Source organism: Brucella thiophenivorans (assembly GCF_002252445.1).
In the GTDB taxonomy this organism is placed as follows: Bacteria; Pseudomonadota; Alphaproteobacteria; order Rhizobiales; family Rhizobiaceae; genus Brucella; species Brucella thiophenivorans.
Window position 1 is genome coordinate 1 of the sequence record NZ_NNRJ01000001.1, and the last position, 40,977, is coordinate 40,977.

Below are 40,977 nucleotides of genomic sequence, written 5' to 3' on the forward strand. Positions count from 1 at the left end.
GAAATCGCTCAACACATTTTGGAACAGGCTCTTAGAGCTTCCTTTCATGACGCTCTATTCTTGCGGGATGATCTGCTTCGGACTTCCCCTTCAAAAGTTCTGTTAGGTAAAACTGACAGGAGACTTAGGCCGTGTGGACGAATTGCCTGAGGTAAAAGCTTTCGGGTTCCAGATTATCACTTGAGGTGATTCATATGTTGTCGACGTGTTTGGTGGTCGGCAATGTGCACCAAGATGGCAGAGAGTGACTATGAACTGGCACTGGAGGTTTTCCGCGCTTGTCTGCCAGCCGTTGGCGCGAAAGCCAAAAATGACCGTCTATTCCTTGAAGCGCTACATTATTTCCAAAACATCTCGTGGCGAGCACTGCCGGAACGGTATGGTAATTGGAACAGCATATGGAAGCGTTTTGACCGCTAGGGGAAAGCAGGTATTTTAGAAGACTATTTCTTCATTTTAGCTGGGCTTGATGAAAGCGCTCATCTGATTGCTATGTTCGACAGCACGAATGGCTGGCGCTATTCCAGTGATCCTTTACAGATCAAACAGGCGGAATATTCCAGAATATTTTGCCGTAGCACTTTATCGAGGCCGCGCACGTATCGAACAAATGATGGGGAAGCTCAAACGTGTCGCTTTACGTTGCGAGAAAACAGCAAGAAACTTCCGATCGATCGTCGCAATCGTAGCGGTTTTCATCTTAATCAAATCCGTCCACACGGCCTAGCAATCCGAAATAGCGGGCGCTTGCCTCCCATGAGATAAGGAGGCGCTGTTCTTAACTCGAAGTTTAAATCAAAAGCCCACCAAAAAATCTGTTAGGTCTACTTTGGCCGCTTGGAAGTTCGCTGTTATTATCTCCGTCCTTTCAAAAAAATTGTTGCCAAATTCAGGTGTTCATTCAGCGTTGCGAGGACAAAGAAAAATCCTCTTCCAAGATTGTCGATCTATGCACCTCTTGACGCGGTTGAAGTTTCGCTTTAATTGTACCGGATATTGTACATATATAGTGCGATACGAAAGGATTGCTGTCATGGATGTAATGACTTACTCGGACGCGCGTGCTCAACTGAAAGACGTGATGGACCGCGCAATCAACGACAAACAGGAAGTCGTCGTGACACGTAAAAATGGTGAGTCCGTCGTTGTGATTTCCTTAGAAACATGGAACGCTGTAAACGAAACGCTTCACCTCTTGTCAACACCGCACAACGCTGCGCGTTTGCGTACTTCAATCGCCCAGCTCGAAGCTGGCAACGGTGAAGAACGAGAGTTGATCAAGTGAAGTTTGTTTTTTCGGAACAAGCTTGGGAAGATTATTTGTACTGGGTTAATACCAATAATAAGATGCGCGAGCGCATCAACGAACTGATCAAACAGTGTCAGAGAACGCCTTTTCAGGGAACTGGTAAACCTGAACCATTAAAGGGTGATTTGACTGGCTGGTGGTCGCGGCGCATCTCTCAAGAAGATCGAATGGTTTATCGTGTCAGTGGAACGGGCGATGCTCAAAGTTTGGAAATTGCGCAGTTGCGGTTTCATTATTAACCTGTGTTTCCAGTAATCACTACAATAGCAGCCTTATCCGACTGGTAGGCGACGAACGAAGCACTCAGGATCTCAAACTGCTCGATCTCGACAGCGTCTTCTGAAAGTCGTGATTGCGTTGGGACTCTAGTCGATCTCTCTTATTAATGCCCGCAGGCGCGAGATTGAAGTGTGAATGAGAAAAATGTGTCATGCAAACGATAAATCGCTCTCTGGCTGGTGCCGATGGCCCAATGAAGGGGTGTCTGCGCTCCCATAACTCTTCTAGCAATACGGGAACGGTAATCTTTCTGGATGAAATCGCACCAATATGATTTTCAAATGACAGGCGGCAGAAACTTCTCTGCCGCCTGTCTGTTTGTTTAAATCAAACCCATATGTGCGAGAATGACATTCTCGATGATGGCTATAAGCCGCTTGCAATCTTCTGGATTTTCATTGCGGATGCAGTAGAGCTCGGTTGCTTGTGTGATGTCGGATCCACCGCCGACACCATAATCCGTATAGCGGTCGATGATATCCTGATTAATGTTCTTGCGTTCAAAATGATCAATGGCATCTTCTGAGTTGCGCCAATCAAGCCAGCTGCACGACGCCAGCCGCTTTTGAAATCCGCGACTGAATTGCTGACGGCTCATGTCGTGGGGGAGGGTCACGGACAGACCGCGCGTTAAGGCGCGAACAGGGCTTTTTTCATGCAGCGTTTCGGGAAGATAAATCTGAAGGGCAGAATAGTTGTCATAACCTTCATCCTGCACCGGCCAGTCACCATCGATCTTGTAGTAAGATCCATACTGGTCTTTGCTCTGCTGCTTGATACGATCCGCAATGCGGCCTTCACCACATTCTCCAACCTTGAAGATTGGAATGCTGAGCTGCCTTTTAAGATCCCTGAGGCCATCGCAGCCGGCGATGTAGATGTGTCGTTTGATGCCAGGCAAAAATTTATCAGAAAACGCTTTGGAATTCAGAACGTCCGCCGTCTCAAGGAGGAGATCATCCCCACCGATCACCGGCCATTGGGTTTGATAGCGGGATGGCGCTTTTGGTGAATGGGGAGACGGCAACAGCAGTTGCTTTTCATCTGCTTTGTTCTGCGCGGCTTTTGACGTGACGGTTTGGTGCGGAGTTTCGGTGTCTGCTGTGTCGTTTGCATGAAAGGCTTCTTTGTCAAAAATGAAATTGTCGGGAAAAGACAGGCTAATGTTCAGTGGGTTTTCGCCCTCAAAGTGAAGCCCGTCGGGGAGGGGCAAGGAAATCTGGGCTTGCCCAAGTTCAATGCGCAGGGTCGCGGATTTTGGTTCACTGCCTGCATCAAATGAGATGGTGAGTTGAATATTGGTATTTCCGGTTGTCATAAATTTCAGTCTTTCTGATTGTCGGTTGAGTAGATGGTTTTGGTGAAAGCTGACGAACCGCGCGCAAAGGCGTGCCGGAAGCAGGGATGCTTCAGACAAAGTTCGATGGATTGCGCGATCAGTCTTTTTGGAAGGGGAGGCGAGCAGGGCTGCTGGCTGAAGGATCAGACGGCGGCCTTGGCTTGTTGCCTCAAAGTGGTCGAACAGCTGAAAGCTTTCGACGAGCCGTCAGACGCAAAGAATGCGAATGACAATTAGCAGTCAGGAATATCTCGAAAAGTTTAAACGGGTTTGGCGCGAGGCCGTTGCCAGACGAGAGCATATTTGCCGTCTGCGTCCTTATCGAGGAGGCGTGCGTAAATCGGCGCGACCCAACTCGGATCATCGAATTTGACAGAGAGATAATTTCTTTCTGTATCCAAGGTCTTCCGGCACCAGGCAGAACCCACGACAAAGCTCTTTTTATAAATATCGTAGTCTGGACTGAATTCTCCTTTCTTTTCACGCGGCCAGAACACCAGATCAATCGTCTGTCCGATCAATTCCATTTGACCGGCAAAGCTGCTGCCGCGCTGATCAAACATTCCTATTATTCGCATTTGATAACTCCTTATAATTTTGAACGAGCGAAAGCCGGGCCCAGCCAAACTGAAACCTAAAACCTTTCCACTCTCATGATGAATAACTGCGCGCTTCTCAGATCTCGTACGCGCTACTCAAACTTTTTTCGGGAAATAAAACCAAAAGAGATCACAGATCGATCTTCTACAAATAAAAAATAATCCGCTATTCAAATGAGTAAAATTCTAAGTCTGGCTGGCTACAAAAAATCCTTTTTCATATTTTCTAAAGCACATTTTCCTCTCGTTGAAATTTCAAAAATGAGCATAATTGAAAACGAGAATAACGGTTCAAATAAATCAAATTGAGAATTCTCATTCACAACGCTTTCTCCCACGCTCGAAATTTTTGCTGAAACTGAAAATCAATCCGCTGTTCAAATGTGTAAAATTCTAAATTAGGTTGGCTATAAAAAAATTCCTTTTCCACATTTTCGAAAACACATAATTCTCTTTTTGAAACTTCAAAAATGAAACAAATCAGAAATAAGGATAACGCTTCAGATAAATAGAAGCTGGGCTTTTCATGCAGACTCATGCATTTCACGCTCAAAATCTTCGATGAATCTTGCCAGAATGTTCGAAATCGAGCTTCTAACATCAGGCACAGTATTTCTTTATCTTTCTAAGTCTTCGCCGCCATTATTTCAGATCCCGGCACACGCAAGTGTGCTGCCGAAGGCAGCGCGGGATTTCGAGGAAGGAAACTCGCAAGAGTTGCATTTTGCGAGTATTGTCGGCAACTAAAAATAGCAAAAGTGATGCTTGCGCCACTTTTGCGGTATTGAGCCCTCTGAATTGAGGAAATCCGCAGAAATCAAGGTTTTTTCCGAAAATGAGCACCTTCAAAACTAAAAATTCCGACGTCGCTTACGTTTTGGAGCCCCAGCGGGGCGTTTGGAGCCGGCTTAGGCTCCCTTTACGCCTGTTTCATGTAAGGTTAGGAGAATAAAATAACTTACATTAACCTTCGTCTTTCGGTCTTTGGTGCGCAAGAATTAGAGATCATACGTTTCATACATTGAAACAGATGTAATCACTTCGTTAGATGGTGCCTTACTAGGACGAACTTATAATACATATGTCAAAGATTGCTATTTTCACTGCAGTTAGTTGAATTAATCAGACATTACCGTATACTATTTTAGCGGATTCTATCAACAATGGGTAGGCGATGAAATTTGCTTTGTATGCTGTTTACGATATGAATAATATGGCGATTATACAGATTAATTGAAAAGTTCAATTTAATTGGTCTAGAATTCGATTACGATATTTATTCTTGTTATATTAGCTTAGTGCTGGCAAGATGAAGCTGTTAGCAGTCTGGATTGAACATACCAGGCACGTTTTTTGCCACGCCACGCAGCATTTGCAGCGCATGTCTGAAACGCCTCGGCAAAATGTTTAGGTCCAAATGTCGTGAAAATTGTAAGAATATTTCCCAGTGTCGGCGGCCCGTTTTTTCATTCTGTGGCATTTAATATGGTGCCAAGGGAGTACAAATGTCTGATCCCGTCGATGACCGCTCAAAGCGAAATGCTCCCGATAATTTTCATAAGACTTTGTCGAAGGCAGAATTTCAACGACGTACTGAAGCTCGCCATAAGCGTCTCGCACAAGCGGTAATAATTAAAGAGAAGGCATATTCGAAAGCGCGCGAGGAATGGCCTGAAAAGATCGCTGCAATTGAAGCGGAGGAAAAATTAATTGCCCAATGGCATGAAAATCACCGCAGAAAAAAGCGGTTTTCCAAACGACGAGATGAAGAAATTTATCCGTGGGGACAAAGAATAAGTCCGACCCGATACAGCGTAATTTTGCAAAAGCGAAGAGAAAAATTACAGCTGCGTTTGGAAACAGTACGTCAGAAATATGAGGACGCAGTTTTAAAATTGCAAAGCCAGATCGGTTCTATTCGTGAGAGTTTTGCATGGCTGGAAAAAAATCCGGCGAAAATAAAAGCCAAGAGAAATCTTTTGAACGGGCATGAATATGCGCACTTCATGTGTACTGATGACAGAGAGCACATTGTCATAAAAAGCGTTCATGTCGAACGAGCGTCGGGTTCATCTAGTGAAGAGATTATATCCGATGATCAAGATGAGTTCGTCGTTTTTGATCCCTGTGAGTGTCGCGGTATTCGTGAATTGGCAGGTGTTCGAGAGCCGGCATTCAGTAGGACGGATGCATTGCTTGGCGGTGGGGTTAGCCAAGCAAACAGTTTTAGGCTGGTTGGCAAGACTGGCGATCATCAATACCTTAAGGGTTCGATCAATTATCATTTCTTTGGCTCCACAGGGGCGCCTGAATCAGGGCAGGTTGCTCCGCGTTTTAACGATGACAATTATCGCCATGATCGACGCGAGATTACTGATAGCTATCTTGAGAACGCATTGACGTCTGGTGCCGTTATGGCGAGACTTGAATCTTTCGCTAAAGCCTCTTTTGAGGGAACTGGTGAGCCGCTGTTATCAGAAAACGGTGAAAGCCTCCCCCAACCATTATGTAGTCGTCGTGCTTATGCACAGCCCGATCTGGCAGGGTTTTATCTTGTCGGTGATATTGTGAGCGACGGTGAACTTAAAGTGCAGCCCGATCTGATTGAACCTGATCAGCAGCCTCACTCCATTCGCTCTAAGTATATTGACCCTCGATCCCCGCCGTTCACATCAAACATTATTCGCAGGCGTTGCAATCCTTCTTCTTGGAAATTTTATAATGACGAGCTTCGGCGAGCATTATTGACGATTGATGCTGGACGCTCGTTTATAATCGAGGGCCCGACGGGAAGTGGCAAGACCGAGATGATTCCGCAGATGGTCAATTATTGTCTATCCAACGGAAAAACAGTGAAAGTCATGGCTGGCACTGACACACTTGATGTCATTGAAAAGCGATGTCACGCTTTCATGACCGAGCGAATTAGAGATACATTTCCAATAGGCTGGGCACGGGAAGAGCGTTATCTCATTTTTGGGCCAAATCCAGGATCTGGGGAGCGATCTGGCGCAGCAGATACTTTTTCTGTCTTAAATAGGCCATTCGTAAAGGGTGATTTTATCAGACCGCCCGGAGATTTAGCGGACGTTCTGATTATCGATGATGCTTCACGGCTTAGCTTTGAGATCAGTTTATATAATTCTCCGTTCCAACTGGTCATTCTTGGAGATCCCGCGCAAATCAACTGCCATAACTCCGTTTTTGATGTTGCGCGTGCATCAGGATTTTCTACGTTGCATTTGCGCAAAAACTATCGTGCGACCAACCGCGATATAATGACTTGGTCGAATATTTTCAGCTACGACAATGGCTTGGATATGCAAGGCCGGGGCAAACGTTTAAGTGAACTGCATTACATGGCTTTGGGAAGCAAACTTAATGGAGTTAATAGAGCTGAGGTTCGCGCATTAGTGAATACCGCTCAGAGGCTATCATCGAAACGAGCAAGTTTGGGTGTTGTCGCCTTTAGCCCAAAGCAGCTCAATGCGATAAAGGCCGCGCTTCAAAAAGCAGGAATGAGGGAACTGGCGTTCGTTGGTTTGCCGGAAGATGTTCAAGGCATGCAGGCAGATTACGTTCTCGTTTCGTTAAATGTGGCATTAACGCCAACCGGTCGGCTTCCACTGGAAATTGAGGGCCTTGAAGATGAGCAATGCATCGCAAAAATGAACGTTGCTCTTTCACGGGCAAGGTGGACAACAAATATTTTCTCCGGTCTTTTGGCTACCGACATTGATTTGCGCACAGCAACAGATGCGCAAGCGCTAATAGCCTCTGTTCTTCAGACTTTTGAACAATTACCCACGCAGAATATGCTGACGAGATCGCAGGACTATTGGTTTCAGTAGAAAATTGTTGATCGTCCCGGCGAAAGGTCAACGTCAAGTTGGTGATATGGGCGATAGCTACTCAAGCGTGGTGCCACGGCCTTCTTAAGTTCGAGGACTGCACCAGGAATGAAGCTTTTGTAAAAGCCCTTCGATTGTGTTTTACCAAAATTGTGCCATGATGTTTAGGAGCGGATGAAGCCCCCGCTTTAAAAGCCGCTCGGCCCTGCTGCGCCCCCGCGCGCAGGGCTTTTTTTGTCACTACGTAAAGTAGTCTTAATCGCGTCTGTGGACGAGATACACCGCTAGCAATCCGGGAATGCCCGCGGTTGTGGTACCGGTTTGGGCCACTGTGCTCTCCATGGTATCGCATACTAAATTTTTACCCTCTGGTAAAAAGCTGCAGAAATTTTGTTGCTAGGGGATAGCGTCTAACTGTGTCCAGCGTAAACGGTAGTGGGCTTACAGCTTGAACATGAAGCGCGTATCGTGTGGAATGATCGGCTCATGTCACGCAGCAATTGATGAAAATTCTCATTTCTGCCGGAGTTGGCCTTGTCTGGTTTCGTCCATACGTGTGCGAACGCTTGCGATGAAATCGTCACTGGCTTTCAACAGCGCTTCAAATCGCCTGTCACGGATGTAATTGCATAATCGATTGTTGATAAAGCCGCCGCCGAAGACCGCCACGAACAGCCCGAATTTATTGACCGGCGTGCCGACGTAATAGGCCCATGCGATTGAAATGGCGATGGCGATTGGCACAAAGCAGGCGAACCAATAAAGGACGTTGACCGGTTTGTGGATTGGATAGCCACTCAGTATTGATCTGGTATTGGTGTCTTTATTGTAAAACATCAGATCGATATCGTTTTTCCCTTTAATGCGCGATCCACCAACCGCAATCAGTGCCACCTGGTGTCCTGGTCGCATGGGCATGTCACGATGCATGCGAACATGATGTTCCTGACCATTTTCTTGTTTAAACCAGACGTCACGCACCACTTTGACTTCTGATGAGATCGAATGCGAGCCGCTGCCGCGACCGTCGTTGACACTGACATTGGTATGGCCGCTGATATGCGTGTCGCTGCGCTGATCGGTGGCGACAATGGTTCCGGTAATGGCCATGAAGTGATAGACTCCGCTGCCAATTTTGGTGTCTTCGGTGATAATCATACAGATCAAATCCTTTGGTCGTTGTGAATTAGGATGAGTGAAAGTTTTTGAGTGCAGATCGGCCTACGGCAGCGCGGGACCGCTGACTGATTTGCCGTTTTTGTTGGGAGCGATGCTGCACGGTTTCGGAGAATGTTGCTAACCAGCCGTCCCCTGTCACGAGACCGTGGAAGAGGGCTTCGCCACATGCACGTGGTGCAACTGGCCCCGGTTATTCGAAAATTAAAAAGTCTTCCGCTTTAATATCGGCGCTGTTGAAATCAAACATCGATGTGTCTTCGTAACGATGGGGCGCGTCTACCCCAATGATGCGATCAATGATTTCATCGATCTGCTTCTTGTCCAAAAACTTGGTATTGATAATGTTGATCCCGATATAGCCATGGCGAGTGAGCACATAGACATTTTGCTCAAAATAGCGCAGCACCACACTGCCATTATCAATGACCATCTGTGTCTTGAAAGAAATGCGCGGATTGGCATGCTCGGTTGTAAAAGCTGGCGGTTCAATCAACGCAATTTTGGTGTTCATTCCATCAATGGTTTCGTCGCCAATTATTTCCTGTCGATTTTTGATGAGTTCAGGCAGCAGCGTCTTCTCGACAAAGGATTTGGAAAGATATCCGGCTTTCACCTCTTTGGAGATTGTGATGAATTCCGTGATGTTTTCTGGATTAACAAGGATGATCTCAAGCGGCGGGCAAGACGAGAACATGTCCATCTCCACCAAAAACCGGCAGGCTTGCGTGTCACTCTTACTCATCAGGTAATTTTTAAAGCCGAACGGGTCGAGTGGATCCACCCTAACAGGCAACCTTTTGTTGGCTCGACTGGGCCGATCGCCCGGTAGTCCCAAGTCCATTATATTGCGTCTTTCCGGCAGGACAACGCTGTTGATTGATCCCCAATCAGTTGTATGAGGCAGAGATTGCGGCGCAAAACCTTCTTTCAAAACGCCTCTTACATTATCAATGTGTTGCGCAAAGCTGGGCGTAGTCGCACCGCTCAAAAGCATAGCTAGAATAACCAGGATGCGGGCGGCGAATGTTTGTACGGTCATTGTAACCTCATGAGCATGGTTGTGGAGGAAGGCGAATGGATCAACGGATTTGCAGACGCACGAAACCATCCAGGCAATCGGACTTTCCGATAGCTGTTCAAAGGCTCGGAGCGAAGTGAAAAGAGACGAGGTATCTACGCCGGTAATGGCAAGCGTAAAATGCTGCCTCAGGCAGTCAGCAAAAAAGGTGGTGCACCTTGAAGATTAACGCTGAGATCCTGCCAGCGCGCGCAAAAGCGCATAGCTCGGCGCTTGATTGCTGGCGTTGGGTTGATGATGAAAAATGTTCGCGCACTATAGGCATTCGCGCGAATAGCGAATGCGTTCGGACCAAACTGGTCGAGCCAGTGTTGAACTTCCTCATCGTGGCCGCCTGCTCGCATTGAATTGGGGTGGTAGATGATGGCGGTTCGGCCTTTAGCCAGCGCTTTGGATTCTTCCAAAGTTATGCGAAGGGCATGATCGGCACGCATCGGCTTGCCATTTTCGATCAAACCCATTTCCGGATCCGCAAAGATCAGATTGCAGTCACGTAAGTCGGCAAGGACGCCTTCAAACCATGCTCGGCGATAACTAACGCGTTGCGTCCAGTGCACGCGTTCATATTCAAGAGGCCGAGATGAGTGAATGGCATTGATAACCCTTGATCGTTGCAATGCAGGCACGGAACGCCGGCCGGAACGCACGAGTGAATGCAATGCATCAAAAACTTCTGGATCTAGCTGTCGCCACCGATCGGGTAAGTCGAGATACCCGGTCTGCAGGCCAGCACTTGGTCGCCCACTGTCAGGCACCAAATACCAGGCGATGCCAAGGCGATAGCCATCCGACAAGGCCCGCAGCAGCGATAGTTTCAGATAACAGCCAATCTCACCAACACGCTGATGTCTCATGACAAGCCCACCTCAGCAGAATCACGGGTTCTGAGGTCCGGTATCGTTACCGCAGCTCGCGCTTTAGATGCAGTGATGAATGACTTCAGCGCGGCAAGACATGCCATTGGTAAAGAACCAGGGCGCAAACAATGGCGCAAAACAAAAGCAGCGACGTTGATGCGCACCAAAAGGGTGTGATCTTTGTTAAAATGCATGCTTGTGTTCATGACTGCCCCTTACGCTTGCAAAAGGGGCAGAAAACCAGAGCTTGGAAAAATGCCGAAAGGCTTGTTTCGCTGCCGGTTTCCAGGAGCATCCGCGGGACGCCCCCGCTTCATATGCTCATTGACCCCTTGGTGATCGGGGAGTTGGAAAATCGTACTTGACGATCCCTGTGGCCTTTAGCCGGAGGCCTGTTGCATACGCCACAGGCTCCCCGACCATAAGGTCAAAGAGTGTGATGCCGTAACGGCCAGCATCAAACCGCAAGTAAGAGGTTTCCACGCCCCAAGGCAGATGCGTGTCTGCCTCAAGGAGAACGTTATGCGCAAAGACGATGAAGATGCAAGTCAAGAAAAGCGGTGGTGATTCAAAAACGTCATCAGTTGCGTAACAAATGTGATCAGCAAGGGGCATGAAACGTGGTTTGTCAGCAGACAACACTCTTTCAAATTCTGAGAGGCAGTTTGGAAGGCTGTAGGAAATTCAGGAAATCTACGTGTCAGGAAGATGGAAATATACCATTCGACCCCATGAGTACGACGTTAAATATCACGTCGTTTCTATCGCCATCGATACACCAAGGTTTTGAATCAATGACGGTCGACTGATTCAAAACATTCATTGGATATTGTCTGAACGATGAATCACGCTCTTGTGTATGACCAACAAAACTTTCATGCACGTCGATCTGCAGCGCCGAAACCCGTCTCAAAACATGGCCCGCTTTTATGGCTTGTCTGTTCAGCCAGATCTGCTTGGCGTCTGGGTCTTAACGCGCAACTGGGGGCGTATAGGCAGTTTTGGCCAGTCAAAGTGTCAATCATTTGATAGTTCGCAAGATGCCTATGCTGCGTTAGATCGCTTACATCGTCAAAAAATAAAACGGGGCTATACGCCAGTCTGATCAAGCGGTCTTTGATATGCGATAATCCTGTGCCTAATTCGTGTTGGGCTGACACTGCTGCGAACACTTCAAATTTTCTCATTACCGAATTACCTCGACGAGTTAGATCGGGTGACAGAACATTACCGGCATGGCGCCATCGCAACAAGTGTGCTAATGTGGGTTTGTGAAATTGTACGGAGATCGCCCATGAGCCGCCTGACGATTGATATTTCCGATAAGCAGCATCAGAGCCTGAAGGCCCTTGCTGCCTTGCAAGGAAAAACCATTAAACAATATGCTTTAGAGCGGTTGTTTCCGGGTGACAACGATGCCGACAAAGCCTGGCAGGAATTAAGAGCCATAGTGGAAACCCGGGTCGAAGAAGGACTTTCGGGAAAAGTATCGAATAAGACTATTCTTGAGATTCTCGATGAAGAACTGATCGAAGGTCGCTCTTGAAAAACTATTTTCTGACCGCGAAAGCCGAAGCTGATTTGAGAAGTATTATTCGGTATACACGAAAAGAGTGGGGAGATACGCAAACCCGTCGCTATATCGACAAACTGGAACAGGGGATTGTGAGTCTCACTGATGTTAAAAGTGCGTCTAAAGATATGGGCGATCTGTATCCAAATTTGCGGATGAAAAAGTGCGAACACCATTATGTTTTTTGTCTGGCCCGGAAAAACGAACCATCGCTTATCATTGCGATTTTTCATGAGCGGATGGATCTTATGATCCGATTGGCAGACAGGCTTCGTGATGGCAGTTAAAATGTTCAATAGCCGTTTTGTGCGGCGATCAACTTTGAAGTTCATTGATACCTGCTGGAATTCGAAGATTGTTATGGTTTGAAGAAAAGCTTGCTCGACTTCAGCTTGACGAATGGTTCAACAATCAGCAGTGGCTCGCGTAAGCTGTTTTGCAGTTCCGCAGAGATCATAGTTCCATAATAACAATTATGCCATCCAGAGTTATAACGGGGGTGGGTTCTAGTTTGAAGTGCGACTTGCAAATGATAACAATGAGTTATCCAATGCAAGGAACCTGTCATGGACCGCACCTATTCGCATATTGATCTGGATGAACGCCGCAGAATAGCACGCTGGCGCACTGCAAAGCTTTCCGTTAATGTTATTGCTGAGAAGCTTGGAAGGCACCGATCGACCATTTTTCGTGAACTCAAACGCAATCAGTTTAACGATGATGAGATCAAGGATTTAAACGGCTATTACTGCACGATTGCAGATCAGAAATCCCGCGAACGGCGTTCAAAACAGCGCAAGATGATCCGGTTTGAACAGCTTCGTGAATCTGTGATCCAGCACATCAACGATGGATGGTCGCCGCAACAGATTGCCGGGAGAATGCGGTTGGAACGCCATCCAATCTCTGTCAGTCATGAAACGATTTATCAGTTTGTGTATTCCGCTGATGGTCGCAAAGAAGAGCTTTGGAAATATCTGCCGGAACGTCGCGCCAAACGACGCCCACGTCATGCCCGGCGTCATCATGGACGCCGCTTTCCCCCAGAACTGAGCATCCTTTATCGTCCGGACATGGTTGCCAGGCGCAAGCAGTTCGGCCATTGGGAGGGCGACACTATCCAGTTTCGCAAGAGGTTTGGCAACGCCAATGTAACGTCTCTGGTCGAGCGGGTGAGCCGCTTCACGGTTTTGTTGCGCAATAATGATCGTCAATCAAAGCCGTTAATGGAAGGTGTGATTAGAGCACTCCAGCCCCTGCCCCAAATGGCCCGCCGATCGATTACGTTTGATCGTGGTACTGAGTTTACAGAGTGGTCCTATCTGCAGAATGGGATAGGGTCGCAAATCTGGTTCTGTGATCCCCAGTCCCCCTGGCAGAAAGGCACTGTTGAGAATACCAACAGACGCACAAGACGTTGGCTTCCCCGAGACCTTGATCCGCTAACCCTCAGTGATCGAGACCTCGCATTCATCTGTCATCGTCTCAACAATACGCCACGCAAATGTCTGGGGTACAAAACGCCTGCAGAAGTCTTTCGGCAGAAACTCTTCGCAAACAGACATCGTTTTGCGTAAACTCAAACCGAAAAGTCGCGCTTCAGCCTGACCTCACACTGATGAAAGATGTGTGTCGAACACCTTTGCTTGCACCGTGTTTCGCGGATATCCATCCAAGATGAAACCGAAAGCACAATCTGCCGCGCTTAGCCGCTCAGCTACGATCCGGTTCACGATCTCGTCCGAAACCAGTAGCCCCGCCTCCATCGCCGACTTGGCCTCGACCCCCATCTCAGTCGCAGCGGCTACAGCAGTCCTGAGCATGTCACCAGTGGACAACTGGGGTACTCCATACTTTGAAGATAGTCGCTGCGCCTGCGTTCCCTTTCCTGCCCCGGGTGGACCGATTAAGATAAGTCTCATCGCGAAGTGCTCCATTCTTATGACTGTTTCGGATCCGTTCTGGATCGACAAATTATACTGAACCGTGTGAGGATGCTGAAGAGACGAGTCGGATCGGGACCAAAACACCTGGTTCAAAACTGTTCGACATGATGTCTCCGAACGACGCTATTTAGGAGTTCATGAATTGGCCAGCGCTGCGATACAACATGTAGGCCGCCACCACAAAGATCAGAGTTGCGAATAGGCTGTTCAATATGCCCTTGCGTTGTGACAGGTGCTTGGCCAAAGATGCTCCCGCGAGCCCTCCGACGACGCCTCCGCCGATGAATATAGCCGCTAGAATCCATTCGACGTATCCGGAGTACGCATAGTTCAATGCGGTGGTCAGTCCAAAAGCCGTTACCGCAACGAGAGAGGAACCGATGGCGAAGAGGATCGGCATGCCGGTCGACGCAATCAGGCCGGGGACAATAAGAAAACCGCCGCCAATGCCGAAGAAACCCGAAAATATCCCGGTCAGGCTGCCGTATCCGGCAACTTTGTGAATGTTTTCCCGCGAGCACTGGGCGCCGGGATTGCCTTCCGCGCCGCGTTTACGAAACATCAGAACGCCAACAACAAGCATTAGAATGGCAAAAAGCAAAAGCAACCTCTGACCGTCAATCAACTTGCCAATGCTCGAACCGATCAATGCCCCGAAAATACCAGCGACGCTGTAGATCCCGGCGCAGCGCCATTTAACGCTACCCAAACGCCAATGACCGACGAGATTGGCGAACGCATTGGCTGCAACCGCAAAAGCACTGGTACCGATCGCAACATGTGTGCTTGGAACGCCTACCACGTAAACCATCAGCGGCACGGCCAGGATCGAACCGCCGCCTCCGAACATCCCCAGCGTGAAACCCACCAGACCACCGGAGAGGGCTCCGAGACCATATTGTACCGGTTCAAGATCCATGATCGTGTTCCACCGCCGCTAGGAAACTTTTTCCTTGATGTCCGGAGAGGCTAGCCATTCGCGGCCCTTGAGCATGCCGTGCCAATAGATCCGTGGCAGGGCCTCAGACTTCAGGTACCAGGCGAGACTGGAAGGTTTTGTGCCGTCAATCACCCAGGAGGGGAAAGTCGGCAACAACTTTCCGCCATACCCGAATTCCGCCAGTACTATCTTTCCACGCTCGACGGTCAAAGGGCACGAGCCATATCCGTCATACGCTGCCCGAAGATTCCGGCCGTCGAGAGTAGCCAAAACGTTCTCTGCAACAATTGGCGCCTGCTTGCGCGCCGCTGCAGCGGTTTTCGCATTTGTTGTGCCAGCTGCGTCACCGAGCGAGAAGACATTTGAGTACCGCTTATGCTGGAGGCTTGTTTCGTCGACGTCAATCCAGCCGGTTTGGTTTGCAAGAGGACTTGCACGGACAAAGTCTGGGGCGGTCTGAGGCGGGCAAACGTGTAAAATGTCAAAACCACGCGTTTCTTCGACAACGGAACCATCGGCGCCCACGCGTGCAAATCGCGCCTCCTTCTTCGAGCCAGCAACCGCGACGAGTCTGGAGCCGAATTGAAGATCCGCGCGGTATTTCTTGATGTACTCCATCAGCACAGGTACATAGTCCTTGACGCCGAAGAGAACCGGCCCGGCATTGTGGAATTCGATCGAGATGTCATTGATGCGTCCGCTTCTAAACCAGTGATCGCCAGAAAGATACAGCGCCTTTTGTGGTGCGCCAGCACATTTGATCGGCATGGGCGGCTGTGTGAAAAGCGCCTTACCTCCTTGGAGGTTCTTTACCAGCGACCAAGTATAGGGTGCGGTATCATAGCGATAATTGGAGGTGACTCCATTGCGGCCGAGTGTTTCTTCAAGGCCCTCTATTGCCGCCCAGTCGAGCTTGATGCCTGGAGCTGCCACCAGTATGCGATAATCAATACGTCGCCCATTCGACAAGCGAACGCAATTGTGGTCCGGATCAAATTCCGCAACCGCCGTCTTTACCCAGGTTACGTGTGCGGGCATCACCGCCGCCATGGAGCGCACCGTATCTTCGGGTTTGAATATTCCACCACCGACCATAGTCCATCCAGGTTGGTAGGCATGGCGTTCGGCAGGGTCGGCAATGATTATGTTTAGGCCATGTCGACGTTTCAACAGGCTTGCGGCAGTGGCAATGCCCGCGGCGCCCGCGCCGACGATGAGAACATCGCAAGCCGATGCGACTTTTGGATCGTTTGCAATGATCCTAGACTCCAGGCGAAGGCGAAGTTTTTGAAGATCGTATCCTGCCGCCTTGGCTGCGCCCAACACGGCATCTGAGCCCTCTCTGTGAGCTTGGGATAATGCCCACAGGCTGGCTGCCCGCGTGCCAGATCGGCAGAAGGCTAACACCGGCTTTGGCAAATCCCTCATCGCTTCATCGAAGAGTGCGACGTCGCGATCGCGAATTTCGGAAGTCAGGACGGGGATGTGTCTAACTTCTAACCCTGCTGCCTTAGCCACCGAAGCTATGCTGTCAGCGTCAGGCTGGAGGGCTTCCTCTCCATCCGGACGGGTGGATATTATTGACTTGAATCCGAGGCGCACAAGCTCGCCTACATCTTCAATCCCTATTTGTGGCGAAACGCTCATGCGATCGTCGATCTTTCGAATGTCCATGACGCTTTCCTCCTTCAGTAAACCCGACGCGACGCGCTGTAACGGGTCAAGACGATGTGACAGGCGCGGATGCCGTTGAGCATGTTCACCTTGCGTTTAATGTTTTGCCTGCCTGCTCTTATGATCAGACATCGATCCGTCATCGCAGTCTATAATTACGCATTAATCGTAAACAATGGATCGCTTCGATGTCTTGGCCAAACCGTCGAGTTTTCCTCAGGCTTCTCAAAAGGCGCTTTCGCGTTGCAGGACAGAGAAGCGAAAAGTGTTGGGACATGACGTTTTCCCAGCGAGAGCCAATGAAATACATATTTACAATAAGAGTGCAACTATATATTCAATTAGATGGCGCATGCGTTCCTGCTTTAAGACGGGTGTGAGCTCCCGCATTGGAAAGGCTGGATGATGAATACAGTAAATGACGCACTAGTTCAGACACCTCCCAGCCTCAGGATTAACGATCGAGCTCCGGGCTTCACAGCCCGTTCGACCGCGGGCGAGGTCTCGCTTGCGGGTTATCGGGGCCGCTGGCTGTTGTTATTTTCGCACCCGGCGGACTTCACGTCTGTTTGCACGAGTGAGTTCATCGCTTTTTCAAGGGCCAGGGAGAAGTTCTCGGCTGTGAATTGTGAGCTAATGGGGTTGTCGGTTGATAGTCTTTATTCACATGTGGCCTGGCTGCGCGATATCGAACGCAGTTTTGGCGTCAGGGTTGAGTTTCCGTTGATCGAGGATTCGGCGATGGTGATCGCCACAGCGTACGGCATGCTGGACGCTTCATCCGAAAACAGTAGTACCGTCCGTGCGACTTACGTAATCGACCCTGAAGGCATTGTGCGAGCGATCGTCTGGTATCCAATGAACGTCGGACGGTCGGTTGACGAACTTCTTCGCCTTGTACAAGCATTGCAAACCTCCGAGAAGGTCGGCGCTCTTGCGCCGGAGGACTGGAGACCCGGGCAACCATTGGTGGAACCGGCCGCCTCGTCCCTCGACGAGGCAGCTCAGACGGCCGAGGGTCAAACCTGGTACCATAGGGAGCGGCGGGCGTGAGCAAAGTGATACCCAGGTCGAAAGCAATGCTGGAAAAATCCATTGGGGCTGCCGAGTTTATGCGCCTGTTCGGCACACCAAGCCGGCTTATGCTGTTGTGGCATATCGCTCAGCAAGAGCGGTCGGTTGGTGAAATCCAAGATGACCTCGACTTCAAGCAACCGGCACTTTCCCAGCAGCTCGCGGAGCTTCGTCAGGCAGGCGTCGTCCGCACGCGGCGCGCATCGCGCCAAATATACTATTCGATTGCAGACGGTCGGGTGGGCATCGTTATGGATATGCTCAGGCTCATGTTTTGCGATCCGGAGCAGGATGGGCGCGCAGGCGGTCAGGCTGTGACGGACTTGTATCAGCCCGGACCGGTCCCGATGATCAGGTCGACCTTTCCAGGTGAGATGGCGCGGTGGGCGCGTTTGGAACCCGCAGAATAAGGAGACCCAGCATGTCACACGCGCCTATCGTCAAATCCTTCTGGGATAAAACTACTGGCAGCTGGCAGTACGTGTTCTACGATGCGTCCACAATGAAGGGCGCGATCATCGATCCGGTTTTGGGCTATGACGCGCTGGCAGGCGCGGTCGACACAACTCGCGCGGACGAAATCCTGGCTTATATTGCGATTACGGGTATCCAGATCGTTTGGATCCTCGACACACATCCTCACGCTGACCATTTTTCTGCGGCACCGTATCTTAAAGCGAAGCTGAATGCGCCGATGGCAACCGGCGAACACGTGACCAAGGTTCAAGCGTTATGGAAGGATATCTATCATCTTAGCGATGAGTTCTGCACCGATGGTTCCCAGTGGGATCGACTGTTCAGGGATGGTGAGACGTTCGAGGTGGGCCGGATTTCGGTAACGGTTCTGTTTTCGCCCGGCCATACCATGGCGTCGATTACCTATGTGGCAGGTAACGCCGCCTTCGTGCACGACACATTGATGATGCCAGATAGTGGTTCAAGCCGCGCAGATTTCCCCGGGGGAAGCTCACGCGAGCTCTACCGCAGCATACGACGCATTCTTGAACTGCCTTCAGATACCAGGATCTTTGTCGGCCATGACTACGCACCAGGAGGCAGGGCGCAAATGTGTGAGGCCAGTGTTGCCGACCACCTCGCCCATAACAAACATTTCTTGGGATCACCGAGTGAGGATGACTTTATAAAGGTTCGTGACGCGCGCGACGCTACGTTGCCGTTACCGAAGCTTATGCTCGCCGCTTTACAGGTCAACATTCGTGGGGGACACGTTCCGGAGCCTGAGAGCAATGGACGGTCGTATCTGAAAATCCCGCTCGGGTACTTTCAGCCGCGCAACGATGGTCCTGAATGAGTGTTAGTTGCCTACCATCGCGAGCGGCTGTGTCGTAAAATTTTCAGTCAGTTAACTGCATGCTTATCCTTGGGCACACTGTGCTGCGAGGCCCGCAAAGACCTGAAATGGCGAACGGTTGTCGTTAGCGAATTGGTCCTTGCGGATCATGTGGGCTACTTCGATCCCTGCGATGGTAGTCGAGGCGGCGGAATGGAATGCCTTGAAGGCCATCATTGGTTTGGTGATCCGTTTGATAAAGCGGTGGTCTTGCTCAAGGATATTAGTGAGGTATTTTAACTGCCTGATTTCGATGGTATCACCTGTTCCAGTGAATTTCAGGATCGTTTTAACAGCTTGAAAGCCAGCCAGATTGGCGCCGCTTCTGTAAATGACAACCCTCTCGGGAACGCCGTTAGTTGCAATGGCCTTCTTGAAGAAACGCCGCGCCGCGGCCAGATCCCGGCGCTCGGACAGCATGAAATCAAGCGTTTGGCCACCGCGGTCAACAGTCCGATAAAGATAAGTCCATCGCCTTTTCACCTTGATATAGGTCTCGTCAACGCGCCAGGAACTGGCCGTGCGGCCTTTTCGTATCTGAGCTTGCTCCGCAATCTGCGGTGAGTAGCGAACCACCCATCGGTTTGGAGTTGCATGATCAACCGAGAGTCCTCGTTCATCAAGGATCTCCTGCAGTTCACGATATGAAACTGGGTAGCGAGCGTAAAGGAAGACCGCATGCAGGATCACGCTTTTGGAAAAATATGCGCCTTTGAAATCGACCGTGATCCGCTTCCGCCGCACTAAATTCCTACATAGTTTCACGTGATAACTCATCAGATGTGAAAAAATTGCGACACAACCGTTTTGATGATCGCATCCGCGAACTCGTTAACGATATCGCGGAGTTGCTTGAGATCATGGAACCTTTGTTGTTATCAGCACGGCAAAAGCTGCACGATTCATTCACGGTACTCTACAGCAAGCTCTTGACGATCGTGCTTGAGGACAGGGCATGCAACGGTTAATGACAATCCCTAGCGTCGGCCCACAGGAGCAAAAGCCTATCTGCCGCAGTAACGGTTGCAATACCTTGAAAGGAATCGAACCGCTACAACAGCCGGCCAAAAGCCTAGGCCGTGTGGACGGATTTGATTAAGATGAAAACCGCTGCGATTGCGACGATTGATCGGAAGTTTCTTGCTGTTTTCTCGCAAAGTAAAGCGACACGTTTGAACCGTTTGAGCTTCCCCATCATTTGTTCGATACGTGCGCGGCCTCGATAAAGTGCTACGGCAAAATGTTTTGGAATATTCCGCCTGTTTGATCTGTAAGGGATCACTGGAATAGCGCCAGCCATTGGCGCAGTCTCTCGATTGTCATCGCTATCATAACCCTTATCAGCAATGATAGCGCGGTGCGTGATTTGAGGACCTGTTTCCATGAGGCTTTTAAACTGTTTGCTATCGGACGCTTCACCACCGGTCAGTTCAAACCCAAGGGGCTGACCATTTCGGTCGGTTTTCAGATGGATTTTGGTACCAAACCCTCCACGCGAACGCCCGAGCGCTTGGCCTTCCTGCCCCCTTTTGCACCGGCTGCCGAAACATGGGCGCGAATGACGGTGCTATCGAACATAGCAATCAGATGAGCGCTTTCATCAAGCCCAGCTAAAATGGAGAAATAGTCTTCGAAAATACCTGCTTTCCCCAAGCGGTCAAAACGCTTCCATATGCTGTTCCAATTACCATACCGTTCCGGCAGTGCTCGCCACGAGATGTTGTGGAGGGTGAAATAATGTAGCGCTTCAAGGAATAGACGGTCATTTTTGGCTTTCGCGCCAACGGCTGGCAGACAAGCGCGGAAAACCTCCAGTGCCAGTTCATAGTCACTCTCTGCCATCTTGGTGCACATTGCCGACCACCAAACACGTCGACAACATATGAATCACCTCAAGTGATAATCTGGAACCCCAAAACTTATACCTGAGTCAATTCGTCCACACGGCCTAGGCTCAGGACCCATTGATTTTAGAGTTATGAACTGATTCAGTTTCGCTTGAGGAGACTGATCGATGAGTAATCTATACTGGCTGAGTGAAGGACAAATGGCACGCCTTCGTCCCTTTTTTCCCAAGAGCCATGGACGTCCACGCGTTGATGATAGGCATGTCTTGAGTGGAATTATCTTCATTCTTCGCAATGGGTTACGGTGGTGTGATGCTCCTCGGGAATACGGGTCCTGTAAAACGCTCTATAATCGTTGGAACCGTTGGTGTCACAAGGGGATATTTGCTCATATATTGGAAGGCCTGTCTTCCAAGTCGTCGGTCGGCAGGACCGGATGATGGATGCGACCTATTTAAAAGCACACCGCACGGCTTCAAGCCTACGGTTAAAAAAGGGGCGACGGACGCCTGATCGGTCGGACGAAAGGTGGCATGAATACCAAATTGCACGCCGTCACCGATACGCAAGGGCGTCCCATCAGGTTACACGTTACGGCGGGACAAATCAGCGACTATACCGGAGCTGCAGTCTTAATCGAGACGTTACCGAAGGTCGACTGGCTTCCTGCTGACAGAGGCTATGATGCTGACTGGTTCAGAAAACAGTTAAAAGACAAAGAGATAAAGCCGTGCATCCCGGGGCGCAAAAACCGCAAGAAGGCTATCAAGTATGACAAACATCGATACAAGCGGCGCAATCGTATCGAAATTATGTTTGGCAAACTGAAAGACTGGCGAAGAATTGCCACCCGTTATGATCACTGCCCGATCGTGTTCCGCGCAGCAATAGATCTCGCAGCAGCCGTTATATTCTGGCTCGGCAAGGAATGAGTCCTGAGCCTAAGGTGAGTGAGACGGTCGAGCAGAGCAATCGTCATGTTCGCATCGCCGAAGACGGGAAGCGAAATCTCGCGACCAGGGAAGCTGACTGCGCACCCTTTCCGCGCCTGGCGGACCGATAAAACAAGATTCATTAGAAGCCCCCCTACCTTATCTTAGAGAACCGCTCAATTTATGGCTGATCCACCACTACCCCATCCGAGACACCAGCGCTTGCCGCTGTTCAAATTTTACGAATAAACGAGAGCATTATCTCACGACATAAGTCAGGTTTTTCGATCTGGAGCAAATGCCCTGCTCCTTCTACTCCATGATATTCGTAGCATCCCTCTTGCGCCAACGCCTCGTTAGCAGGTCCTGTAGGTGGCCCCTTGGCTCGAGAAGGATCCGCGCCAACTAAAAGTGTTGGCACCCCTAGTTCGCTTGCAGCCGGCCAAAGATCAAGCGTTAGAGCTCCAAGATATATGGCCGACTCCAGTTCGCGGCGACAGGACAATTCGAAACCGCCTTCACCCAGCGGGCGTAGCACGGCCTCTGCCATGTCGCGCCGAGCCTGCGGCTGCCAGCGGGCGCTGGCGCGCGCTTCGGAATATTGTGCTTCAAGCTCATCAATTGAAGCAAATCGGTCCTGTCTATCGGCGGCCCACGCAATAAGCTTGAGCTCAAACTCGCGCATAGGCTCATACAGATGATGTCCCCTCGGCGGGACGCTCGGCGGATCAAACAGCACCAGCGCATCGAACGGCGAGCCAAACTGCACGGCATTCTTCATCGCCGAACGTGCTGACATGGAATGGAAAATCCCGACGGACCTCGCCGCACCGATGCGGCCGACGACGCCCTCGTGAATCGAAGTGATGTCAAGGGCGAATTGACCGTAATTGTGGCCGTCGGCGCCCGTTGCGACATTGCGACCATGGTTGCGCATATCGAACAGGACGACATCGTAGTCATCCAGAAGTGGCTCCCAGAAAATCCTGTAGCCGTCGACGGCAAAACCGTTGCCATGTGTAATGTACAGGCGTAGCGCCCCCGGGCGGGCATAATGGCGGATGACGATCTCTGCGCCATCGGACATAGGAACCGAAAAAACGTCAGGCTTCATAGCAGTATATCCATTCATTCAGCAAGACAGGCCCTGGTTTGGCCAGTACAATGCTGGGCTTAAGCATCAGGGTGCCGTTCAAGCCACGATTCGATCGCGGCCAATACTGCGGCTGGATTCTCCAACGCGCTGATATGACCCGCATCGGGAATGACAACGTGTTCGCCCCGCGGGATCTTTCGGGCACCTTCGGCAAGGAAATGCGGTGGAGCGCCTTTGTCTTTATCACCCCCCAGCAGCAGCGTTGGAACAGGTATGCGATGCAGGTCGAGACCGTACGAGAGTGTTTTTAGTGCCTCACAGCAACCTTCATGCCCCGCCAGACTTGTGGTACGGATCATCTCGCGCACGCGGTCCAGCACTGGGGGATTTGCCGCGAGGGTTTCGGGTGTAAACCAGCGTTCAATCGTCGATTCTACCACACCCTCCATGCCGTAAATACGCGCCTTGTCGATGCGGGATTGAAAATATGCTGCGTATTCGGGTGGAGCATCGGGCCTGGAGTCACAGGCGATAATAGTGTGCAGCCGGTCTGGATGGTGGACGCCCAGCCCATAGCCAATCATACCGCCGATCGACAGGCCGATCCAGTGACTGCGCTTTACGCCCAGTTCGCCCCAGATCCCGAGTACATCATCGATAAGCATAGGGAAATCATAGGGGCCTGCAACGACTTCGCTCAGTCCATGGCCGCGCTGATCGTAGCGGAGCACCCGGTAACGGGTCGACAAGGCTAACGCGATCTCGTCCCAAAGGGTCAAGTTGTTGGCGAGCGCGTGAGATAGGGTAACCCACGGGGCCCCTTCGGGCCCCTCGATATCACAGTTGAAGTCTACGCCGTTGGAGCGGACGATCATGGCCTGCACCTTTCTACTTATCTTCAGCGACATATTTCAGCGCTTCGGTGATTTTGAGCTCGACCAAGACATTCTCCGCTTCGGATTCCTCGCAAAGCGTCGAGCGATGAGCAATCCCCTTAGGAATCAGCATCATATCGCCTGGGCGTAAAATACGGACACCCATTTCCGTTTCCCAGCGCAGCGCACCCTTGACGCAAAAGATGATTTCGTGCGCATCGGCGTTGCGGTGCCAGAAGCCCATGTCTTCCTTGCTGCGCTTGGACAGATCGATCTTGACCGTGGTCGAATCGTACATGCGCAGCGGCTTGCCATCGGCAAGGCCGTAGTTCGATGGCTGAAATCTCTCGTCGAAGATATTGAAGACGCGAAGTGCCTCCGCGAATTCCAGTACCCCTCCATTGATCATGGGGGACGTGTCGCGCTGCAAAACGACATTTTTTCCATCGACAGTGATTACTTCGCGGGTTGGTTGATCAGACATTTGGTTCTCCTCGTTAAGATGTAGCAATTCAGGATAAGGAATAGGATATGGTGCCATCAAAGCCTGCGCGTCGATTGACTAGGCCCTTGAACGTCAAGTGATTTAAGTGCGCCAGTGCTTCACCCATGGCGAAACTGAACTGATGACCGTCGAGATTAGGCCGGAATAAGGAGCCCAACATGGCCGCGGCCGTAGAGGGTCCCTCGTCCAGCAGGGAACGAACTTGAACAAGGCGGTTAGCGTGATGGCCGACGATCTCATGAACCCTTGAAGGCGCATCTTCAAACGGATCGCGATGCGAGGGTAAGACAAGAGTTCGGCTCGTAGTGATTTCGGCCAGTCGCTGCAGCGATTCAAGAAATTCGGAGAGTGGGTCGGCAAGGGGCTCCCATGGCCACACGCTGATATTGGGTGTGATCTTAGGGAGTAACTGATCCCCGGCAATGAGAATATCGTCGGTGCTGGAATATAACATGACGAGATCAGGGGAATGGCCCCGGCCTGTCAGCACGGTCCAACAGCGCCATCCGATGGATAAAGAGTCTCCCGCACGAATACGATCAAAGCTATCGGGGAGCGATACATTTGAATGATAAAGATGGGTTTCTGCGAGAAAACGACTCAATTGCTCCGCGGAGGCCCCGTTCTGGCGAAAGAATGAAGTCCTTAACTCGACATCGTCGCTATAAAGCCCACTTTGAGCAACGTTAGCCGCCATCCACTCCATTAGAGTCATTTGGGGCCTTACGTTCCAGCGAGAGCTGACGAAGCCTGCGTTCCCCACGTGGTCCGGATGAAAATGCGTCACAATGAAACGTGTCAAGGACCGCCGTGGGAACAAATATGCCCATGCGTCTTCGATGACACGTCTTGTTTCGGAATTGCTAACGCCGCAATCTATCATGGCGAAGCCTTCGTCATCTTCCAGCAGCCAAATATTGACCTGACCTAAACCGATGAAGGGGACAGGCACACTAAGGCGGTAGATACCCGTTGCGACCTCAGTTGGCCTTATCTCGAGGATGCGCTCAATCAAGTATGTGCCTCCGCCCCAACTGAAGCAGATACCGCTTCACCCCGCATTTCGGCTGCTGCTTCCATAATTGCGCGCATCAGCCCTTCGTAACCGGTGCAGCGGCAAATATGACCGCCGAGAACTTCGCGCACCTCGTTCTCTCCTGGATTTGGGTTACGGCCCAGAAAATCGGAAAAGGACATGAGGATGCCCGGCGTACAGAAGCCACATTGCAGAGCGTGGTGGCGGCGAAAGGCGCGTTGCAGTGGTGCCATATTATCAGCGTCGGTGGCTAATCCTTCGACCGTCTCAATCCGTCGACCGTCGGCCTGCATTGCAAGCATCAGGCAGGAGCGGCTGGCCACGCCGTCAACCTTAACAGTACAGCACCCACAAACACCGTGCTCGCAACCCACGTGCGTGCCTGTTGATCCGGCGGATTGGCGTAGGAAATCGCTCAAAAGCATGCGGGGGCTAGCGAGGGCCGTCACTTTCTCGCCGTTCAACTCCACGGTCACCGCAGACATTTCTTCATTCTTAATTATGCGCATGACATCACCTCGGAAACTAATTTTGGCGCCAGGCGCCGTACGAGATCGCGACGGAAGCGAGCACTGGCATGGATGTCGTCGTATCCACCGAGCTGCCAAGCGAGATGTTCGATCCGCTCGGTCAAGTTTGTAGCGGATACGTTTTCGTCGAGTTCAATACATGAAGGACGATCTGCGACGCCGCCTATGCCGATCCGAATCCGCCCCGCGTGGCGAATGACGCCCGCAGAAACAATGGCGAAATCACCATGACGCCGCGACACTTCTTGAAAACTAGCACCCTCGCGGCCGAGGCCGACAGGAAAACGCACCGCTACGAGCAGTTCGTCCTCGCGGCGGGCTGTTTGCAGCATGCCAGTCTGATAGTCACGCGCCGCCAGCCGCCGTTCTCCCTTGCTCGATCGCAGAATCGCCTCGCCCTGGAGCAAGGCGAGAGAAAGCGGCAATTCCGAACTCGGATCGGCGTGGCTGATCGAGCCACAGACGGTGCCGCGGTTGCGGGTCTGGAAATGACCAACCCAAGGTAGGGCTCGTGCGATAAAAGGCGCTTCTCGCTCGAGGTCAGGCCAAGCGAGCAACTCTGCCTGCGTCGTTGCTGCCCCAACTTCTAGGAACCCATTGTTGATGTGAATGTGACGCAAGGCGGGTAGACGAGAGATGTCGAGCACCACTCCGGGCTCAACCAGCCGCAGGTTCAGCATCGCCATGAGTGACTGTCCGCCCGCTAGGACACGCGCTTCGCCTCCATATTCAGATAAGATCTGAAGAGCCTCGTCAACACTGTCTGGGCGAATATAGGTGAATGCCGCAGGTTTCATTTTTGTCCTCCGAACAGGCCGACCAGCCAGGACATCAGGCCAGATCTGGCTTTCTTTTGTAGCGTCACATCCGCGCCGCCCGATAAGGCGACCAAACGTTCAAAGAACTGTCCGATGATCATGTCTGCGGCGCGGCGGATCATACGACCGCCGACAGAGGCTACTTTCCCCCCGACATCGACGCCGTAAGCGTAATCGATCCTGGTTCCGTCCGGCGTAACGGTGAGAATGATACGACCCTTTCCTTCGGCCTTGCCGAGCGGACCTCTCAGTTCGCCGCTTAATTTAGCTTGTCGTTGTGGAACAAGATCGCTCAGGTACACATCCGCGATAAACCGACCACGGACGGGGCCCACTCCTAGAGATACCTCAGCCTGGAAATGATCGGGACGAAGTGCCGTCACGGTATGACAGCCAGGAATGATATTCTTGAGCGTTTGCGGATTGAGCAGCGCGTCCCAGATATCTCCTGCCTCTGTCACAACCGTCAATGTTCCAGAGCCCGCAATTGTGGCTTCTGCGAACTCCCGCTCCATGGTTGTGGCATCGAGTGCATTGGTGCTGATCGTGGGCGCTGGACCCTCATCGCTACCTAATAAAGCATTCAACCAGTTGGGTGTGATCGGCAAACGCACATCGCGTAAGGACAGCGCATCGGCTACTGCGTTGGCGATGCAGACCGGCGTACTCATGCAATTGCCTTCGGCCAGCCCCTTCGCTCCAAGGGGAGTGAAAGGTGATGGAGTTTCCATGTGGATGATCTCAATCTGCGGCACCTCGCAGACTGTGGGCACGAGATACTCGGCAAATGTGCCGGTCTGGAGAGCACCTGTCTTGTCATCGTAGATGATTTCTTCATATAGCGCTGTTGCCAACCCTTGGACAAAGGCGCCGCGTATCTGACCTTCCGCCAGGAGTGGATTTATCAGCTTGCCGGCGTCGTGCATGGAGACATATCGATCCACTTTGACCTGCATTGTCAAAGGATCGACCTCGATACCACACATGTCGAATACAAAACCATAAGTCAGCGAGGTGTTGATCTCGTCGCCACTCGTAGGTGGGGCCAGTTCCTGCGGAGCCCAGATTCCGGTTTCGCTGATACCGGGCTGATCGGTATCGGGAACGAGAACAGGTGACCAGTGGGCCGTGCCGGCTGCGCGACCGAAGGGCATATTCTTAGTGGGCTGCGCAATAGAAAACACTCTGCCACCACCGAAGCCGACATCATCCTCTGTTGTTTTAAAAAGGCCAGCGGCAATGCGCGCCACCTTTTCGCGGACCTGCTTGCCAGCGAGGTGAGCCGCAACGGCGGTACCGGGAGAGAACCGACAGGAATAGCTGCCTGCGGCGATGGACCATGCATCCTTCTGCGTATCGATCTCCAGATTGACTGAAATATCCTGCGGCTGAAGGCCAAGCTGATCGGCTACAATCTGCGACAGAGCAGTAGCATGACCTTGCCCCTGAACGGTCACATCCGCCGTCATGGAGACGCCACCCACTGCGTCGACATTGACCCTCACCATGGAGACGGCACCGTTTTTGGGCCCCTGTTGCTGTCGGATATCCTCGGGCAAGATAGTGCTGAGATAGCCCATGTTGGACATGCCGGGTTCAACGACTGCAGCGTAACCTATACCGTAAAATTTTCCAGCGGCCCTTGCTTCATCGCGCCGGCGAAGCAAGTCCGTCAGTCGACCATCTCCCGTAGCTATCTCAATGGCCTTTTGGTAGTCTCCAGAATCATACAAGGCGCCCGCCGGCGTGCGATACGGAAACGCGTCTGCCGAGATCAGGTTGCGCCGGATTACATCGAGAGGATCGAGCGAGAGTTCAACTGCGATCCGCTGCATGAGCCGCTCAATAGCCAAATAAAGCTGTGGGCCACCAAAACCTCGCACCAAGGCGGCAGGCATTTTGTTTGTAACTACGACGCGATTTACTATGGCGAGATGGCGTATGTCATAAGCGCCTGTGGTGGCACCGTGCATGCGATAAAGTGGCCCAGGCATTGGCGCACGAAGATAGGCGCCATAGTCCTCAAGATTATCAAAGCGTAGCGCCGTGACCCGGCCATCGGGCTCAACTGCCGCATCGAGCCGAGTAATGCGGTTCGGCCCGGAATTGGCTGCTTGAAGGTGCTCTAGCCGATCCTCGATCCATTTTACCGGGCGACCGCTTATACGCGCGGCAAGCCCCATCAGGACGATGTATGGAAAAACGGAAAGCTTTATACCAAAGCTGCCGCCGCTATCCGGCGGTATGCGTAACCGTAACCTGCTGCCCGGAACCCGCAGCGCCTTGGCCATGACCGGGTGGGCGGAAAAGGGTCCCTGGAAATTTGCGAGAACGTCGAAGCTCTTGTCGCCAGGCCTGTACTCGGCCACTACTGCGAAACACTCCATAGGTGTATAGGAACTACGCGGATATTCAATTTCGACAGAAATGGTCCGCTCAGCGCGGGCGAACGCGGCATCAGGTTTACCGTAAACGAATTCTCGCACGGAAAGCTGATTGGTACCAGCAGCCGGATGTAGCAGGGGCGCGTCAGAGCGTACCGCAGCAACCGGGTCGACTACAACGGAAAGCGGCTCGTAAAGGATGTCGACCAGAGCGGCGCCATCCTCGGCAATGTAACGATCATCTGCTAGCACGACTGCCACAGCTTCGCCCACATAGCGAACCCGCTCGACTGCTAGCGCCCATTGATCGATAGGCTGCTTAAGTACGGTAAGGAAGGGATCGGAAATGGCCTTAATCTGCTCGCCCGTGATCACATGTCGAACGCCCGGTATTGCTAGTGCGCGTGTCGTATCAATCGCAGTTATCAGAGCATGTGCGTGCGTCGCACGCACCACGGCGGCATGAAGGGTGTTTGGCGATATGGGGAAGTCATCGACATAACGGCCCTGCCCCATGAGCAATGCTGCGTCCTCACGTCGTTCGAGACTCCGTCCAACCCAACCTTGTGTCGAATGGGCGTTTTTTTTGACATCCGCGTACATCAATTCACTGCCTCGTAAGCGACAGGATCGCGTCAATGCGCTCCGGCCTTGATGAAGGTGCCCGATCTAATGAACGGGTGGCGTCTGCAACGGAACTAGCACAAATCCGATGCGAGTGTAAAGGTTATTTAGTACCGTTTTACCAATTTAAAAATTGGACCTACCTGTGCCATATTTGGACTATTGCGGGACTCGCGAGGCTTGGGGTACCTTCAGCTGTCAGATAGAGCTCAACTAGAGAGATGAAAAGATGAATCAGGATGTGAAACTTGGCGAAGATTTCACGATTTCTAAGGTGAATTTGGTAGATGTCCCCGAAATTGTAGAAATTGACGCAACTATAACCGGCACCTCAAAAGCCGACTTTTGGTACGCGCACTATCTGCGACAGAGCACGGACGGGTCAGCTCTCTTATTCGTGGCCAGGCGTGACGGGCAGGTAATAGGTTACGTCTTAGGGTCGATCCAGGCTTGGGAATTTGGCTCACCGCCTTGCGGGTGGATCCAGGCAGTCGCCGTGCGACCAGAACACCGCCATTTGCAAATAGCCTCACGACTGTTCGAAGCGTCTATCGCGTATTTCCGAGAACACAGTATAGACCTGATCCGAACAATGGTGCACATCGACGCACAGAACTTAATTGCGTTTTTTCGCATGCAGGGCATGGCTGCAGGACCATACATAGAATTGGAAATGCGGGCCGACTAGGCACTGCTATGTTGATGGATGATACTTGGAGATAATTTATGAAATTGCAGCAGGCGACGCGGGCAGCAATTGTAGCCCTCCTACATATGGCATCGCGTCCGGGCGAGCAAATTCCCGCTAGCGAAATTGCAGAGGTTTATGGCATGTCGCAGCACCATCTTGCGAAAGTGCTTCGCACCCTGTCTTTAGCAGGGCTAGCCGAATCAACTCGCGGCGTCGGCGGGGGATGCAGTTTCGTAGGCGACGCACGTAAGGTCGCGCTGTACGATATCATAAAATTGTTTGAACCCGATTGGTTCACCAGCCCCGACCAACCGGACGCGCCCTCCACTGTCGGCGCCGAACTCTTTAGAGTCATGGAAGAGATTGATCGCATTTCCGCGGCAACCCTGCAGTCCGTCACCCTACAGACCATCATTAATAATAGTATGCGCCGACTACAAGCCGCTGGGGATCAGCCAAATCCTAGCGCTAAATCCATCCTGTAAGTCAATTGCGAAGCATAAAATCAAGCCTGGGGCATAAACCTCCTGCTTTAGCCCATAAATTAGTAATTTGATCAACAAGCATAACCCGGCAGGGTAAATTCCTTCTTGACAAAATCGCCATAGAGTCTTTTAAATGCGCATTATCGCACCAATTTACTTCAAAGGTGCGGTCTTTGGGAGGAGAGGCTATGAGGAAGTATGCAAACGCGGTCTTATTGATCGTTGGACTGTTAGCGGCCACCAACAGCGCCGCTTTTTCGCAAGAGAAAGTCGTCAAGGTTGGTCTTATCACTGACTTCAGCGGCACATTTGCTCAACTAGCCAAAGATATTGAAGATGGCTGGATGCTCGCCTTGGAAGAGCGCGGGGGCAAAGCTGGCGACTATCGCATTCAAATCATCAAAGAAGATTCCGAGAACTCTCCCCCGGCGGGGATTCAGAAGGCCAACAAGCTTATCAAGTCTGATGGCGTAGCGGTTTTTGGCGGCACGATTTCGTCAGGGGTCGGCGTAGCACTCGCCGGTATCGCCAACCAAGAACGCGTCCCTTTCGTTGCAGGTTTTGCCGTTGCGGATGAGTTGACCACTAAATTTTGCAGTCCCTATGTAGCGCGGACCTCATTCTCGGCTAACGCACTTCAGTCTGCCGCTGGCGCCTACTGGGCGAATTCCGGCGTAAAAACCGCCGTATTTATGGGCCCCGACTATTCCGCGGGTCATGCGATGAAGGATGGTTTCAAGCGCGGTTTCGAAGGCGCGGGCGGTGAGGTGGTGATGGAAATCATGACGCCGTTTACAACGACTAAAGATTGGGGGCCGTCATTGCTGCGTGCGCAGCAGACTGGCGCCGAGATGATTTATTCATTTTATGCCGGCTCAGAAGCCGTACAGGTCGTTAAGCAACACGCGGACTTCGGAATGAAGGAAATGATGCCGCTGCGAGGCGATATGTGGCTTTACGACGAAGCCTTGTGGGCCGCAATGAGTGGTGCCCAGCGTGACGCCATGCAGATCACCGTTTATACGAATGCCCTTAAGACCCCGGCTTCCGAGCGGTTCAAAAGCGAATTCAAAGCCAAGTTTGGTCGGTTGCCCGTGGCGTCCAACGCGCTTGGCTACACCAACGCGGTCGCAATTTTTGACGGTCTTGCTGATGCTATCAAGGCTAACGATGGCAACTTGCCTGACGATGGCGCCGACATCATTTCAGCGATTTCCAAGCTCAAGCTTTCGGACGATCCACGAGGTCCCGTACACTTCAACAGCTCGAACAATGCGGTCCAAGACGAGCTTTACATCATCAAAATCGTGGAAGGGGCAGATGGCCTGCATCACGAACTGGTAGCTCGCACTCCTTACGGCAAGGACCTAGACGGCTGCAAAATGTGACTTGAACTCAAATGGGGCGGCTGGCCACTCTATCGCCTCTTACTTCAGCCCGGTTAGGTAACGTGATGTCCTTTTTTTTGTTCAATGCCCTAAACGGGCTGCAACTGTCGATGCTAATCTTCCTAATGGCGATCGGCCTTACCATCATCTTCGGATTGATGGATACTCTCAATCTAGCGCATGGCGCCTTCTATATGGTGGGTGCTTATTTCGGTTATGCCCTGTTTAGTACGACAGGCAACTTCTGGATCGCACTTATCATCGCGCCGTTGCTGCCGCTTCTACTCGGATTCGTCTTGCAGTATTTCGTACTGCAACCGCTTAAAGACAAAGGGCGAAGTGCGCATCTCGACATGGCTCTCCTCACGTTTGGCCTGCTTTTTTTCGTCATAGGCGTCATCGACTTGATTTTTTTCGAAACGCTCGGATTGACTTTCTTAAGTATAGACAAGCCCGAATTCTTACGAGGAGCGGTCAACATTGGCATTCTTTATCCAACGTATCGACTGTTCATCATCATAATCGGACTTACTGTGGCGCTCAGTGCATGGTTTGTGCTTGAGCGTACCGTGTTGGGTGCCGTCGTTCGAGCCGGAGTTGACGACAACGAAATGGTCCGGGCGATGGGGATTAACATCTATCTGGTTTTCGCGCTGGTCTTCGCGCTCGGGTGTGGTCTCGCGGGTTTTGCTGGAGTGGTTGCCGGCGCCGAGTTGTCGATCGACGTCAATATGGGCGTGCAGATACTTATCCCCACTCTGGTAGTGGTCATCCTAGGTGGCCTTGGCTCGGTGAAGGGATGCTTCATTGGCGCTATCATAGTTGGGATGACTGATACCCTATCTCAAGCCTACCTACCGGAGGCCTCGACTTTCGCGATTTACATCCTTCTGGCCGCCACGCTGATTGTCCGTCCGCTTGGCCTTTTCGGCCGCCCTCAACAGACGATCTAGTCAGAACGGTTTACATCATGGAAAACTCGCTCACTCAGCATACTTCCAAAGTATCGTTAGTGCCGGCAACAGAGATGGATACGGATCATCGTCGTGACAGAAGATTCTGGATTATGGCAGCGACCGGTCTTGCCGGCTTACTCGTCGCACCTCTCTTTCTAGGCAGCTACCCGATCTCGCTTTTGACCGAAGTGCTGATCCTCGCCCTCCTTGCATCTGGGTTAAATCTTCTGGTTGGCTATACGGGCCTGGTGTCTTTGGGCCACGCCGCGTTCCTTGGTGTTGGCGCCTACGTCACCGCTATTGCCACGGTGCTGCTTGGTTATCCGGTGTGGATTGGCATGATAGGGGCAGTGCTGGCAACTCTCATCATTGCCTGTCTCATCGGCATACTCAGCGTGCGCACACGCGGCGTGCAATTCCTGCTGATCACGCTCGCTTTCGGGCAGCTGCTTCGCGCCATTGCGGAAAAATCCCGCATGACTGGAGGCGATGACGGCATGACAGGTATTCCTCGGTTGGATCTCAGCCTAATCGGGTTGGATACGCATAGCGACCATACCTTTTACCTCACAGTTTTGGCGTTCTTCGTGGTGGCGCTGATCGCCCTACGCATCGTTGTGGAAAGCCCTTTTGGCCGAACGCTGGCAGGCATTCGGGAAAACGAAAAGCGAATAATGGCTATTGGTTACAACCCGACCCCCTACAAGGCTGTTGCCTTCGCAATCTCGGGCCTGATGGCGGGTCTGGCGGGGAGCCTATGGGCGCAGCACGCCTATTTCGTTAATCCGCATATAATGTCCTGGCAAATGTCGGGCGAGGTCCTTTTGATTGTCATCATTGGAGGCGCGCAAGCTTTTTTTGGCCCCTTGCTGGGTGCGGCATTCTACGTGTTGCTCAAAAGTTACCTTTCCACACTAACTGATTCTTACATGATGATCTTCGGCATTATGTTTGTGCTGGTCGTCGCCTTTTTCAAAGGTGGCATAGCTGGCTTTCTGGGTATGCTCTCCACCCAGCTGCAAAATTTGCTCAACAGGGGGCGCATGTAATGGCCCAACTTTCGATAAGGAACCTTAAGAAGCAATTTGGTGCTCTCCAAATCATACAGGGGTTCGACCTGGAGGTCGAGGCGGGCGCTCGGCATGCTATCGTTGGTCCGAATGGTGCGGGCAAGACTACGCTGTTCAACATGATTTCCGGTTGGCTTAAACCGACAAGCGGTTCCATAAGCCTCGATCAGCGGGACTTGGCAGGGTTAACGCCCGAGCAGGTCAATCGCGCCGGACTCGCCCGCTCGTTCCAAAAGAATGCCTTGTTTGAGGGCCTCACGGTTTTTGAGAACCTTCGATTGGCGGTGCAGGCTGGAACGCCCCACCGGTTTAACCTTATCCGATCAGCATCAAGCTTTAGAGCAATGCGAACTAAAGCCGAAGAGGTTGCTGTGCGCATGAGACTAAGGGATGCGCTGAACCGGGAGGTCAGGACACTTTCCTATGGGCAGAAACGGCAGCTCGAAGTAGGGATTGCTCTGGCATGTTCTCCCAAAGCTCTGTTGCTTGACGAACCTGCGGCGGGAACATCTCCTGCAGAACGGCTGCTGTTGATCGATACCCTGCGCGCTTTGCCCAAGGATATTACTCTTGTGCTGGTTGAGCATGACATGGACGTAGTATTCGGAGTTTGCGAACAAGTGACGGTGCTTAACTACGGCGTTGCGGTTGCCACTGGTTCGCCCGATCAGATTCGGCAAAACCCCGACGTCCGCGCCGCCTATCTCGGAGAATCCGCAAGCTATCACGGAGCCAATCTATGACCGAGTCGAATCCCAGCCGGCCGCTACTCGAATTGTGCGACATCCATACCTACTATGGAGAAAGTTATATCCTGCAAGGCGAAAGCCTGGAGTTGAGGCATGGCCAATGTCTCGCCCTCCTGGGAAGAAACGGTGCGGGAAAGACGACTACTTTGCGATCTATCGTTGGCCTTACGCCGATCCGAAGAGGCCGCATCGCCTTCAACGGCAAGACCATCAGCGATATGTCAACCCATCGTATCATCGCACAGGGAATCGGCTATGTGCCAGAGAACCGTGGGATTTTTGGCTCTTTGACCGTGCGGGAGCATATTGAGGTTGCCATGTGGGCACGGGGCTGTTCTGCAGCGCGACGCGATCAGGTCCTGGCAATTTTCCCTCGTATTTCCGAGCGTATGGGGCACTTGGGCCATCAGCTTTCCGGCGGGGAACAGCAGATGTTGGCTATTGCACGCGCGATGCTCGCTGATCCGGTACTTCTCATTCTCGATGAGCCTTCCGAAGGTTTGGCTCCGGTCATTGTCGAGGAGGTTCGCGCTACCCTGGCGCAGATCAAGGAGAGTGGGACGTCTATCCTGCTCGTTGAGCAGAATGCAGCTATGGCAATGTCGCTTGCCGACACTGTGACGGTGCTTTCGCAGGGAACCGTGCAATTTTCGGGGACGCCTGCCGGGCTCGAGGCGCGCTCGGATATTAAGAATGCTTATCTCGGGATTTCGTGAGCCGTAGTGACCGCCGTTAGCATGAACAACAAATGCGTGTGGAAAAAAAATGACTTTGCCAATCTATTCGGAAGACTGGAAGGCCTGGAGCGATCCGGCAATCCCTGAATATGTGAATGCGACGGACCTCCTGCTCGATCGACACGTCGAGGGTGGCCGGGCAGACAAAACAGCACTCATCTCGGACGGCGAGGCCATCAGTTACTGCGCCCTGCTCGCCGAAGTCTGCCGTGCCGCTAATGGGTTGTGCGCTGCCGGCTTGCCCGAACGATCCCGGATCCTGATCTCGGCGACCGATACGCTAACAAGCGTGGCCATTTGGCTTGGTGCACTTCGGGCCGGTCTGGTCCCTGTCAGCATCTCGGATCTTTATAAGACCGATCAGCTCGTCTACTTCATCCGAGACACAGCCGCCACTGCGGTGTTCATTGATGAACGGCAAATGGCAAAGATGATCGAGGCGCAGGACACTTTGCCCGCAACGCTCCGGACAATCATTGTCAACGGGGATGCACCCGAGGCTACTGGCATCACCCGGGCCGGGCTTCGTGTCACGACCTATGGCTCACTTGTGCACGGTCAGCCGGCACAGTTGGAGGCTACCACGCTGCATGCCAACGACGTAAGCTATATGTTTTATTCCGGCGGTACGACAGGAACATCGAAGGGTATAACGCATCTGGCGCATGACTTTATACTGGTTCCTGAGCGTCAAGGGTTTTGGTGGAGCTATACGGAAAATGACATCGTGTTGGCAACCTCCAAAAAATACTTCACCCACGGGCTGTGGCCCGGTTTGCTGATTCCGCTTTATTGGGGCGGAACTGCCATCATAATGTCAGACAATCTGATACCCTCTAAGCTGACAGATGTGATTGAGACGCATCGGCCGACGAAGCTGATTACCGTCCCTACAGTCATCAAGCTGATGCTGGCCCATTTCGAAGAGCACGGACTAGAGCCGAATTTTTCCTCGCTTGGCGCTGTATATACAGCGTCAGAGAAGATGCCACCTGAAGTGTTTGAACGCTGGCATCGCCGGTTCGGGCTCGAATTGTTTGACAGCATCGGTTCGTCCGAAGTGACATACGAGTGGATAGCCAACAGACCGTCAGATTTCCGGAGAGGGTCGCTTGGAAAACCTATCGTTGGCGTAGAGATTCGGCTGTTGGACGACGATGGTAACATTATCTCAAATCCCAATACTCCGGGGGAATGCCTGGTAAAGTCGCGGACGGCTTGTCTGTTCTACTGGCGCAAATTCGACGAAACCAAGGCTACTTTTCAGGGTGAGTGGGTGAGGACCGGAGACCATCTTCTGTTCGACGAGGACGGATATTTCTGGTTCGCCGGACGCTCCAACGATGTGTTCAAAGTGAAGGGCCTTTGGGTGTCGCCTATCGAAGTGGAGGCAGCTATCACTCGTGACGAGCGCGTGCTGGAGGCTGCTGTCTACGCAATCGAGGGCAACGATGGTCTCAGCAAGGTCAAGGCGCATGTGGTGCTCAAGGACCACTACAGCGGTGATGTGGCGATGGCCGATGAATTGAAGGGTCAAGTGCGGCACCACTGTGGCGGCTACAAAGTACCAGACGAGATCGTCTTTGTCGGGTCACTGCCCCGGACGGCCTTGCAGAAAATTGACAGACGGACGCTAAGAGAACGAGAAACAGCATCGCGCGCGATCTAGGCCCCAAGTATGGCACTGGGAGATGGTTCAGATACATCATCTTTGCTTTGGTGCGATGGGGGCAAGCGTTCGCGAATTCCTGGCCGCAGAGGGAGATGGAGGCTTCACGTTATGCGCAATAAACGCAGTTATATAACTAAACTGTTAGGCGTGCGCCGTACTGTCAATAAAATCGATTGCCTCAAGCCGTGGTGTAAAACGAATACGGCTTAAGATCACAGGGCTTTTATGTCGGGAGAACTGCACCTTGAAGTCGCTCACTAATCTAAACTCGATTCCAGTTTTACCGTATTGCGCGGCTACAACCGACGATCCTGAAGAGATCCTCCGTTTTGCCGTCGATAGTGTAGAAAGCGGGCTTGGAACCGCGCTCGTCACTTTAGTGGAAATCCGAGGAGGATCGTCTCGCGCACTTGGTGCTCAGATGGCTGTTTGCGCGGATGGGGGTTATAGTGGTTATGTCTCAGGAGGCTGCACCGAAGCTGCGGTCGCAGCGGAATCACTCGAAGCGATTGGTAAAGGCGTCGACAGGTATCTTCTGCTAGGTGAAGGATCGCGCTTTTTCGACATTGTTCTTCCGTGCGGCGGTGGCATTACTGTGGCAATTCACGTGTTGAAAGATGCCACGCCTGTACGCGAAATTCTTTTCGAGCTTCGATCGCGCAGGCGCACCGCCCTCGGCTATGACCCGGACCGTCAGTCGCTTACCGTCATGGTGCCGACCATTGGGACGCGCTGGATTGGACGCCTCTTCATGCGGGACTATAGACCCAAGGCAAAGCTTCTTTTATGCGGGCGCGGCATTGAGCTCGATGCGGCAACGCGGCTTGCTACGGCTACGGCGTTCGAACACCTGTCGTTTGATGGTCAGTCCACTGTGAAGATTGATGAATTCATCGACCAGGACACGGCGGTCGCACTGTTGTTTCACGATATCGATCAAGAGATGCCTTTCCTTGAATCAGCGTTGGCACGGGAACCGTTCTATATCGGTGCTTTAGGAAGTCGGCGAACTCACGAAAAACGTTACGGAGTCCTGCGGACACTGGGTTATAGCCAAAGCGAGCTTGCCCAAATCAAGGCACCAATAGGAATGTTTGGTCCCACTCGGGATGCTCGTACGCTAGCACTATCTGTCTTGGCGGACGTTGCTGCCGCGTACTCCGCTCAATCTAGAGCACGTCCGGGGATCAATGAATCGGTTGTGATGTGACGCGCTTGCGAGTTTCTGATCCAACATCCGCTTTGACGGAGGTTGGTGATGGCAGGAGCGCTGAGCAGGGATTTGCGGTTGCTTGTGTTGACAGCTACGGATGAAGGGGCATCGGCCCGGCGGACGGCAGCCCGGTTCGACGTTGGAAAGTCGAGCGCGACCCGCTGGATTGCTCGGACAAAGATCGGGGAACAGACGCCGCGACCCCAAGGCGTCGTTGCGGGTGGAGCCTTGATGGATATGCAAACTCCATCGTCGGGATGATCGAGGAGCGCCGGAACATCATGTTACCCTACTAGGGGTTTGGCTTAAGGGGGCGGTCAATCACGAGCAGCGTTGACGTGGCGGTCGCATACAATCGTCCCGTTTCATCCTTTAAGGTCGCTTCGGCGAAGGCTATCCGCCGCCCTATGGAAACGACATGACCTTTTGCGCGAAGCAGACCAACATCGCTCGTGACAGGCCGAATGTAGGAGATCTTAAGTTCTACTGTTGTGTAGACCTGATCGGCTGTTAGTTTCGAATGCGCAGCGCAACCGCAACCGCTAACGTGTTGATTGCCGCTGAGAAGTGATGGTGTCATTAAGCATGGAATAAGGACCCCATTTGAGGGGTTATCGGCATCCAAACGGGGCTCTGACTCACATTTGATGATTTCGCGGTGGAAACTGACGCGGTTATCAGAAAGGAATCAGCATCATGGCGACCCAGTTTCGTCTGTCGTCCCTGATCCCGGTCGGATTGATTGTTGAGCGTTCCGACGAGGACAACGGGGTTATCATTGTTTCAGCGCGGGCAGCCGCTGATCAACGTTCCTGCCCTTTATGCAACAGAATGTCAGATCGTGTTCATAGCCGCTACGTTCGGATAGTTGCTGATTTGCCTTGTGGTGGCACCAAGGTCCAACTGCGATTATCAGCAAGGCGCTTTATCTGTGAGATGACAGTTTGTCGTCGCCGGATATTCGTCGAAAGGTTTGGAGAGCTTATCGTTCCGGAGCGCAGCCGTCGAACCGCTCGACTTGATACCGTCGTACATCATCTCGGGTTGGCTCTGGGAGGGCGGCCCGCTGCAGCCTTTGCCAAACGCTTGATGATCCCAGTTAGCAATGACACGCTCATCCGTGCGGTGAGAAGAAAATCCATGGTGCCGGATGATGCTCTAAACGCGGTCGGAATTGACGATTGGGCTTTCCGCCGCAATCACCGCTATGGCACCGTCGTATGTGATCTTGAGAAGCGAAGGATTGTCAAACTTCTGCCTGATCGGGAGATCGCGACAGTTTCGACGTTCCTTGCTCAGCACCCCGAAATAGCGATTGTTTCACGCGATAGAGGCGGCGGCTATCGTGAAGCTGCTGCCAAGGCTTTACCCCATGCTATGCAGGTCGCAGATCGTTGGCATTTGATGGAGAACGCCAGCGCAGCGTTCCTCGACGTCGTGCGCAAATCCATGCGGGCGATCCGTACCGCAATTGGTGCTACGACGATCAATCCTGCGCTACTCACTTGCGCTGAACGACTGCAATATGAGAGCTATCTACGGCGTGAGGACGTGAATTCGACAATCACCGAGCTGGCTTCCGATGGCGTGCCAATCAAGGAAATCGTGCGACAAACCGGGCTATAGCCGCGGAACGGTTCGCCAGATTGTCCGCGGTCACAGAACTGATGTGTTTCGTGTCAGACAAAGTTCCCTTGAGGCCTATCTGCCACTGTTGGATCAACTCTGGGGGTCTGGGCAGCACAACGGCGCTGAACTCTGGCGACAGCTAAAGTACAAAGGTTTCCGTGGTTGTTCTCGTGTCGTTGGGGAGTGGGCCGTAAGGCGACGGCGGTCTGAGCGGGTCTGCGATCAGCAACTTCAAAAAGTGCCATCCGCCAGAACGATTGCCCGATTGATGACAACTGCTCGTGATCAACTGAGTAAGGCTGACACAATCACCATTGCGGCCATAGAAGTCGGCGTTCCCGCCTTGATCCAAGCTCGCAATCTAATTGATCGTTTCCAGACAATGATCCGAATGAAGGACAAGACAGAACTCGACCCGTGGATCGCTGATGCACGCGACAGTCTGTTTGCCCCCTTCGCCAACGGGATACTGAAAGACAAGGCAGCGGTGTCTGCCGCCATCACCGAACCTTGGTCGAACGGCCAGGTCGAAGGACAGATCAACAAACTGAAGCTCGTTAAAAGGCAAATGTATGGGCGTGCCAAGCTGGATCTTCTTCAGGCACGGTTGATCGGCGCAATGTGAAAGAAATAGTCATCAAAAATGCGTCAGATCCCAAACGGGACCCCTTGTTTAAAGGGTAACATGACC

Annotated in this window: 39 protein-coding genes and 4 pseudogenes; 23 read left to right on the top strand and 20 right to left on the bottom strand. The window is 52.0% G+C overall.

Features of this window, described 5'->3' with window-relative positions; translation table 11 throughout:
* The first annotated feature begins 234 nt into the window (after positions 1-234).
* From CEV31_RS00005 to CEV31_RS00015, 3 genes are all read left to right on the top strand, one after another.
* Complete coding sequence (locus tag CEV31_RS00005) at positions 235-420, top strand: transposase (RefSeq protein ID WP_169717286.1); 186 nt, start codon at positions 235-237, stop codon at positions 418-420.
* Positions 421-1,033: 613 nt separating this feature from the next.
* Positions 1,034-1,285, top strand: a complete 252-nt coding sequence (locus CEV31_RS00010) for a type II toxin-antitoxin system Phd/YefM family antitoxin (RefSeq protein WP_094504875.1) — start codon at positions 1,034-1,036, stop codon at positions 1,283-1,285.
* Positions 1,282-1,548 (top strand): Txe/YoeB family addiction module toxin, encoded by a 267-nt coding sequence (locus CEV31_RS00015; protein WP_094504876.1) that lies wholly within the window; start codon positions 1,282-1,284, stop codon positions 1,546-1,548. The genes CEV31_RS00010 and CEV31_RS00015 overlap by 4 nt, the downstream gene beginning before the upstream one ends.
* 362 nt (positions 1,549-1,910) lie before the next feature.
* Here the strand turns inward: CEV31_RS00015 and CEV31_RS00020 are convergent, their stop codons facing one another.
* Both CEV31_RS00020 and CEV31_RS00030 read right to left on the bottom strand, forming a co-directional pair.
* Positions 1,911-2,906: a hypothetical protein gene (locus CEV31_RS00020; RefSeq protein WP_094504877.1), complete on the bottom strand. Its 996-nt coding sequence runs from the start codon at positions 2,904-2,906 to the stop codon at positions 1,911-1,913.
* A gap of 281 nt (positions 2,907-3,187) precedes the next feature.
* Positions 3,188-3,505, bottom strand: a complete 318-nt coding sequence (locus tag CEV31_RS00030) for a DUF736 domain-containing protein (protein WP_094504879.1) — start codon at positions 3,503-3,505, stop codon at positions 3,188-3,190.
* 1,526 nt (positions 3,506-5,031) lie between these two features.
* Between CEV31_RS00030 and CEV31_RS00045 the strand changes: the two genes are divergently transcribed.
* Entirely contained in the window at positions 5,032-7,377 is a 2,346-nt protein-coding gene (locus CEV31_RS00045; RefSeq protein WP_094504882.1) for a DEAD/DEAH box helicase family protein, read from the top strand.
* Between the two features lie 513 nt (positions 7,378-7,890).
* Here CEV31_RS00045 and CEV31_RS00050 read toward each other — a convergent pair.
* The 4 genes from CEV31_RS00050 to CEV31_RS00065 form a co-directional block, all read right to left on the bottom strand.
* Positions 7,891-8,535, bottom strand: coding sequence for a hypothetical protein (locus CEV31_RS00050; RefSeq protein ID WP_094504883.1), 645 nt, complete (start codon positions 8,533-8,535; stop codon positions 7,891-7,893).
* A 211-nt stretch (positions 8,536-8,746) separates the two neighbouring features.
* Positions 8,747-9,595 (bottom strand): hypothetical protein, encoded by an 849-nt coding sequence (locus tag CEV31_RS20815; RefSeq protein ID WP_143850880.1) that lies wholly within the window; start codon positions 9,593-9,595, stop codon positions 8,747-8,749.
* Between the two features lie 167 nt (positions 9,596-9,762).
* Positions 9,763-10,488 (bottom strand): hypothetical protein, encoded by a 726-nt coding sequence (locus CEV31_RS00060; protein ID WP_094504885.1) that lies wholly within the window; start codon positions 10,486-10,488, stop codon positions 9,763-9,765.
* Entirely contained in the window at positions 10,485-10,697 is a 213-nt protein-coding gene (locus CEV31_RS00065) for a hypothetical protein (protein ID WP_094504886.1), read from the bottom strand. Before CEV31_RS00065 ends, CEV31_RS00060 begins: the two co-directional genes overlap by 4 nt.
* A gap of 671 nt (positions 10,698-11,368) precedes the next feature.
* Here CEV31_RS00065 and CEV31_RS00075 point away from each other — a divergent pair.
* From CEV31_RS00075 to CEV31_RS00090, 4 genes are all read left to right on the top strand, one after another.
* Positions 11,369-11,596 carry a WGR domain-containing protein gene (locus CEV31_RS00075; RefSeq protein WP_328587680.1) on the top strand — a complete coding sequence of 76 codons (228 nt, stop codon included), beginning with the start codon at positions 11,369-11,371 and terminating at the stop codon, positions 11,594-11,596.
* Between the two features lie 189 nt (positions 11,597-11,785).
* Positions 11,786-12,037 (top strand): antitoxin, encoded by a 252-nt coding sequence (locus tag CEV31_RS00080; protein WP_094504889.1) that lies wholly within the window; start codon positions 11,786-11,788, stop codon positions 12,035-12,037.
* The gene (locus CEV31_RS00085) at positions 12,034-12,351 is read left to right on the top strand and encodes a type II toxin-antitoxin system RelE/ParE family toxin (protein WP_094504890.1); all 318 of its coding nucleotides are present in this window, start codon (positions 12,034-12,036) and stop codon (positions 12,349-12,351) included. Before CEV31_RS00080 ends, CEV31_RS00085 begins: the two co-directional genes overlap by 4 nt.
* Before the next feature lie 279 nt (positions 12,352-12,630).
* Positions 12,631-13,641, top strand: coding sequence for an IS30 family transposase (locus CEV31_RS00090; protein ID WP_094504891.1), 1,011 nt, complete (start codon positions 12,631-12,633; stop codon positions 13,639-13,641).
* A gap of 45 nt (positions 13,642-13,686) precedes the next feature.
* Here CEV31_RS00090 and CEV31_RS00095 read toward each other — a convergent pair.
* The 3 genes and pseudogenes from CEV31_RS00095 to CEV31_RS00105 form a co-directional block, all read right to left on the bottom strand.
* Positions 13,687-13,986: pseudogene (locus tag CEV31_RS00095) on the bottom strand (adenylate kinase family protein); the annotation flags it as partial.
* Positions 13,987-14,137: 151 nt separating this feature from the next.
* The gene (locus tag CEV31_RS00100; RefSeq protein ID WP_094504892.1) at positions 14,138-14,929 is read right to left on the bottom strand and encodes a sulfite exporter TauE/SafE family protein; all 792 of its coding nucleotides are present in this window, start codon (positions 14,927-14,929) and stop codon (positions 14,138-14,140) included.
* Between the two features lie 18 nt (positions 14,930-14,947).
* Positions 14,948-16,624 (bottom strand): bifunctional protein tyrosine phosphatase family protein/NAD(P)/FAD-dependent oxidoreductase, encoded by a 1,677-nt coding sequence (locus CEV31_RS00105; protein ID WP_094504893.1) that lies wholly within the window; start codon positions 16,622-16,624, stop codon positions 14,948-14,950.
* Between the two features lie 402 nt (positions 16,625-17,026).
* On the opposite strand from CEV31_RS00105, the gene CEV31_RS00110 reads away from it, so the two are divergent.
* From CEV31_RS00110 to CEV31_RS00120, 3 genes are read left to right on the top strand one after another with little or no spacing between them, the layout of a single operon-like run.
* Positions 17,027-17,677, top strand: coding sequence for a peroxiredoxin (locus tag CEV31_RS00110; RefSeq protein ID WP_235817998.1), 651 nt, complete (start codon positions 17,027-17,029; stop codon positions 17,675-17,677).
* Positions 17,674-18,108: an ArsR/SmtB family transcription factor gene (locus CEV31_RS00115; protein WP_235817999.1), complete on the top strand. Its 435-nt coding sequence runs from the start codon at positions 17,674-17,676 to the stop codon at positions 18,106-18,108. Before CEV31_RS00110 ends, CEV31_RS00115 begins: the two co-directional genes overlap by 4 nt.
* Before the next feature lie 11 nt (positions 18,109-18,119).
* Positions 18,120-19,010, top strand: coding sequence for an MBL fold metallo-hydrolase (locus CEV31_RS00120; RefSeq protein ID WP_094504895.1), 891 nt, complete (start codon positions 18,120-18,122; stop codon positions 19,008-19,010).
* Between the two features lie 63 nt (positions 19,011-19,073).
* Here CEV31_RS00120 and CEV31_RS00125 read toward each other — a convergent pair whose 3' ends face one another.
* From CEV31_RS00125 to CEV31_RS00140, 3 genes and pseudogenes are all read right to left on the bottom strand, one after another.
* The gene (locus CEV31_RS00125; RefSeq protein WP_094504896.1) at positions 19,074-19,826 is read right to left on the bottom strand and encodes an IS6 family transposase; all 753 of its coding nucleotides are present in this window, start codon (positions 19,824-19,826) and stop codon (positions 19,074-19,076) included.
* Positions 19,827-20,121: 295 nt separating this feature from the next.
* A pseudogene (locus CEV31_RS21515) lies at positions 20,122-20,532 on the bottom strand (IS5 family transposase); the annotation flags it as partial.
* Positions 20,514-20,903: a transposase gene (locus tag CEV31_RS00140; protein WP_094504899.1), complete on the bottom strand. Its 390-nt coding sequence runs from the start codon at positions 20,901-20,903 to the stop codon at positions 20,514-20,516. The gene CEV31_RS00140 and the pseudogene CEV31_RS21515, both read right to left, overlap by 19 nt.
* 160 nt (positions 20,904-21,063) lie before the next feature.
* Here CEV31_RS00140 and CEV31_RS00145 point away from each other — a divergent pair.
* Positions 21,064-21,828, top strand: a pseudogene (locus CEV31_RS00145) (IS5 family transposase).
* A gap of 232 nt (positions 21,829-22,060) precedes the next feature.
* Here CEV31_RS00145 and CEV31_RS00150 read toward each other — a convergent pair.
* The 7 genes from CEV31_RS00150 to CEV31_RS00180 are packed head-to-tail and all read right to left on the bottom strand — an operon-like array spanning position 22,061 to position 29,588.
* A complete protein-coding gene (locus CEV31_RS00150) occupies positions 22,061-22,942 on the bottom strand; it encodes an alpha/beta fold hydrolase (RefSeq protein WP_169717288.1) in 882 nt (293 codons plus the stop codon).
* 59 nt (positions 22,943-23,001) lie between these two features.
* The gene (locus CEV31_RS00155) at positions 23,002-23,832 is read right to left on the bottom strand and encodes an alpha/beta fold hydrolase (RefSeq protein WP_094504901.1); all 831 of its coding nucleotides are present in this window, start codon (positions 23,830-23,832) and stop codon (positions 23,002-23,004) included.
* Positions 23,813-24,283 (bottom strand): cupin domain-containing protein, encoded by a 471-nt coding sequence (locus tag CEV31_RS00160; RefSeq protein ID WP_169717290.1) that lies wholly within the window; start codon positions 24,281-24,283, stop codon positions 23,813-23,815. Before CEV31_RS00160 ends, CEV31_RS00155 begins: the two co-directional genes overlap by 20 nt.
* A 28-nt stretch (positions 24,284-24,311) precedes the next feature.
* The gene (locus tag CEV31_RS00165) at positions 24,312-25,319 is read right to left on the bottom strand and encodes an MBL fold metallo-hydrolase (RefSeq protein WP_169717291.1); all 1,008 of its coding nucleotides are present in this window, start codon (positions 25,317-25,319) and stop codon (positions 24,312-24,314) included.
* Positions 25,316-25,849, bottom strand: coding sequence for a (2Fe-2S)-binding protein (locus CEV31_RS00170; RefSeq protein ID WP_094504904.1), 534 nt, complete (start codon positions 25,847-25,849; stop codon positions 25,316-25,318). Before CEV31_RS00170 ends, CEV31_RS00165 begins: the two co-directional genes overlap by 4 nt.
* Complete coding sequence (locus CEV31_RS00175; RefSeq protein ID WP_094504905.1) at positions 25,840-26,667, bottom strand: FAD binding domain-containing protein; 828 nt, start codon at positions 26,665-26,667, stop codon at positions 25,840-25,842. Before CEV31_RS00175 ends, CEV31_RS00170 begins: the two co-directional genes overlap by 10 nt.
* Positions 26,664-29,588, bottom strand: coding sequence for a xanthine dehydrogenase family protein molybdopterin-binding subunit (locus CEV31_RS00180; RefSeq protein WP_235818000.1), 2,925 nt, complete (start codon positions 29,586-29,588; stop codon positions 26,664-26,666). The genes CEV31_RS00175 and CEV31_RS00180 overlap by 4 nt, the downstream gene beginning before the upstream one ends.
* 337 nt (positions 29,589-29,925) lie before the next feature.
* Here CEV31_RS00180 and CEV31_RS00185 point away from each other — a divergent pair, with 337 nt between their 5' ends.
* The 10 genes from CEV31_RS00185 to CEV31_RS00230 all read left to right on the top strand — a co-directional run bounded on the left by CEV31_RS00185 (position 29,926) and on the right by CEV31_RS00230 (position 38,918).
* Positions 29,926-30,384: a GNAT family N-acetyltransferase gene (locus CEV31_RS00185; RefSeq protein ID WP_094504907.1), complete on the top strand. Its 459-nt coding sequence runs from the start codon at positions 29,926-29,928 to the stop codon at positions 30,382-30,384.
* Positions 30,385-30,422: 38 nt separating this feature from the next.
* Entirely contained in the window at positions 30,423-30,872 is a 450-nt protein-coding gene (locus CEV31_RS00190; protein WP_094504908.1) for an Rrf2 family transcriptional regulator, read from the top strand.
* A 188-nt stretch (positions 30,873-31,060) separates the two neighbouring features.
* Positions 31,061-32,260, top strand: a complete 1,200-nt coding sequence (locus CEV31_RS00195) for an ABC transporter substrate-binding protein (RefSeq protein ID WP_094504909.1) — start codon at positions 31,061-31,063, stop codon at positions 32,258-32,260.
* A 65-nt stretch (positions 32,261-32,325) separates the two neighbouring features.
* A complete protein-coding gene (locus CEV31_RS00200; protein WP_094504918.1) occupies positions 32,326-33,213 on the top strand; it encodes a branched-chain amino acid ABC transporter permease in 888 nt (295 codons plus the stop codon).
* Positions 33,214-33,230: 17 nt separating this feature from the next.
* The gene (locus CEV31_RS00205; protein WP_094504910.1) at positions 33,231-34,265 is read left to right on the top strand and encodes a branched-chain amino acid ABC transporter permease; all 1,035 of its coding nucleotides are present in this window, start codon (positions 33,231-33,233) and stop codon (positions 34,263-34,265) included.
* Positions 34,265-35,029 (top strand): ABC transporter ATP-binding protein, encoded by a 765-nt coding sequence (locus tag CEV31_RS00210; RefSeq protein ID WP_094504911.1) that lies wholly within the window; start codon positions 34,265-34,267, stop codon positions 35,027-35,029. Before CEV31_RS00205 ends, CEV31_RS00210 begins: the two co-directional genes overlap by 1 nt.
* A complete protein-coding gene (locus CEV31_RS00215; protein ID WP_094504912.1) occupies positions 35,026-35,751 on the top strand; it encodes an ABC transporter ATP-binding protein in 726 nt (241 codons plus the stop codon). Before CEV31_RS00210 ends, CEV31_RS00215 begins: the two co-directional genes overlap by 4 nt.
* 49 nt (positions 35,752-35,800) lie before the next feature.
* Positions 35,801-37,441 (top strand): benzoate-CoA ligase family protein, encoded by a 1,641-nt coding sequence (locus CEV31_RS00220; RefSeq protein WP_094504913.1) that lies wholly within the window; start codon positions 35,801-35,803, stop codon positions 37,439-37,441.
* A 247-nt stretch (positions 37,442-37,688) separates the two neighbouring features.
* Entirely contained in the window at positions 37,689-38,654 is a 966-nt protein-coding gene (locus CEV31_RS00225; protein WP_143850881.1) for an XdhC family protein, read from the top strand.
* Between the two features lie 48 nt (positions 38,655-38,702).
* Positions 38,703-38,918, top strand: coding sequence for a helix-turn-helix domain-containing protein (locus CEV31_RS00230; protein WP_094504914.1), 216 nt, complete (start codon positions 38,703-38,705; stop codon positions 38,916-38,918).
* A 31-nt stretch (positions 38,919-38,949) separates the two neighbouring features.
* Here the strand turns inward: CEV31_RS00230 and CEV31_RS21520 are convergent, their stop codons facing one another.
* Entirely contained in the window at positions 38,950-39,237 is a 288-nt protein-coding gene (locus CEV31_RS21520) for a PaaI family thioesterase (protein WP_094504915.1), read from the bottom strand.
* A 116-nt stretch (positions 39,238-39,353) separates the two neighbouring features.
* On the opposite strand from CEV31_RS21520, the pseudogene CEV31_RS00240 reads away from it, so the two are divergent.
* Positions 39,354-40,911, top strand: a pseudogene (locus CEV31_RS00240) (ISL3 family transposase).
* The last annotated feature ends 66 nt before the right edge of the window (positions 40,912-40,977 follow it).

Coding starts and splice junctions, on each gene's coding strand:
- CEV31_RS00230 (WP_094504914.1), top strand. CDS start 38,703: ATGGCAGGAGCGCTGAGCAGGGATTTGCGGTTGCTTGTGTTGACAGCT.
- CEV31_RS00060 (WP_094504885.1), bottom strand. CDS start 10,488: ATGAGACATCAGCGTGTTGGTGAGATTGGCTGTTATCTGAAACTATCG.
- CEV31_RS00120 (WP_094504895.1), top strand. CDS start 18,120: ATGTCACACGCGCCTATCGTCAAATCCTTCTGGGATAAAACTACTGGC.
- CEV31_RS00100 (WP_094504892.1), bottom strand. CDS start 14,929: ATGGATCTTGAACCGGTACAATATGGTCTCGGAGCCCTCTCCGGTGGT.
- CEV31_RS00160 (WP_169717290.1), bottom strand. CDS start 24,283: ATGTCTGATCAACCAACCCGCGAAGTAATCACTGTCGATGGAAAAAAT.
- CEV31_RS00220 (WP_094504913.1), top strand. CDS start 35,801: ATGACTTTGCCAATCTATTCGGAAGACTGGAAGGCCTGGAGCGATCCG.
- CEV31_RS00215 (WP_094504912.1), top strand. CDS start 35,026: ATGACCGAGTCGAATCCCAGCCGGCCGCTACTCGAATTGTGCGACATC.
- CEV31_RS00180 (WP_235818000.1), bottom strand. CDS start 29,588: ATGGGGCAGGGCCGTTATGTCGATGACTTCCCCATATCGCCAAACACC.
- CEV31_RS00190 (WP_094504908.1), top strand. CDS start 30,423: ATGAAATTGCAGCAGGCGACGCGGGCAGCAATTGTAGCCCTCCTACAT.
- CEV31_RS00175 (WP_094504905.1), bottom strand. CDS start 26,667: ATGAAACCTGCGGCATTCACCTATATTCGCCCAGACAGTGTTGACGAG.
- CEV31_RS00010 (WP_094504875.1), top strand. CDS start 1,034: ATGGATGTAATGACTTACTCGGACGCGCGTGCTCAACTGAAAGACGTG.
- CEV31_RS00090 (WP_094504891.1), top strand. CDS start 12,631: ATGGACCGCACCTATTCGCATATTGATCTGGATGAACGCCGCAGAATA.
- CEV31_RS00050 (WP_094504883.1), bottom strand. CDS start 8,535: ATGATTATCACCGAAGACACCAAAATTGGCAGCGGAGTCTATCACTTC.
- CEV31_RS00020 (WP_094504877.1), bottom strand. CDS start 2,906: ATGACAACCGGAAATACCAATATTCAACTCACCATCTCATTTGATGCA.
- CEV31_RS00205 (WP_094504910.1), top strand. CDS start 33,231: ATGGAAAACTCGCTCACTCAGCATACTTCCAAAGTATCGTTAGTGCCG.
- CEV31_RS00030 (WP_094504879.1), bottom strand. CDS start 3,505: ATGCGAATAATAGGAATGTTTGATCAGCGCGGCAGCAGCTTTGCCGGT.
- CEV31_RS00125 (WP_094504896.1), bottom strand. CDS start 19,826: ATGAGTTATCACGTGAAACTATGTAGGAATTTAGTGCGGCGGAAGCGG.
- CEV31_RS20815 (WP_143850880.1), bottom strand. CDS start 9,595: ATGACCGTACAAACATTCGCCGCCCGCATCCTGGTTATTCTAGCTATG.
- CEV31_RS00195 (WP_094504909.1), top strand. CDS start 31,061: ATGAGGAAGTATGCAAACGCGGTCTTATTGATCGTTGGACTGTTAGCG.
- CEV31_RS00170 (WP_094504904.1), bottom strand. CDS start 25,849: ATGCGCATAATTAAGAATGAAGAAATGTCTGCGGTGACCGTGGAGTTG.
- CEV31_RS00200 (WP_094504918.1), top strand. CDS start 32,326: ATGTCCTTTTTTTTGTTCAATGCCCTAAACGGGCTGCAACTGTCGATG.
- CEV31_RS00150 (WP_169717288.1), bottom strand. CDS start 22,942: ATGAAGCCTGACGTTTTTTCGGTTCCTATGTCCGATGGCGCAGAGATC.
- CEV31_RS00105 (WP_094504893.1), bottom strand. CDS start 16,624: ATGGACATTCGAAAGATCGACGATCGCATGAGCGTTTCGCCACAAATA.
- CEV31_RS00080 (WP_094504889.1), top strand. CDS start 11,786: ATGAGCCGCCTGACGATTGATATTTCCGATAAGCAGCATCAGAGCCTG.
- CEV31_RS00210 (WP_094504911.1), top strand. CDS start 34,265: ATGGCCCAACTTTCGATAAGGAACCTTAAGAAGCAATTTGGTGCTCTC.
- CEV31_RS00075 (WP_328587680.1), top strand. CDS start 11,369: ATGCACGTCGATCTGCAGCGCCGAAACCCGTCTCAAAACATGGCCCGC.
- CEV31_RS00005 (WP_169717286.1), top strand. CDS start 235: ATGGCAGAGAGTGACTATGAACTGGCACTGGAGGTTTTCCGCGCTTGT.
- CEV31_RS00110 (WP_235817998.1), top strand. CDS start 17,027: ATGATGAATACAGTAAATGACGCACTAGTTCAGACACCTCCCAGCCTC.
- CEV31_RS00185 (WP_094504907.1), top strand. CDS start 29,926: ATGAATCAGGATGTGAAACTTGGCGAAGATTTCACGATTTCTAAGGTG.
- CEV31_RS00155 (WP_094504901.1), bottom strand. CDS start 23,832: ATGTCGCTGAAGATAAGTAGAAAGGTGCAGGCCATGATCGTCCGCTCC.
- CEV31_RS00045 (WP_094504882.1), top strand. CDS start 5,032: ATGTCTGATCCCGTCGATGACCGCTCAAAGCGAAATGCTCCCGATAAT.
- CEV31_RS21520 (WP_094504915.1), bottom strand. CDS start 39,237: ATGACACCATCACTTCTCAGCGGCAATCAACACGTTAGCGGTTGCGGT.
- CEV31_RS00140 (WP_094504899.1), bottom strand. CDS start 20,903: ATGTGCACCAAGATGGCAGAGAGTGACTATGAACTGGCACTGGAGGTT.
- CEV31_RS00065 (WP_094504886.1), bottom strand. CDS start 10,697: ATGAACACAAGCATGCATTTTAACAAAGATCACACCCTTTTGGTGCGC.